The organism is Kineococcus xinjiangensis (assembly GCF_002934625.1).
Classification (GTDB): domain Bacteria; phylum Actinomycetota; class Actinomycetes; order Actinomycetales; family Kineococcaceae; genus Kineococcus_A; species Kineococcus_A xinjiangensis.
Genome location: NZ_PTJD01000016.1, coordinates 1 through 57099, shown reverse-complemented (window position 1 = coordinate 57099; position 57099 = coordinate 1). Strand labels below are relative to the sequence as shown.

Sequence of the window (57099 nt, the reverse complement as noted above, 5' to 3'; positions counted from 1 at the left end):
ACGAGGGTTCCGCCGCCCGGGGCGGGGATCAGGCGCAGGCTCCCCCCGAGGGCACGGGCGCGCTCGCGCATGGAACTCAGGCCGACACCCGCGCGGAAGTCCGCGGGCGCCCCGCACCCGTCGTCGCGGACCTCCAGGTGCAGCTCCTCGTCGGCCCGCAGGACGAGGGTGCAGCGGGAGGCGCCGGCGTGGCGCACCGCGTTGGTCAGCGCCTCCAGCGCGATGCCGTAGGCGGCGTCCTCCACGGCCGCCGGCAACCGGGGCAGGTCCCCGTCCACCACGACCCGCAGGTCCGGTGTCGAATCCGGCAGCCGGCAGGCTGCGACGTGCTGGCGCAGCGCCTCCACGAGGCCGAGGTCGTCGACGGGGCCGGGCCGCAGCCCGTCGAGGATGCGGCGCACCTCCGCCCCGGCCACGCGCACCTGCGCCCCCACCCGTGCCAGCGCCGCCGCCGCGGGGTCGCCCGCCGGCCGTGCCAGGCGCATCCCCTCCAGCGCCAGGGTGGCCCCGGCCAGCAGCGGGCCCAGGCCGTCGTGCAGGTCGCGACGCAGGGTGCGGCGCTCCTCGGCGCCGACGCGCAGGGAGCGCTCCTGCGCCCTGGCGAGTTCGCGCGCCAGGCGGGCGGCGTGCGCGGCCGCGGCGGCCACTCGGGCCAGTTCCTCCAGCAGGATCCGGTCCCTGCGGCCGTAGGCGTCCACCGGTCCCCGGGTTCCGACGCGCAGGGTCCCGACCTCCTCGCCGCGATGGATGAGCGGCACCTCGAGGAACCCGCCCCCCGGTTCCCCCACGCCCACCGCCGCGCCTCCCGGCAGGGTCAGCGCGACGTGCGGGGCCCGCAGGGCCGCGGCGATGGCAGCGGCCACCGAGTGCAGGCCGTCGTCGTCGCCAGGCAGCGCGTCCAGGTCGCGACGCAGCCGGGACAGGGCCGCCAGGGGATCGTCGCGGTCACCGAACAGCCACCTGCTCACCGCCCGCTGGACCCAGCGCCGGGCCGGTTCCACGACCGCCACCACCACGACGGAGGCCAGCAGGGCGGCCTCCAGCGAGCGGGCGCCGAGCACCCCCACGAACAGGGTGACGACCGTGGCGTAGACGGCGAAGACGATGCCCGTCACCAGCGCGAACACGGTCGTGCGCCGGACCCCCAGGCGCAGGTCGTAGGCCCCGTGGCGGCGCACCGCCACCCAGATCGCGGCGACCGGCAGCACCGGGCTGAGCGCGAACAGCAGCTGGTCCGCGCCGGCGGGCAGCCGGGGAGCGACCTGGTCGATGAGGACCACGCCCGCGTAGGCGGCCATCAGGCAGAGCAGTTGCGAGCGCACGGGCCCGCGGGCGGACCACCACCGCACCGGCAGCGACAGCACGCAGAGGACGACGGCGAGCAGGACGGCGGCGGAGACGGCGTCCGACAGGAGCGGGAGCCACGCGGCGTCGACGCCCACGGGGTTCACGACCGCGTCGGCCGTGTCGTCCCCGACGTGGCGCCGCAGCGCCGGGGAGAGGTCGAGCGGTCCCGGTTGGAGCGCCGCGACGGCGGCGAAGAGGAGGACGGCCGCGACGGTCAGCCCGAGGACGGGCCGCCACCGCCGCGACGGCGGGCGGCCGTCGGGGAACAGGAGGGGGAGGAGGGTCACGTTCGGAAGCACGGAGAGGACCCACAACCACTGGCCCGGCCAGACCGCCCACGCCGCCCCGTCCCAGCCGCGGAGCAGGGCGAACTCCCCGAAGGCGCCGACCAGCAGCGACAGCGCCATCGCCGAGCCCGACACGAGGAGCAGCACCGCGAGGACGCGCGCCCGCCGGTCACGGGCCAGCAGGGCGCCGGCCACGCAGGGCACGACGGCGGCGACGACGTTCGCCAGCAGCGAGGTGTCCTCCGCGGTCCGCGGTACGTCGGACGCCAGGGTGAGGCCCGCACCCGTCAGGGCGCAGACCACCGAGACCGCGGCCGCCAGCACCGCCAGCACCGCCAGGGCCGCCGGACCGCCGACGTGGCGACCGCGGAGGCGCACCCGCGGCCGCCCCCTCGGGTCGTCGTGCCGCGTCGGGACCTCGACCGGTGCGGTGGCCATCGTCCCAGCGTGCTCGGCCCGGGGCGGGAGCACCAGGGGCCCGGTTCCCGGTTTCCGCGCCCGCGGTTCCCGGTCACGCGTGGGGCCGCACTCCCGTGCCCGGTGGGAAGGGCCCGGTGGAACGTCGGAGGACGCGGCCGGTGGAGGCCGGCCCCCGCACCCGAGGAGTCCAGATGTCCAGCACGGCTCGACAGGTCCCCGCGTCCGGACCGCACGCCACGCGAACCGCACCCGCCGGAGCGGCGGCAGCGCTGCTGCGCGCGGCCCGCAGACTCCCCGCCCCGGCCGTCGGGATCGCACTGGCGCTCGGCGCCGTGCTGGCCGACGCGCACGCCGTCCTCGTGCAGCACCTGCACGCCACGGGTTCCGCGGAGCCGGCGCAGTGGCTGGGACGGTTGACGCTGCAGCAGTACTGGATCCTCATCCCCGTCGGCGCCCTCGCCCTGCTGGCGCGGGTGGGGGCGGGCCGGTGGCGCGCCGGACGGGTCGCCGCGCTGCTGCTGGCCGTGGGCCCCGTCGTGCACGTGGCGCTGACGTGCGCGGCGCTGGTGTGGGGCGCGCTGCTGGGCCGCGGTGACCTGCCGGCGCAGGTGATGGTGGTGGAGGCGCTGTCCCTCCTGACCTACCCGGGGCTGCTGCTGTGCGGTGCGCTGCTGCTGCGCGCCGGCGGACCGGCCGTGGCGTGGGGCGCGCTGCTCCTCGCGGGTTTCCTCGCCGACCTGTTCCTGCTGCACGTCATGGCGGTGGCGTACGTGCTGCTGAGTGCGGTCGTCGTCGCCACGGCCTCGCGGGTCCGGGCCGGCTGAGGGCGGCGCGGGTCCCGGAGCCCCGGGACCGCCGCCTCAGGCGGCCGGGACGGGCGGCGGCGGACGCTGTGCCGACCGGGCGCCGCCGGCGCCCTCCAGGGAGGTGTCGCATGAACATCCGCATCCCGCGCGCAGGTTCGCCGGTGGAGCCCTCGACAGCCCGACCCCAGGGGCCGGTCGCCACCGAGCCCGCCGTCGCCGTCCGTCCCCCGGTCGCCGCCGAGTGGTCCCGCGGCGCACGGACCGCAGCGGCGGGGGTCCTCGTGGCCGCGCCGCTGCTCGAGCTGGTCTCCGGCCTGCTGGTGTCGCGGTCCGGTGACCGGGCTGCTTGGCTCGTCGCCGTCGCGGCCGACCCCGGCCGGCCGCACCTGGCCGCCGCGCTGGCCCTCGTGGCGTTGCCGCTGGCGCTGGGCGCGGTCCTCGTGAAGGTGCTGCTGGCGCTGCGGGGCAGCCCGCGGTGGGCGTGGACCGGGGCGGTGCTGGCCGCGATCGGGCTGATCGGTCACGCGGTGGTGGTGGGCATGGAGATGGTGGAGAAGGCCATGGTGATCGGGGGCCTGGATCCGGCCGCGGTGGTCGTCGCCGGCGAGCAGCTCAGCCCCCCGGTCCTCGTCGCCGCCGTGATGTTCATCCCCTGCTCGGTGCTGGGGATCGTGGCGCTCGTGGTGGCGCTGTGGCGCTCCCGCAGCGTGCCGCGCGGTGCGCTGCTGCTGATCCTCGCGATGCTCGTGCTCGACCTCGGGCTCGGATGGGCCGCGGCGGGCTCCGCCCTCCTGGTCGTCGCCAACGCCTGGATCGCGGTCACCGTGCTGCGCGGGGGCGGCGCACGCCCCGCCCGGGCCGGGGCGCGCACCGGTGGGTCGGCCGGCTGAGCGGTCGCGGGCTGAGCGGTCGCGAGCCGAGCGGTCGAAGGCTGGTGGAGCCGCGCACCCGGCGAGCAGACTGGACGGGCCACGGGGAGGTGGGGCGGTGACCGTCGACGCCGGCGACCACGACGCGCTGCGCTCCGCGCGCCCGTCCACTCCCGCCCGGGCGGCGGGCGCGGCGCTGGCCGTCCTGGCGGTCGCACAGGTCCTGCTGGCACAGGTGCTCGACGCCCGCGGCAGCGGGACCACGTCCTGGGCGGCCAACGAGCTGAACTCGTCGCTGGTGGCGGTCGGTTTCGCCGCCGCGGGGTCCCTCGTCACCTGGCACGGCCCGCGCAACGTCCTCGGGTGGCTCCTGCTCGCGGTCGCGAACCTGCAGAGCGTCACCGTCCTCGGCGAGCAGTGGCTCTCGCAGGAACTGGCCCAGGGCCCACCCGGCCCGCTCGTGCTGATCGCCGTGTGGATCACCGCGAACGCCTGGTGGCTGGGGTTCCTGCTGCTCGTCGGCCCCGTGCCGCTGCTGTTCCCCACCGGGCGGCTGCCCTCCCCACGGTGGCGACCCGTCGCGGCGCTGGCCGCGGTGGCCGGCGGGGTCGCCGTGCTGCTGGGCGTCGGCTCGGGCGCGCTGGTCGTCGACTCCTTCCCGCAGGTTCCGCACTCCGCGCCGCTGGGCGGGCTGCCGGAGGCCATCCTGACGGGGGTCGTCGTCACGGGTCTGCTCACGGTCGTGGCGTGCGGAACGGCCGCCCTCGTGGCCCGGCTGATCGGGCTGCGTACCTGCGGGGGAGCGCAGCGCAGGCGGATGGCGTGGCCGCTGCTGGCGTACCTCGGGCTCGTGCTCCTCCCACTGGTGCTGCCGTTCTGGTGGGTCGCACCCGTCGTCTACCTCGCGTTCCCCCTGGCGCTGGGCGTGGCCGTCGTGCGCTACGGGCTCTTCGACGGTGACCGGCTCGTCAGCCGGGCGCTGGTGCACGCCGTGCTCAGCGCGGCCGTGCTCACCGCCCTGGGGCTGGGCGCGGCCGCGATCGGCGGCGGCCTCGCGGGAGCCCCGGTGCAGACGGCGCTCGCCGCGGTGGTCATCGCGCTCGGCATCGCGCCCCTGCACCGGTTGACCCAGCGCGTCGTGGACCGGCTCGTGTACGGCGACGGCAGCGACCGCCAGCAGGTGCTGCGCTCCCTCGGTGCCCACCTCACCCGCCTCCCCGACGACGAGGAGCCGCTGGGCTCGATGGCGCAGCTCCTGGCCCGGTCCCTGCGGGTTCCGCGGGTGGAGGTCGACCTCGACGGGAGCGGCGCGGGCGAACCGGGCAGCGCCAGCCCGGGTGCCTCGCCGCGGGTCCTGTCGGTGCCGCTGCAATGGGGAGGTGAGCACCTGGGCCACCTGCGGATCCACCTGCCCCCCCGCCGACGCCGCCTCGACCCGGTCGACGAGCACCTCCTGGCGGACCTGCTGCCCCTCATCACCGTCGCCGTCCGCACCAGCGGCCTGCTGGGGCAGGCGCAGCGGGCGCGCCAGGACCTCGTGCGGGCCGTGGAGGAGGAGCGCCGCCGACTGCACCGCGACCTGCACGACGGCATCGGTCCCTCCCTGGCCGGCATCAGCCTCGGCCTCTCCGCCGCGGCAGGTGGCGCCCGGCGCGGCCGTGCCCCGGATCCCGTTGCGCTGGAACGCCTCGACGCGCAGGTGCTCACCTGTCTCGGCGACGTGAAGAACCTCGTCTCCGGACTGCGCCCGGCGGTCCTCGACGGCCTCGGGCTCCCCGGGGCCCTGCGCGAGCACGCCGAGACCCTCACCGCCAGCAGCGGAACCCGCTTCGTCGTGCACGCCGAACTGCCCACGTCGGGCAGGGAGGTCCCGGCGGCCGTGGAGCTGGCCGCCTACCGGGCGGCCATGGAGGCGATGACGAACGTCGCGACCCACGCCGCCGCCACCACGTGCGACGTCGAGGTCCGGGTGCGCGCGGGCGCGATGGAGCTGACCGTCTGCGACGACGGCGTCGGCCTCCACGGTTCGTGTCCCGAACCGGTGGCCGCCGGTGCCGCCGGGACCGGAACCGGGCTGGCGTCCATCGCCGAGCGGGCGCGCGAGCTCGGGGGCACCAGCACCGTCGCGTCGGACCACGCCGGCACCCGGGTCCACCTGCGGCTGCCCCTGGCGGAGCCGGACCCGGCCGGGGTGCCGGGATGATCCGCGTCGTGGTCGCCGACGACCACCCCGTCTACCTCGACGGCATCAGCGCCGCCCTCTGCGAGGACGGGGAGATCAGCGTGGTCGGCCGGGGCAGGGACGGCGAGGAGGCCGTCGACCTGAGCGTCCGCACCGTCCCGGACGTCGTGCTGCTGGACCTGCGGATGCCCGGCACGGATGGCGTCGAGGCCCTGCGCAGGATCCGCAGCGCCGTTCCCCAGGTGGCGGTCCTCGTGCTGACGATGCTCGAGGACGACCAGTCGGTGCGCGCGGCCCTGCGTGCCGGTGCCCGCGGCTACCTCGTGAAGGGCGCCAGCCGCGAGCGCATCGTGCGGGCCGTCCGGGCGGTCGCCGACGGGGAACTCGTCTTCGCGGGCCCCGCAGCCGCGGAGGTGCAGCGGACCCTCACCACCGGTCGCGCCGACGGGTCCGCCCGGGCCCTGCCCCAGCTCAGCGACCGCGAGGTCGAGGTGCTGGACCTCGCCGCCCGCGGCCTGGGCAACCGGGTCATCGCCCAGCAGCTCTTCCTCAGCGAGAAGACCGTCCGGAACCACGTGTGGAGCATCCTCAGCAAGCTCGGCGTCGGCGACCGGGCCGCCGCGGTCGCCCGGGCCAGGGACGCCGGCCTCGGAACCACCAGCGCCCCCGGGACGCGCTCCTGACCCCGGGGGCCCGCCGCGCCCGTCCCGGGAGCCGTCCTCGGCCGCGTGTCCCGGCGGACCTCGGGACTCCGGACCCGGGCGCCTGGGACGTCCCGCCCACCACACTCGACGTCGGCGGCAGGCGGCGCGCCCGGCGCAGCTTCCCGGCCGGACGGGGCCGTGCCCCCGTGCGGACCGGGAAACCGGGCGAGGAGCCTCCTCGCACCGGACACCACACCGGACACCACGCCGGACACCACGCCGGACGCCACGCCGGACGCCACGCCGGACGCCACGCCGGACGCCACGCACGGCACCACGCACGACATCCGCCCGTCGCGGGCCGCGGAAGCGCCCGTGACGGCGCACCGACGAGGAGGATCGATGAGGAATGGCGGTTTGCCGCAGCCAGGTGCTGCCGGGGAGAACGCGGCCACGACGACAGACCTGAAGCGCCGCAACGGAGCAGAGCGCGAGAACTGGTGGGACCTGCGCATCGGTTCCCAACCGGACGGGCCGCCCGCGACCCCGCACGCCGGGACCGCGCAGCCGGCGGCGAGCCCCGACGCGGGGGGCAACCCCTCCCGGGCGATCCGCGTCGGGCCCGATCCACTCTGCTCCCACATCTGGCAGGCCCAGGCGCTCGCCCGCGCGCACCAGCTCCGCGCGGACTGGGCCGCCTACGTCGTCGGCGCCCCCGCGGGCGTCGGCGAGGAGTTCGCCCGGTTGCTCGCCACCGTCGAACTCCTCTGCAGCCGCAGGCCCGGCCCGCGCAGGGCGTTCTCCGGCGCAGCGGTCGAGCAGACCTGGTCGGCCCTGCATGCCGCGGAGCTCATCCTGGTGGCCCGGCTCCCGGAGCGTGCCGTCGCCGGCATGCTCCCGTGGGTGGCGGACCAACTCCGCCGGCACGTTCCGCGCCGGGGCGTCCAGCGCTCGTCGATCCGGGCGCTGCTCCGGGCCCCGACCTCCGCGCGGACCGGCGGGGAAACCGGTGCGGGAACCCCGCCGCAGGCCCCGTCGAGGCCCTCCGTGTCGCCGGAGCGGCAGCAGGTCCTCCTGGCACTGCGCAGCGCCCACAGCGCCTCCGACGCAGCCCACGTGAGGGTTCGCAGCTTCAGCCGCCTCGTCGTGGTCGCCGGCGTCGCCGGGTTCCTCGCGGTCCTCTTCCTCTGCGCCTTCGCCGCCTGGCAGCCGGCGGCGCTGCCGCTGTGCACCGTGGAGCCGTTCGTCTGCCCGACCGCTGGACCCGACCGCCGGTTCGACGTCACCGTGGCGGCGCTGCTCGGCGCCGCCGGGGCGGTGCTCAGCGCCGCCGCCGCCCTGCGGCACATCGACGGCACCTCCACGCCCTACGCGGTCCCGGCCGCGCTCGCCGCCCTGAAGATCCCGCTCGGCGCCCTCACCGCGGTGCTCGGCCTGCTGGTGCTGCGCTCCGAGCCCGGCGGGATCGACCTGGGCCTGAGCAGCCCGGGAGCTCTGCTCGCCTGGGCGGTGGCGCTGGGCGTCTCGCAGGAGCTGTTCACCCACCTCGTCGACCTGCGGGGCCGAGCCCTGCTCGACGCCGTGGCCCCGAAGGCCGCCAGCACGCCCCCGGCGACCGCGCCCGCCTAGCCGTCGCTGCGCTGCCGAACCGCGCCGCTCACCGCCGCCCCCCGGACTGCCGGGCGGGTGGCGCGACGGCCAGCGCCAGGTCCACGGCCTCGGGCAGCGAGCCCACCACGGCCGCGGTCGCCTCCACCTCCTCCGGGCGGGTCAGCGGCGTCGGCACCAGCACCGCGCGGGCACCGGCGGCCAACGCGGCCTCCACGTCGGCGCCGATGTCACCGATGAGCAGGCACTCCGCCGGTGTCACCCCGAGGCGACGGGCCGCCTCCAGCACCATGCCCGGCTCGGGCTTGCGGTACGGGGACGGCGCGTCGGGGCCGTCGGGGCAGTACACGACGGCGTCGAACGGGCCGAGCAGCTCCTCGACGCGGGCGTTCACCGCGTCGACCTGCGCGGTCGTCAGCAGCCCCCGGCCGACGCCCGGCTGGTTGCTGACGATCGCCGTGGCCAGCCCCGCGGCGCGGACCCGCGCCAGCGCCTCCGCCGCTCCGTCCACCGGCCGGACCAGGTCCGGGTCGCCGTTGCAGGGGACGTCGTGCACGAGGGTGCCGTCGCGGTCGAAGAGCACCGCCCGCACCGGCGGCGGCCAGGACGCGGGGCGCCCCGGCCCCCGCCACGCCAGCTCCCCGCGCAGGCGGTGCCAGACCGCCAGCGGCGGGATGAGCGCGCTCGTGAGCAGCATCCGGCGCACCTCGTCGCCGCTGCGGGGACCCGGCGCGATGCGCCGCCACGCGAAATCGGCCGTCAGCCCCAGCCACCCCGCCGCGGCCACCGCCGCGACCCGACGCCGCCCGGTCGCCGCGGCGGCCAGCGTCCCGGCCCCTGCGGCGACGGTCACCGCGTGCCAGGGCAGTCGGCCCACCGCCGCCTCGGCGCGCTGCCGCCAGCGCGGGCCGTGCAGGGCGCCCATCAGGACGTCGTCGGCGTTGCCGCGCTGCTGGCGGGCGCTGGCGAGGTCGTCGGCGGGCCGGACCGGGCGCACGGAGGTGTGCTCGCCGCGCACCAGCCGCCACCCGGCGTCCTGCACGCGCAGCGCCAGGTCGGAGTCCTCCCGGAAGGCGCGGGGGAAGCGCTCGTCGAAGCCGCCGACGTCGACGAGGGCCTCGCGCCGGTACGCCATGTCCGCGGTGATCCACGCCGCTGTCTCCAGGCCGGCGGTGCCGCGCTCCCAGTCCGTCGGCCGCCGCCCCTGCGGCAGCGGCACCACCAGCCGGCCCTGCACGCCGCCCACGTCGGCGGGGCAGTCGGCCAGGTCGGCCGCGAGGGCCCGCGCCCAGCCGGCGGGCAGCTCCACGTCGTCGTCGACGAACACGATCCACTCGGTGCGCGCCCGCCGCCACCCCGCGTTGCGCGCCGCCGCGGCACCGCGCCCGCCGGAGCGGACGAGCAGCACGTCGAGCCCCGCCTCGCGCGCCTGCGCACAGGCCCGCTCGCACGGGTCCTGCGCGGGGTCCGCGCGCCGTCCGCTGAGGGAGGCTCCGTCGCGGGTCCCCGGGTCGGTGGGGCGGTCGTCGACCACGACGACCTGCACGGGGGCGGGGCCCTCCTGCCCCACCAGCGTCGTCAGCAGGCGCGCCAGGCCGGGCCGGCCCACCGTGGGCACGACCACGCAGTAGCGCGCCGACGCCGCGGCGACGTGTCGTCCCCGCCGTCCCTGCCGCCCGGCGGGGACGGGCGGGGTGGCGCCGGCCGGGCCCGCGCTCACGCGCTCGCCCGGTCGGCGAACGTGGACCGGCGCACCGGCTGCGGTCCCGGGGCGAGGGCGTCCACGGGGGCGGCGCCGAACAGCTCCAGGGCGTCGCGGGGGTGGCCGACCACCGGGCGCTCGCCGTGCTCGCGCCGGCTGGAGCACTCCTCCGCTGCCGTCACGACCTCGCCGTCGACGACCAGGGCCGCCGAGGGGTCGTGGACGACCGCGTTCACACCGAGGACGCGCATGGCTGCCTTCCGTCGAGCGGCACCGCCCGGCGGTGCGCGGGCGGTCCGGCGCCGGCGGCAGGAAGGGGGCTGCCGAGCCCCCTCCCGCCGGCTCCGACGTAGGCTGCCAGAGAGATCCGGGGGCCGCCCGGCCAGGCCGTCAGGCGTGTTCCGGGCCGGCCCGGCGGTGCCGATCGTGCTGGGGCGGAGCGGTCCGCCGGAGGAGGAGGGGAGATGGGAACCGACGCGGCCGACGGCTCCGCGCTCGCGGGCAGGTCCGTGCCCGGCTCCCCGGCCGGCTCCTCGGAGGTCAGCGACAGGGTCCTCACCCTGCCCAACGTGCTCAGCTTCCTGCGGCTGCTCCTGGTGCCCGTCTTCGCGGTCCTGGTGCTGGTCGAGGAGGACGCCTGGGCGCTGGTGCTGCTGGCCGTCAGCGGCGCCAGCGACTTCCTCGACGGCCACCTGGCACGGAAGTGGGGGCAGGTCACCCGGCTGGGGCAGCTGCTCGACCCCTTCGCCGACCGCCTCTACATCCTCGCCGCGCTGCTCGGCCTCGCCTACCGCGGGCTGGTGCCGTGGGAGCTGGTCGCCGTCCTCGTCGCCCGCGACGTGCTGCTCGCCGCCACCGTGCCCTTCCTCGCCAGCGTCGGCCACGGCCCGCCGCCGGTGCACTTCCTCGGCAAGCTCGGCACGTTCTGCCTGCTCTACGCCTTTCCGCTGCTGCTGCTGGGGGAGGTGGTCCCCGCGCTGTCCACGGTGGCCGGGTCGCTGGGCTGGGCGTTCGCGCTGTGGGGCACGGGGCTCTACTGGTGGGCGGGGTTCCTCTACGTGCGTCAGGTGCGGGCGCTGGTGGTGGCGGAGAGGTCCCACGGCGCGTGAGCGGGCTGCCCGGACGGGGAGCGGGGTCGCCGCCGCGCGACGCCAGCATGCGGTTGCTGACCGACGTGATGGACCACCCGCTGGACCCCGGCTACGAGGCGGCGGCGCGGCGGCGGGCGGCGGGCGGGGCCACCGGTGGGGCGCGGCGGTCCTCGGCCCTGGCGGCGGGCGTGCTGGCGGCGCTGCTGGGGGCGCTGCTGGTCACGGCGGCGCAGGTGGCGGCGGCGGGGCGGCCCGACGCCGACCGCGGGCGGCAGGAGCTGCTGCAACGGGTGGAGGAGCGCACCGCGGCCGCCGACGCGCTGGCGGGGGCCACCGCGCGGCTGCGCGCGGAGAACGAGCGGCTGCAGTCGAGGGTGGCGGGCGCGGGCGCGGCCGCTGACGCGGAGCGCGCCGACGCCCTCGCGCCGGCCGTCGGGGCGCTGCCCGTCACGGGCCCGGGCCTGGAGGTCGTCCTGGCCGACGCTGCAGCCGACGCCGCCGGGGAGGCCACGGAGGGCCGGGTGGTGGACCGGGACCTGCAGCTCCTCGTCAACGGCCTGTGGGCGGCGGGCGCGGAGGCGGTGGCGGTGGACGGGCAGCGGCTCACGGCCCTGTCGGCGATCCGCTCCGCCGGTGCGGCCGTCCTGGTCAACTACCGGCCGCTGGTCCCGCCGTACGAGGTGGAGGCGGTGGGTGACCCCGCCGCCCTGCAGACGGGTCTGGCGGCGTCGCCGGCCGGCAGCTACCTGCGGGCGCTGGAGGACAACTACGGCATCGGCGTGAGCATCACCCGCCGCGACGAGCTGCTGCTGCCGGCGGCGGACACGGTGGGCCTGCGGCTGGCGCAGCCGCCCGGCGCCCCGCCCGCTGCGGGCGCGCTACCGTCGCCCCCGGTCGACGCCTCGGGGGAGGGACGCTCGTGATCGCGGCACTGGGCCTGCTCGTCGGCATCGTGGCGGGGGTGCTGCTGCGCCCGGAGGTGCCGCTGGCGCTGCAGCCGTACCTGCCGATCGCGGTGGTCGCCGCGCTGGACGCGGTCTTCGGCGGCCTGCGCGCCGTCCTCGACGGCATCTTCGACGACCGGGTGTTCGTGACGTCGTTCGCGAGCAACGCCGTGGTGGCGGGCCTCATCGTCTACCTCGGCGACCAGCTCGGCGTGGGGGCGCAGCTGTCCACGGGCGTGGTCGTCGTCCTCGGGGTGCGGATCTTCTCCAACGCCGCCTCGATCCGCCGCCACCTCCTCTCGGCATGAGCCCCGGCACGGGCGAGCCCACCGGCGCAGCCGGTCCCGGCGACCTTGGCCCCGGCGATCCCGGGCCCGGCGGCTCGGCGGTCCCCGCGCCCGGCCCGCCGCGGCGCTCCGCCTGGGCGCGGCTGGCGCGCGCCGCCCGCCCCCGTGCGACGCGGGGGCAGGTGCTCGCGGGGGTGCTCAGCGCCCTGCTGGGCTTCGCCGTGGTGGCGCAGGTCCGGCAGACGCAGGCGCAGGGGCTGGAGGAGCTCAGCGAGAGCGAGCTGGTGCGCATCCTCTCCGACACCTCCGACCGCTCCGAGCGGCTGGAGGAGGAGGCGCGGCGGCTGGAGCGCACCCGCTCGGAGCTGACCGCCGGCGGCGACGGCGCGGAGGCCGCGGCCCGCGCGGCACGGCAGCGGCTGGTGACGTACTCGCTGCTGGCAGGGACGGTAGCCGCGCAGGGGCCGGGGATCGTGCTGCGGATCGAGGACGCCGCGGGGACCGTGCGCGCCGGCACCCTGCTGGACGCGGTGCAGGAGCTGCGCGACGCGGGCGCGGAGGCCCTGCAGCTGGGCCCGGTGCGGGTGGTGGCCTCCACGGCCCTCGCCGACGCGCCCGGTGGTGGCGTGCTGGTGGACGGGCAGCAGCTGCGCCCCCCGTACGAGCTGACGGCCGTGGGCGACCCCGACACCCTGGCGCCCGCGCTCGACATCCCCGGCGGCGTGCTGGAGGGGGTGCGCTCGCGGGGCGGGACAGCGACGGTGACCCCCTCCGAGCGGGTCGAGGTGACGGCCGTGCGACCGGCGCCCGACCTGCGGTGGGCCACCCCGGTGCCGCCGGCGCCCGGCCCCTGACCGGCCCCGGCCGGGCCGCGGCGCGGGCGGGCTGCGACCCGTCGGCGCAGGGCGGTACGGTTCCTCGGCACGTGCCGCCCGAACCACCCGCGAGTCCCCTGGGAGCCGCCATGTCGTCCGACGTGCCCGCCGAGCTGCGCTACACCAGCGAGCACGAGTGGGTGCGCGTCCAGGAGGACGGCACCCTCACCGTCGGCATCACCGACTACGCGCAGTCCGCGCTGGGCGACGTCGTCTACGTCTCCCTGCCCGCCGAGGGGGAGACCGTGGCCGCGGGCGCGGCGTGCGGCGAGGTCGAGTCGACCAAGAGCGTCAGCGAGATCACCGCCCCGGTCGCGGGCACCGTGCTCGCGCACAACCCGGGCCTGGAGACGCGCCCCGACCTCGTGAACGCGGACCCCTACGGCGAGGGGTGGATGTTCACACTGCGCCCGGACGACGCCTCCGCGGTCGAGGGCCTGCTGAGCGCGGAGGACTACACCGCCCACGCGGGCTGAGCCCGCCCGGCCGGGCGCCCGGGGACTGCTCCCCTCGGGGGTCCTGCCGATCCTCTGTGGAGCCGCGGCGAGCCCCGCGGCTAGTCTGGAACCGGTGATCGTCGAGTGCTGTCGCCGGGCGGCCGGGGGGCCGGTCACACCAGGGGTTCTGTTCCGAGAGGTGGTGCCATGTCGCCGTCAGGTGGCGGAGCGGTCGAGCCGGACGGCCCGGGCGCGCGGCCGCCGGCCGGAGCCGGTCACGGGGACGACCGCAGCGGGGTCGAGACGACGATGTCCTTCGCCGGGCTCGTCCCGCGCGAGGTCGTCGAGTCGGTCGACGGGGAGCTGTCCAGCGACGACCAGCTGGCCGTCGACGCGCTCCCGCCGGACTCCGCGCTGCTCGTCGTGCGCCGCGGCCCCAACGCCGGGGCCCGCTTCCTGCTCGACGCGCCGCGCACGTCGGCGGGCCGGCACCCGAGCAGCGACATCTTCCTCGACGACGTCACGGTCTCCCGTCGGCACGCCGAGTTCGTCCGTGACGAGGGGGGCGAGGGCGTGACCTTCCGGGTCGTCGACGTCGGCAGCCTCAACGGCACCTACGTCGACCGCGAGCGCATCGACGAGAAGGTGCTGCGCACGGGCGACGAGGTCCAGATCGGCAAGTTCCGCATGGTCTTCCACGCCGGCAGGCACGCAGGGCCCCCGCCCGCCGGCGGGTCGGGGCGGTGACGGCGGCGGCCGGCCGCCCGCAGGGGTCCCGGCCCGTCGCCGTCGCCGGGGCCGCCTCGCGGCCGACGATGACGATCGGCGAGGTGATGGCGCAGCTGTCGGGGGACTTCCCCGACGTGACGATCTCCAAGATCCGGTTCCTGGAGGAACAGGGCCTGGTCGAGCCGGAGCGCACCCCCGCCGGGTACCGGAAGTTCTCCGAGGCCGACGTCGAGCGGCTGCGCTACGTCCTCGGCGCCCAGCGCGACCACTACCTGCCGCTCAAGGTCATCAAGGAGCACCTGGAGGCTCTCGACCGCGGCTTCGAGCCGCCGGCGCTGCCGGGTGCGACTCCGGTCGTGCCGCGCCCGGGTGGTGGCGGTGCGGACGACGGCGTCGAGCGCTTCTCCTCGCGGGCTGCGCGGCTGCGCATCACCCGAGGCGAGCTGCTGCGCGACTCCGGCGCGGACGAGGAGCTGCTGCAGGCGCTGGAGACGTTCGGCATCGTCTCCGCGGAGCCGGGTGGGCCGTGGTTCGACGGCGAGGCGCTGGAGGTGGTGCGGGCGGCGGCCGGTCTGGCGGCGTTCGGCATCGAGGCGCGCCACCTGCGGACCTTCCGCACGGCGGCGGACCGGGAGCTGGCGCTGGTCGAGCAGGTCGTGGCCCCGCTGCAGCGGCAGCGGCAGGGTGAGGTGGCCGCCCGTGCGGGGGAGGCGGCCCGGGACATCGCCGCGCTGTGCGTGCGGCTGCACACGGCGCTCGTGGCCAGCGGAGTGCACCGCCTGACGGGCTGAGCGGCGCGCCCTCGGGCGCCGTCGCGGCGGATCGGGGGTAGCGTGAGGGCGTGCGCGAGCTCGACGTCATCGGGGTCCGGGTGGAGATGCCCTCGAACAACCCGATCGTGCTCCTGCGGGAGCGCAACGGAGACCGGTACCTGCCCATCTGGATCGGCGCCCCCGAGGCGAGCGCGATCGCGTTCGCCCAGCAAGGGGTGGTGCCACCCCGGCCACTGACGCACGATCTCCTCCGCGACGTGATCACCGCCCTGGGTCGCACGCTGGTCGAGGTCCGGATCGTGGCGATGCAGGACAACGTCTACTACGCCGAGCTGGTCTTCGACGGGGACCTGCGCGTGAGTTCGCGCTCCTCCGACGCGATCGCCCTGGCACTGCGGGTCGGCTGCCCCATCGTGGGCGCCGAGGAGGTCCTCGAGGCGGGCGGCGTCCCGGTTCCGGACGAGGACGAGGACGAGGTCGAGAAGTTCCGCGAGTTCCTCGACCACATCACGCCGGAGGACTTCGAGGCCGCGGGCCCGGAGGAGACCGGCGAGGAACCGCCCGCGCGGTGAGGCGTCTCTCCCGCCCGGAGCCGGAACGGTCGTGCGCACCGACTGGCCGCGACACGCGGCGTGTCGGATGCGGTTGTCGTTGACGACCCCTTGACTCACCCCTAACGTCTGTGCAGAGCGTCACCACCGTGCTCCCTCGGTTCATGGTCCGTCAGCGGGCCGCGGCCAGGGGGCGTGCGGCACCTGGCCGCGCGGGATTCCAGCCCGACCGGTGGCGACGATGACGAGGAGGCCGGCGTGACTGGTGGCGGCGACGTGACAGCAGGACCCCGGGTGTCGGGCGAGGACGGGGCCCCGCGCCCCGACGTGCTGCCCGCCGCCGAGCGGGCCGGGGCTCCCGAGGTGCCCCTGCACGCCCCCGTCGTAGGCCTCGACGCCGAGGTGGGCTACCGGGGCCCGACCGCGTGCCGGGTCGCGGGGATCACCTACCGCCAGCTGGACTACTGGGCCCGCACCGGCCTTGTCGAGCCCAGCGTCCGCTCGGCGGCCGGGTCCGGCTCCCAGCGCCTGTACAGCTTCCGCGACGTCCTCGTCCTCAAGGTCGTCAAGCGCCTGCTCGACACGGGGGTGTCCCTGCAGCAGATCCGCACCGCGGTGATGCACCTGCGGGAGCGCGGTGTGGAGGACCTCGCCCGCATCACGCTCATGAGCGACGGCGCCAGCGTCTACGAGTGCACGTCCCCCGACGAGGTGATCGACCTCGTGCAGGGCGGGCAGGGCGTGTTCGGCATCGCGGTGGGCCGGGTGTGGCGTGAGCTGGAGGGCACGCTGGCCTCGTTCCCGAGCGAGCGCCCCGCGGACCACCGGGCGCCCGAGGTGCCGCTGGAGACCGTGGACGAGCTGAGCAACCGCCGCCGCGCCCGCGAGGCCGGCTGACCGTCGCGCTGCCGCGGCCGGTGCGTCAGGACCGGGCCGCGTCGCTGCCGCGGGAGGCCGGGGAGACGTCTGCCGCGCTCACCCTGCCGCCGCTGACCTCGACGACCCAGTCGGTGGTGTCCGTGCAGGCCCTGCGCGCCGCGTCGTTGTGGCGCTCCAGGTCCTCCTCGGCCAGGCCGCTGCCACCGCTCCACGCCCTGCCCGGCTGCAGGCCCGTGTAGCGGATCCCCAGCCAGAACGCGGGCTCCTGCACCTCCAGGCCGTCCTCGTCACGCTCGACGAGCACGTGGGTGACGTACGGGCGGCCGTGGCCGTCGACGCCGTCGAGGACCACGAGGCGGGAACCGGCCTGGGACGGCGTGGCGGGCACGCCGACGGTGCAGAGCACCTGCGGAGCGCGGTCCGGGCCGGGCGCGAGGTCGGGGGAGTGGTGCGCGCCGCCGGACATGCCGATGCAGTCGTCGTTGCGCTCGCAGAGCGCGACCATCGCCTCGGGGGTGCGCTGCGCGGCCAGGTCGACGACGTGGGCGACGCGCTCGCGGGCCTCCTCCTCGCCGACGGCCGCCGCGGGGCCGGTGGGCGCTGCGGTGCAGCCGGTCAGCAGCACGGCGCCCAGCAGCGTGGAGCCCAGCAGGGCGGGGGACGGGCGGAGCACGGTGCGACTGTAGTGGTGCCGCAGCCCGCGTCGGGCCGGCCCTAGTCCAGCAGGTGCCCGTGGCGCAGGGCGCGCGCGGAGAACGGGTCGACGACCCAGTCGTGGGTGTCCGGCAGCCACACGACACTGGCGATGAGGGCGTTGGCCCAGGCCTCCAGCAGCGTGGGCAGGTGCACGGCCCAGCCGAGAGCGAACTCCTCGCCGGGGTCGTCGAGCATGAGCTGGTCGACGATGCTCTCGGCGCGGTCGAGCCGCACCGCGAGGAACTGCTCGTCGCGGGCGAACAGGGGCAGCCGCCCGCCGAAGTCCCGCGGGCTGCGCTCCTGCACCCGGCGCACCGCCGCTGCCAACGACAGCGGCACCCAGCGGCCGGGGCCGACGGTGGGGGAGGAGGAGCGGAAGCGGCTGCGGACGGGCTCGACGCCGTCGACGGCACAGAACCACGCGCGCGCTCCGGGTGGCAGTTCGGCACCGAGGGCCCGTTCGGCGGCGGCGAGGTCGCAGTCGTCGGCGCCGGAGCGCAGCCGGGTGGCGATGTCGGCGCCGACCCGGGACCACTGGGCGTAGAGGTCGGCGACGCGGTGCAGCACCTCGGCTGCCTCGTCGTGCGTCTCGCTCTCCTGCACGCTCAGCCCGTCCGGCACGGAGGACACGCTCACGCCGTCCGGCACGGAGGAGGGGTCACCGACCGCCATGGAACCCCCTTGATCCGCCTCGTCACCACCGGTCCGTATCGTCACGCTCCGTGAGCACCCCCAGCTCGCCACCGTAGGTGAGCCGGGGCCCGCACCGCCAGCCCGCGATCACCTCCCGAAGCCGTCACCGCCCGGCCGGTGAGACGGCGAGCACGCGCCCCAGCAGGTCGTCGAACGTCGCGCACAGCTCGCGCGCGGCCGCGCCGCGCAGCGCGTGCAGCGGAACGCCCGCCCCCTGCGCCTGCTGGATCGCCGCCCGCTCCGGAACGGGGGGCAGCAGCAGCTCGCCGACGAGCTCGCGCAGCTCGTCGTGGCGGAAGCGCTGCTCCGGGGAGCGGGGCAGGTAGCGGTTGACCACGACGCCCAGGGGGCGCGCCGCACCGTCCTGGGCGGCGAGCTCGCGCAGGGTGCGGTCCACCGCGGCGACGGAGAAGCGGCCGGCGTCGGAGACCACCAGGGCGGCGTCGCTGCACGCCCACGCGGAGCGGGTGAGCGCGCCCAGCGACGGCGGGCAGTCCAGCAGCACCAGGTCGTGCTCGGGTGCCTTGCGCAGGGCGGTGGAGAGCACCTGCAGCGCGCGGCCGGTGACCTCCGGGTCGTCGCGCAGCGCGGAGGAGCCGGAGCCGACGAGGACGTCGAGCTGCCCCGGGTGGTCCCCGGCCCAGCCGCTGGGGGCCACAGCGCCGTCGACGACCTTGCGCTTGGGGGTGGCGAGCACCGCGGCGAGGTCGTGGGGGCGCCGTGCGGTGACGTCGAGACCGCTGGTGGCGTCCGCCTGCGGGTCCAGGTCCACCACGAGTGTCGCAATCCCGCGACGCAGCGCTGCCGCAGCCAGACCCAGGGTGACGCTCGTCTTGCCGACGCCGCCCTTGAGGCTGCAGACGCTGAGGACGATCATCACGCACAGGGTACTGCCCTGCGGGACAGGGGAAGCCCGCCTTCCTCGGTTACCCTTGCCTCGGCCGTCAACCCCGCGCGGGAGAGCCCCCGCCGACGCCCACCAGCCGCCCCCGGTGGCTGGGTCGAGCGGGGCGCCGAAGGGGCAACCCTCCCCGGAACCTCTCAGGCGCCCGGACCGCGCGGATCAGGCCGCTCTGAAGTGCCGCGACACCGCGGCGCGACAGACGGGGAGGTCCGCCCGGCGCTGCCCGCGCCGGCTGCCGCCCGAGCGACGGAGACCTCATGACGACGACCGCCGACCGTCCCGCCACCCCCAGCGACGAGGCGCCGGGTCGTCCCGCCGCGGCTCCCGCCGCCGTGGAGCGCTTCGCCGACCGCCACCTGGGCCCGCGCCTCGCCGAGCGCGAGCGCATGCTGGCCGTCGTGGGCGCGGCCTCCCTCGCCGAGCTCGTCGAGCGGGCCGTGCCCGCCGGCATCCGCGACGACGTGCGCGGCGCCCCGGCACTGGAGCTGCCCGCGGCCGCCGGTGAGCACGTCGTGACCGCCGAGCTGCGGGCGCTGGCGGCGCGCAACACGGTGGTGCCCTCGATGATCGGCGCCGGGTACCACGGCACCCGCACCCCCGCGGTGATCCGGCGCAACGTGCTGGAGAGCCCTGCCTGGTACACCGCCTACACCCCGTACCAGCCGGAGATCTCCCAGGGTCGCCTGGAGGCGCTGCTCAACTTCCAGACGGCCGTGGCGGACCTGACGGGACTGGAGATCTCCGGGGCGTCGCTGCTGGACGAGGCGACCGCCGCGGCGGAGGCGATGACGCTGGCGCGCCGGGTGTCCAAGGCTCCCGAGGGCGCGGTGTTCGCGGTGGACTCCGACGTGCTGCCGCAGACGCTGGCGGTGCTGCGCACCCGGGCCGTGCCGCTGGGCATCGACCTGCTGCTCGTGGACGTCGACGCCGCCGACCCGCTCGCGGAGGTGGGCGAGCGCGGCGTGTTCGGGCTGCTGCTGCAGTACCCCGGCACGAGCGGGGCGGTGCGCGACCACGAGCCGCTGGTGCGGGCGGCGCACGAGCGCGGCGCCCTCGTCGCGGCGGCGGTGGACCTGCTCGCGATGACGCTGCTGCGCCCGCCGGGGGAGATCGGCGTGGACGTCGCGGTCGGCTCCAGCCAGCGCTTCGGGGTGCCCATGTACGCGGGTGGCCCGCACGCGGCGTTCATGGCCGTGCGCAAGGACCTCGCCCGTTCCCTGCCGGGGCGCCTGGTGGGCGTGTCCAAGGACGCCGACGGCGCCCCCGCCTACCGCCTGGCCCTGCAGACCCGGGAGCAGCACATCCGGCGGGAGCGGGCCACCAGCAACATCTGCACCGCGCAGGTGCTGCTGGCGGTGATGGCCGGGATGTACGCGGTGTGGCACGGCCCGGAGGGCCTGCGCGCCATCGCCTCCCGGGTGGCCTCGACCGCGGCCGGGATCGCGGCGGCCCTGCGCGCGGGTGGCGTGGAGGTCGTGCACGACGAGTTCTTCGACACGGTGCTGGCCCGGGTCCCCGGCCGAGCCGGCGAAGTGGTGGCGCGGGCGCTGGCGGCGGGGGTGAACCTGCGCCGGGTGGACGCCGACCACGTCGCCCTCAGCTGCGACGAGACCACCGAGGCGCGGCACGTGGCCGCGGCGCTGGCCGGTTTCGGGCTCGACGCCGACGCCTCCGAGGGCTCCGACGGCGCAGACGCCCTGCCCCCGGCGCTGCGTCGCACCTCCGGGTACCTGACCCACCCGGTGTTCTCCCGCTACCGCTCGGAGACGGCGATGCTGCGCTACCTGCGCCGCCTCTCCGACGCCGACTACGCCCTCGACCGCGGTGCGATCCCGCTGGGCTCCTGCACGATGAAGCTCAACGCCACCACCGAGCTGGAGCCGGTGTCGTGGCCGGAGTTCGCGGACCTGCACCCGTACGCCCCGGCCGAGCAGCTCGAGGGCACCCGGGCGCTGGTCGCCGACCTGGAGCGCTGGCTGGCCGAGGTCACCGGCTACGACGCGGTGTCGCTGCAGCCCAACGCCGGGTCGCAGGGGGAGTTCGCGGGGCTGCTGGCGATCCGCGCCTACCACCGCGCCAACGGCGACGAGCAGCGCACGGTCTGCCTCATCCCGTCCTCCGCGCACGGCACGAACGCCGCCAGCGCGGTGATGGCCGGCCTGCGCGTCGTCGTGGTGGCCTGCGACGACAACGGCAACGTCGACATGGACGACCTGCGCGCGAAGGTCGAGGCCCACCGCGACGTCCTCGCCGGCATCATGATCACCTACCCGTCGACGCACGGGGTGTTCGAGGAGTCGGTGGAGGAGCTCTGCGCCCTGGTGCACGACGCGGGCGGGCAGGTCTACGTCGACGGCGCGAACCTCAACGCCCTCGTCGGCATCGCCCGCCCGGGCCGCTTCGGGGCGGACGTGTCGCACCTCAACCTGCACAAGACGTTCTGCATCCCCCACGGCGGGGGCGGTCCCGGGGTGGGGCCGGTCGCGGTGCGGGAGCACCTGGCGCGCTTCCTGCCCGCCACCACCCTCGACGAGGAGACCGCCCGCGCGGGTGTCGGCCCGGTCTCGGCCGCGCCGCTGGGGTCCGCGGGCATCCTGCCGATCTCCTGGGCCTACATCCGGCTGATGGGCCCCGACGGGCTGCGGGAGGCCACCGAGCAGGCGATCCTGTCGGCCAACTACGTCGCCGCCCGCCTCCGCGACGCCTACCCGGTGCTCTACGCCGGCCCCGGCGGGTTCGTGGCGCACGAGTGCATCCTCGACCTGCGCCGGATCACGAAGGAGACCGGCGTCAGCGTCGACGACGTCGCCAAGCGGCTCATCGACCACGGCTTCCACGCCCCGACGATGTCGTTCCCGGTGGCGGGCACCCTCATGGTCGAGCCCACGGAGAGCGAGGACCTGGAGGAGCTGGACCGCTTCTGCGACGCCATGCTCGCGATCCGCGAGGAGGTCCGGGACGTCGAGCGGGGCCGCTGGGCCGTGGCGGACAGCCCGCTGCGCCACGCACCGCACACGGCCGCGTGCCTGACGGGGGAGTGGGAGCACCCGTACACCCGCGCCGAGGCCGTCTACCCGGCCGGGCTGGACCCGCGCCGGAAGTACTGGGTGCCGGTGCGCCGCATCGACGGCGCCGCGGGGGATCGGCAGCTCGTCTGCTCCTGCCCGCCGCTGGACGAGCTCGCGGAGGGCTGACTCGCGCAGGGCCGACTGGCGCAGGGCCGACTCGCGCAGGGCTGAGCCGCGACGCGACGGGGCGGGAACCGGAGACGGTTTCCGCCCCGTTGTGCAACCGAGAGTGATCGCACGTGCCTAGGATCACCGCAGGGCGTGCCGGTGGCGGGAGGTGGGCGGCGTGGGCGAGTGGTTCGAGTCGCTGCTGGACCAGTCGTGGTGGCTGTGGCTGGCCGCGGCGCTGGCGCTGGGCATCCTGGAGCTGTTCAGCCTCGACCTGGTCTTCCTGATGCTGGCCGGCGGGGCGCTGGGCGGCGCCGCGGCCGCGGGGCTGGGCCTCGGGGCGGTCGGCCAGGTCCTCGTGGCGCTGGCGTCGGCGCTGCTGCTCGCCGGGACGGTGCGCCCCGTGCTGCTGCGCCGCCTGCGCATGCCGGAGGTGGCCACCGGGGCCGCCGCGCTCGTGGGGCGCTCCGCCCGGGTCATCTCCGAGGTCACCGCCGGCGGGGGCCTCGTGAAGCTGGCGGGGGAGGCGTGGACCGCGCGGTCCGCGCCCGGAGCCGCCTTCGCCCCCGGCGAGGAGGTGGTGGTCACGGCCATCGACGGCGCCACCGCCGTCGTGGGCCCGGCCTCCGCCGCCCCGCCCGCGCCGGACGTCCGTCCGGCGCCCCCGAACATCCCGAGGAGGGAAGCTGATGGGTGATGTCATCGGCCCGGTCGTGCTCGTCCTGCTCGCCATCCTGGTCGTGGCCGCCATCGCCAAGACGATCCGCATCGTGCCGCAGGCCTCCGCGGTCATCGTGGAGCGGCTGGGGCGCTACTCGCGGACGCTGGACGCCGGCCTGAACATCCTGGTGCCGTTCATCGACAAGCCGCGCGCGGTGGTGGACCTGCGCGAGCAGGTGGTCTCCTTCCCGCCGCAGCCCGTCATCACCTCCGACAACCTCGTCGTGAGCATCGACACGGTCATCTACTACCAGCCGACCGACCCGAAGGCCGCGACGTACGAGATCGCCAACTACATCCAGGGCATCGAGCAGCTCACCGTCACCACGCTGCGCAACGTCATCGGCTCCCTCGACCTGGAGCAGACGCTCACCAGCCGCGACCAGATCAACGGGCAGCTGCGCGGGGTGCTCGACGAGGCCACGGGCCGCTGGGGCATCCGCGTCAACCGCGTGGAGCTGAAGGCCATCGACCCGCCGCACAGCGTGCAGGACTCGATGGAGAAGCAGATGCGCGCCGAGCGCGACCGGCGCGCCGCCATCCTCAACGCCGAGGGCCTGAAGCAGTCGCAGATCCTCACCGCGGAGGGCGAGAAGCAGTCGTCGATCCTGCGCGCGGAGGGGCAGGCGCAGGCGGCGATCCTGCGGGCGCAGGGTGAGGCGCGGGCCATCGGGCAGGTCTTCGACGCGATCCACCGCGGCGACCCGGACCCGAAGCTGCTGGCGTACCAGTACCTGCAGATGCTGCCGCAGATCGCCAAGGGCGACGCGAACAAGCTGTGGATCGTGCCGAGCGAGCTGAACGACGCGCTCAAGGGCTTCGGGTCGATGTTCAACGCGCACGGGGGCTCACAGGTGCAGGCGCCGGGGACCTCCGACCAGCGGCCGCAGCAGTCCCGCCGCCCGAGCGAGCAGCACCCGGCACCGGACTTCGAGGTGCCCACGCTGGAGGACCCCGTCGAGGCGCTGCGGCGGGCGCGGGCGGAGGCGGCGGGGGCGACCCGCGCCGCCGAGGGCGCCCAGCGCACCGCCAGCGGCGGCTGACCGCCCGCATCCTCGCCGAGGACCCCCTCCGCCGCAGCCCCTCCGGTGCGGACGGCGTCGGGGGTCCTCTGCGCGTCGGGGGTCCGCTGCGCGTGAGGGGTGCCGGCGCGGATGCGGGAGGGACCCTGACGGGCTGTCGCACCGGCACGGCAGGGTGGGCGCATGCGCAGCGCGTGGTGGGAGTTCGTGCTCAGTTCCGGCTTCGGCGCCCTCGGCGCGGTCGTGGCCGCCGTCATCGCCGCGCTCGTGGCCCGCTCGGCCGCCCGGCAGCGGCGGCGGGAGACCGACCGCGACGCCTGGTGGGCGCGCGTGACCTGGGTCGCCGAGCGCGCCGCCGCCGAGCCCCCGCAGCGCCTCGACCCCCTGGTCGCCGTGCACATGCTCGCCCGGCTCGCGGGCAGCCCGCTCGCGGAGGCGGAGGACTGGCGGCTGCTGGCCGCGCTCAACGAGGACGTCCTGCGCCGCGCCCGCAGCGCGCCGGTGGCCTCGGCCGCCCCGCGGCGCAGCGGTGGGGACCCCGACGAGCGCGCCGAGGAGCTGGCGAGGGCCTCGCGGGAACTGGCGGCGGAGCTGCAGCGGCGCCTCGACGCCGCCGCCGCGGGCCGCCCGCGCCGGCGCTGACCCGCCGCACCGATGGCTCGCGCCGGCCGCTCGCGCCGGCCGCCCCGGCAACGGACCAGCCTCACCCGTTCGGCCGCCCACCGGCGCGCGCCGCGACGCGGGCCGCGTCAGCCTGGGGTCCGGAAGGCACCGCCCGACGACTCCAGGAGGTCCCCGTGCGTCTCGGATCCGCCATCGTCCTCATCGCCCTCGGGGCGATCCTCACCTTCGCCGTGACGCTCGACGTCAGCGGCATCGACCTGTCCACGGTCGGCGTCATCCTCATGGTCGTCGGTGGCCTCGGCCTGCTGCTGGAGCTGGCCTTCTTCGCCCCGCGCCGGCGCCGGGTCAGCAGCAGCTACACCGAGCCCGTCGGCCACGGCATGCGGCGCACCACCGTCGACGAGGTCTGAGCCGCCCGGGGAGCCGCCGCCCTCAGGACAGCAGCGGCAGCAGGCCCGCGGCGAGCGCCCCGCCGGCGACGACGACGGCCGCGGCCAGCAACGTCACCCGCCACGTCAGCGCGCGCGCGACCATCGCCATGGACGGCAGGCTCAGCGCCGGCAGGGTGATGAGCAGGGCCCCGACGACCGCGCCCCCGGCGCCCGCCGCGGCCAGCCCCTGGGCCAGCGGGATCTCCCCGGCGGTGGGGATCACGAGCAGGGTGCCGAGCACCAGGGCTGCGAGGAGGGCCAGCGCCCCCCACGACTGCGCCGACTGCCCCAGCGGGAACAGCCAGCCGCTGAAGCAGCCCACGGCGAAGACGACGACGGCGTACTCGGGCACCACCACGGCGGAGGTGCGCAGCAGGCTGCGCGCGAAGCGCCCCGCCGCGCCGGCGGGGTCCTCGTCCCGGGCGTCGTCGCCTGCGCTCGGCACGGCCGCCACCACCGCGGCGGCCGACGCGGGGTCGAGGCGGGGGGTCGTCAGCCGCGCGACGAGGACGCTGCCGCCCACCACGACCAGCGCCCCCACCCCGGCGCGCACGGCCGCCCACTGCCAGGGGGCGACCAGCAGGAGGAACACGAGCACCGCGGGGTTGAGCAGGGGGTTGCCCAGCCAGTACGCCACCGCCCCGGCGGTGGGGACCCCGCTGCGCCTCAGGGCACCGGCGACGGGTGCCGTGCAGCAGGTGCACATCATCGACGGGGTGGACAGCAGGCCGCCGACGAGCGCGCTCCCGGCGTCGGAGCGGCGGGACAGCACGCCGAGCAGCCAGCGCCGGGGCACGAGCGTCTGCACCGCGGCGGCGATGACCAGCCCGGCGACCACGGCCTTCCAGACGGCGGCGGTGTAGCCGAGCAGGAACGCCCAGCCCGCCCGCAGGCTCGGGGCGGCGCCCGGCTCGACGCCCGCGGTGGCGAGCACGGAACTGCCCGCCCAGGTACCGCTCGCGCTCAGCTCGACCACGCGGCGGGAGTAGGGGTCCCACTTCGACCACAGCAGCAGCGCGGCGGCGAGGAGGAGGAAGACCAGGGCGCCCACCAGCGCGGGGCGCAGACCGGGAGGTGCTGCGCCCTCCGGGGCGGTGCCCCGTGGCGCGGCGCGCTCCGGTGCGGTGGCGCTCGTGCGGTGGTCCGTGCGGCGGCTCATGCAGGTGCTCCCCGGGAGGTCCGAGCCCGCCACCGTCCCCAGCGGGTGCCGGTCACGCTACCGTGGCCGCGCGCAGGCTCCGGGGCACCCGCCCTGGCCGCCCCCGCCGGGCCCGCGTCCGCGACCGCCCGGCGCGCCGGGCTGCGAGATCAGCCGCGCTGCGCCAGACTTGCGCGCAGCGACGGCGCCGGAGACGACGAGCGCCTTCCGCACCGCTGCAGGAGGTCCGCGATGGGCGTGCGCACCTGGATCGAGGGCTGGCCGGTGTACCGGCAGCTCACGGGTTCCGATCCGCTCGGGCGCGGTGCCGCCGCGCAGTCCGGCCGCTCCAAGGCCCTGGACGCGCGCACCGTGACGGCCGACCGCGTCGCGCGCTCCGTCTGCCCCTACTGCGCCGTCGGCTGCGGGCAGCGCGTCTTCGTCAAGGACGAGCGGATCGTGCAGATCGAGGGCGACCCGGACAGCCCCATCTCGCGCGGCCGGCTGTGCCCCAAGGGCTCGGCCAGCAAGCAGCTCGTCACCGGGGACGAGCGCGCCACGAAGGTCCGCTACCGCCGCCCGTACGCGACGGAGTGGGAGGACCTCGACCTCGACACCGCGATGGACATGATCGTGGACCGGGTGCTGGACGCCCGGCGGCGGGGCTGGGAGGAGAAGGACTCCGAGGGGCGGTTCCTGCGCCGCACCCGGGGCGTCGCGAGCCTCGGCGGCGCGACCCTGGACAACGAGGAGAACTACCTCATCAAGAAGCTGTTCACCGCCATGGGCGCGATCCAGGTGGAGAACCAGGCCCGCATTTGACACTCCGCCACGGTTCCCGGTCTGGGAGCCTCGTTCGGTCGCGGTGGTGCGACGGGTGACCTGCAGGACCTGAGCAACGCGGACTGCATCGTCATCCAGGGCTCGAACATGGCCGAGTGCCATCCCGTCGGGTTCCAGTGGGTGATGGAGGCCAAGGCGCGCGGCGCCAAGGTCATCCACATCGACCCCCGCTTCACGCGCACCAGCGCGCTGGCGGACACGTACGTGCCGATCCGCTCCGGGTCCGACATCGTCCTGCTGGGCGCGGTCATCAACCGCGTCCTGAGCCAGGGCCGGGAGTTCGCCGAGTACGTCCGTGCGTACACCAACGCCTCGTGGATCGTGTCGGAGGACTACGCCGACACGGAGGACCTGGACGGGCTGTTCTCCGGCTTCGACTCCGAGACCCGCACCTACGACACGACGTCCTGGCAGTACGAGGGCCACGAGGGCGGCGGCGACGAGGAGGAGGAGACCGACCGCACCCGCGAGAGCGAGGAGGGCCAGCAGCTCGGCTCCGCCGGCGCCGCGCTGGAGCACCACGAGGTGCGCCGCGACGAGACGCTGGAGCACCCGCGCTGCGTGTGGCAGATCCTCAAGCGCCACTTCGCCCGCTACACGCCCGAGATGGTGCAGGAGATGTGCGGCATCCCGCGCGACCTCTTCGAGGAGGTCGCGGAGGCGTGGATCTCCAACTCCGGCCGCGAGCGCACCACCGCCCTCGTCTACAGCGTCGGCTGGACGCAGCGCGGCACGGGCGTGCAGTACATCCGCACGGGCGCCATCCTGCAGCTCCTGCTCGGCAACATGGGCCGCCCCGGCGGCGGCATCATGGCGCTGCGCGGGCACGCCAGCATCCAGGGCTCGACGGACATCCCGACCCTGTACAACCTGCTGCCCGGCTACCTGCCGATGCCGCACGCCCACAAGCACCCGGACCTCGCCACCTACATCGACACGATCAAGGGCGAGGGGCAGAAGGGCTTCTGGGGCAACGCCGACGCCTACGCGGTCAGTCTGCTCAAGGCGTACTACGGGGACGCGGCGACGGCGGAGAACGACTACTGCTTCGACCATCTGCCGCGGATCGACGGCGACCACGGCACGTACGCCCAGGTCATGGACATGATCGAGGGCGGGAAGATCTTCGGGTACTTCCTGCTCGGGCAGAACCCCGCGGTGGGTTCGGCGAACGGGCGCGCCCAGCGGATCGGCCTCGCCAACCTGGACTGGCTCGTCGTGCGCGACCTCATGATGATCGAGAGCGCCACGTTCTGGAAGGACGCCCCCGAGGTCGAGACGGGCGAGATCGTGCCCGAGGAGTGCCGCACCGAGGTGTTCTTCCTGCCCGCCGCCTCCCACACGGAGAAGGAGGGCACCTTCACCCAGACGCAGCGGCTGCTGCAGTGGCGGGAGAAGGCTGTCGACCCCCGCGACGACTGCCGCTCCGAGCTGTGGTTCTTCTACCACCTGGGCCGGCGGATGCGGGAGCGGCTGGCGGGTTCCGACGACCCCCGCGACCGCGCCCTGCTCGACCTGACGTGGGACTACCCGGTGCACGGGCCGACGCAGGAGCCCGACGCCGAGACCGTCCTGAAGGAGATCAACGGCTACGACCTCACCAGCGGCGAGCTGCTGCCCGGGTTCACGGGCATGCGCGCCGACGGCACCACCTCGGGCGGCTGCTGGATCTACGCCGGCGTGTTCGCCGACGGGGTGAACCAGGCCGCGCGGCGCAAGCCCGGCCGGGAGCAGGGCCTGCACGCGCCGGAGTGGGGCTGGGCCTGGCCGATGAACCGCCGCATCCTCTACAACCGCGCCTCCGCCGACCCCGAGGGCAAGCCCTGGAGCGAGCGCAAGGCGCTGGTGTGGTGGGACGAGGAGCAGGGCCGCTGGGTGGGTGACGACGTGCCCGACTTCCAGGTCACCAAGCCCCCGTCGTACCGCCCCGAACCGGGCTCCAGCGGCGCCGACGCCCTCGCCGGCGACGACCCGTTCATCATGCAGGCCGACGGCAAGGCCTGGCTGTTCGCGCCCAAGGGCGTCCTCGACGGCCCGCTGCCCGCGCACTACGAGCCGGGGGAGTCGCCGTTCCGCAACTCCCTCTACGGCCAGCAGCAGAACCCCGCGCGGCAGATGTACACCCACCACCTCAACGAGATGCACCCGAGCCCGCCGGAGCCGGGCAGCGAGGTGTTCCCGTACGTGTGGACCACGTCGCGGCTCACCGAGCACCACACGGCCGGGGCGATGAGCCGGTACCTTCCCTACCTGGCGGAGCTGCAGCCGGCGCTGTTCATGGAGGTCTCGCCGGAACTGGCGGCCGAGCGCGGGTTGCGGCACATGGAGTGGGCGCACGTCATCACCGCCCGCGCCGTCGTCGAGGCGAGGGTGATGGTCACCGACCGGCTCGCGCCGCTGCGCATCCAGGACCGGGTGGTGCACCAGATCTGGCTGCCGTTCCACTGGGGCCCGGGGGGTCTGACCAGCGGCGACGTCGTCAACGACCTGCCGCACCTGACCCTGGACCCGAACGTGCACATCCAGGAGTTCAAGGCGGGCACCTGCGACCTGCGGCCCGGCCGCCGGCCCCGGGGGCGGGACATGCTGGCGCTGGTGGACGAGTACCGGCGCAAGGGGCACGTCTCGATGGCGACGGGCACGGTGGCCGTCACCGACGAGTACCTGCACCCGGCCGGGAAGGACCGCGAAGAGCAGGCCCAGGGGGGCCGCACCGGCATCGGCACCGGGGCCGCGCCGGAGGACGTGGACGAGTTCACGTCGGTGGAGCACCACTGGGAGCGCGGGACCGCGCAGGACCAGAAGACGCCGGTCGGCGGGGACGAGGGGGAGCGCTAGATGGTCTCGGCGAACAGTCTCTACGGCCCCGTGGATCCCGCTGTCGACGCGGGCTACGACGCCCCGCCGTCGCGGAAGGGCTTCTTCACCGACACGTCGGTGTGCATCGGGTGCAAGGCGTGCGAGGTGGCCTGCAAGGAGTGGAACCTGGTGCCGGAGGACGGCATCGACCTGCTCGGCACCTCCTACGACAACACCGGCGGCCTGGGGGCGGACTCCTGGCGCGCGGTGCACTTCGTGGAGCAGTCCCGCCCGATCGGGAACAAGGGGGCGCCGTTCGCGGAGCTCCCGACCGGCCCGAGCGGCACCGGCTACGCCGCGGCGGTGGCGGCAGCGGGGATCGACGCGCTGGAGGAGGCGTCGCGGCTGGGCACCGGGGTTCCCGGGGGCCAACCGGTGGCGGAGGCCGCCGCGGGTGGCGGCTGCGGGTGCTCCGGCGGTGGGGGCGGCTGCGGCTCGAAGAGCTCCGCCGCCGCGAGCGCCGCGGCCGGGGCCGGGGCGGGGACGAAGCTGCTCGGGATGCCGGGCATGCACGCGCCCGGTGCGCTGCCGGACCGCGAGGGCCGCTCCGACGTGCGCTGGCTGATGGCGTCCAACGTCTGCAAGCACTGCACGCACGCCGCCTGCCTCGACGTCTGCCCCACGGGCTCGCTCTTCCGCACCGAGTTCGGCACGGTCGTCGTGCAGGAGGACATCTGCAACGGCTGCGGCTACTGCGTCTCCGCCTGCCCCTACGGCGTCATCGACCGCCGGGAGAGCGACGGGCGGGCGTGGAAGTGCACCCTCTGCTACGACCGGCTCAAGGCCGACGAGACGCCCGCCTGCGCGAAGGCCTGCCCGACGGAGTCCATCCAGTTCGGTGACCTCGACGAGCTGCGCGAGCGCGCGGAGCGCCGCCGGCAGCAGTTGCACGACGTCGGCGTGACCGAGGCACGGCTGTACGGGCACGACCCGCACGACGGCGTCGGCGGCGACGGGGCGTTCTTCCTGCTCCTCGACGAGCCGGAGGTCTACGGCCTGCCGCCGGACCCGGTCGTCACCACCCGCGACCTGCCGGACATGTACCGCACGATGGCCGTGGCGGCCGGTGCGATGGTCCTCGGCGTCCTGGCCTCGGCGGTGGGGCGGCGATGAGCGGGGCGAACGGCACCCGGCCCGAGGGCTCCGCGGGTCCCGCGACGCAGCCGAGCCCGACGCGGGAACCCGGGGGCGAGCCCGCCGGGCACACCCCCACCCGCACCGATCCCGTGGGCGGTCAGGCGGCGCGGATGTGGGAGGCCGGCATGGGCCGCCGCGAGAAGGGCCGCGCCGGCCGCCGCAAGCGCCGCGGCGACGTGCACGCGGTGGTTCCGGAGGCGGAGTTCCGCTCCTACTACGGGCAGCCCATCCTCAAGCCGCCGATCTGGACGCACGACATCGCCTACTACCTCTTCACGGGCGGGCTGGCCGCGGGCTCCTCGATGCTGGCCGTCGTCGCCGACGCCCGCGGGGAGGTCTCCGTCCGCCGCGGCCTGCGCCTGACGTCCCTGGGCGCGCTGGGCGCCAGCGCGTACTTCCTCATCATCGACCTCGGCCGTCCTGAGCGGTTCTACAACATGCTGCGGGTGGCGAAGCCGACGTCGCCGATGTCCGTGGGCACCTGGATCCTCACCGCCTACGGGCCGCTGGCGGGTGCCGCGGCCGTCCTGGAGGCGGCGCCGCTGCTGCCCGACCGTGGCGTCCTCGGCCTCCTCCGCCGCTGCGCCCCGCCCGCGGCGTCGGCGGCCGGTGCGGGCGCGGCCGTGGTGGCGCCCCTGCTGGCCACCTACACCGCTGTGCTGTTCGCGGACACCGCCGTGCCCTCGTGGCACGAGGTGCACCGGGAGCTGCCGTTCGTCTTCGCCGGCAGCGCGCTCGCGGCGAGCGCCGGGGCGGCCCTCGTCCTCGGCCGCACCGGCGAGGTCGGTCCCGCGCGGCGGGCGGCCCTGCTCGGGGCGTGCCTGGAGCTGACGGCGGCCCACCGCGTCGAGCACGGGCACGGCCTGCTCAGCGAGCCCTACGTGCAGGGGCGCCCGGGCCGGTACCTGCGGGCCGCGCGGGCGCTCACGGTCGCGGGCGTCGCGGGGGCCTGGCTCGGACGGCGCTCCCGCCTCGCCTGCGCCGCCTCCGGAGCGGCGCTGATGGCCGGCTCCCTGCTGACCCGCATGGCCGTGTTCGAGGCCGGCGTGCACTCCACGAAGGACCCGAAGTACGTCGTCGTGCCGCAGCGGGAGCGCCTGGCCCAGGGCCGGCCGGCGCGCAGCGACACCCCGCAGGACATCCCCGTGGTCTGACCCAGGAGGCGTCGTGTCCTACAAGACCCCCGACCAGATCGCCGTCGCGGCCTCCGCCGCCGGGTTGAAGAAGGCCAGCACTCCGCTTCCCAACATGCTCGTCGGGGGTTTCCTGGCCGGCGCCTACATCGCCTTCGGTGGCCTGGTGGCCATCGAGGTCACCGCCGGGATGGACCGGGAGCAGTGGGGCGGTCTCGTCACCCTCGCCAGCGGGTCGGTCTTCAGTCTCGGCCTCATCCTCGTGATCATCGCGGGGGCGGACCTGCTCACGGGCAACATGGGCCTCGTCCCGCTGGCCGTGCTGCACCGCCGGGTCGGGATCAGCCGGATGCTGCTGAACTTCGCGGTGGTCCTGGTCGGGAACCTGCTCGGCGCCCTCTTCGTCGCCTACTTCCTGGCGGTGCAGACCGGGGTCATCGGCTCCGCCGGCGCGGAGGACGGCACGGCGGCCGCCGCCACCTACGCGCGGCTGGAGGGCATCGCCACGGGCAAGGCGCTGGACGAGACCCACGGCCAGGTGTTCCTGCGCGCGATCGGGTGCAACTGGCTGGTGTGCCTGGCGGTGTGGAGCGCCATCGCGGCGGACGACATCGCCGGGAAGATCCTCGCGATCTTCTTCCCCATCATGGCCTTCGTCGCCCTGGGCTTCGACCACGTCGTGGCGAACATGTTCTTCCTGCCCGCGGCGTACTTCGCGGGGGTTCCCGACCTCACGTGGGGTGCCATCCTCACCAACTGGCTCTTCGCGGGGCTGGGCAACTTCGTCGGCGGAGCGGTGTTCGTCGGCGGCGCCTACTGGTTCCTCTACCTGCGCGGTGCCCCGAGCGGCCACGAGGCCGGTGCGACCTCCGACGCCAGCGGCACCTCGGGCGCGCCCCGCACCCGCTGACGCCCGCCCGCTGATCCCTTGCGCGACCCGCCCCGCCGGGAACCGGTGCTCCACGGCAGGGCGGGCGGCGCGGTCAGACCTCCAGGTCGTCCCCGCCGAAGTCGCCGCCGAGGTCCTCGCTGAAGGCACCGCCGCCGCCGAAGCCGTCCCCGTAGTCCCCGTGGTCGCCGTAACCGGCATCCCCGTAACCGGCATCCCCGTAACCGGCATCCCCGTAACCGGCATCCCCGTAACCGGTGTCCCCGTAACCGGTGTCCCCGTAACCGGTGTCCCCGTAACCGGTGTCCCCGTAGCCGGCGTCTGCGGGGGCGTCGGCGTCCTGAAAGCCCTCCTGGTGACCCTCCCGGTAGGCGTCCTGCCCGAAGGCGGCGTCGTCGCCCCAGTGGTCGTTGCCGAAGTGGTCGGGGATGAGGGCGTCGGCGACGGCCGTGCCGATGAACGCCCCTGCCACGGTGCTCAGCAGGCCGCCGGCCATCAGACCGCCCATGCCGGGCCCGGGGCCGTAGGCGTAGCCCGGCCCGTACCCGCCCCCGTACCCGCCCCCGTGCGCGCCCGGCCCGTACCCGCCCGGTCCGTAGCCGTGCGCGGCGTAGCCGTGCCCCGGCCCGTAGCCCGGTCCGTGCACACCCGGCCCGAGGAGCCGCTCCAGCGTGCCCGGTCGGCGCACCTCCGCCCGCGTCGCCGTGCGCGCCAGCGAGTGCGGGTCGTCCCCGCGCAGCTCCGACCGCGGCACCTCGGCGGCCAGCTGCTGCAGCACCTGCCGTCGCTGCTCGGGCGTCAGGGCGGCGAAGGCCTCCTCGTGGGCGCGTTCGAGCGCCTCCGGCGGCGCGGTGCGCAGCAGGTAGCGGTAGCGGGCCAGCGCGGCCTCGTCGGCGCTGCGCGGCCGCTGCGAGGCCCACTCCGGCGGCGGTGGTGGTGGCGGCGCGGTGTGCGCCTGCGAGGCACGGCCGAACAGCCGGTCCAGCAGGCCCATGACGGTTCCTCCCTCGTGCTCGTGGTCGGGTCCAGCCTGCGGCACCGGCGCCGCGGGCGCGCGCTGGTGGGCGTTCCGATCGCGAGCGCGGGGCGGCGCCGACATGCTGGCCCGGCCCGGCGGCGCACACGGCGCGGCGGGCGGACGGGAGAGGAGCAGCGCGGGTGCGTGCCGTGATCGTGGAGCAGGGCTGGAGCCGGGGGGCGCTGGCCGCGGTGCGGGCGCTGGCCGCAGCGGGCTGGACCGTGGGCGTCGCCTCCCCCGAGGGGCAGGGGCTCGCGTCCGCCTCGCGCGCGTGCGCCGCCCGCCACCGCGTCGCCTCCCTGCAGCGGTCCCCGGAGGCGTTCCTGGACTCCGTGGCCCGCGTCGTCCGCGACGGCGGGTACGACGTCGCCTTCGGTGCGGGCGAGGCCGAGGTGCTGGCGCTGTCCGCCGCCCGGGACGCCGTCGGCTGCGTCGTGCCGCACGGCCCCCACGAGCAGCTCGTGCGGGCGCTGGACAAGGGCGAGCTCGCGCGGGCGGCGGGCGCCGTGGGCATCGCCGTGCCCGACGTGCTGGACCCCGCCGACGTCCCCGACGAGACCACGGCCTGCATCGTGAAGGCCCACCGCCACGCCCGCCCGGACGTCGCGGGGTCGCCACCGCGCATCGACACCCTCGTCATCACCGGCCGCAGCGCCGTCGCCCACCGCGTCGCGGAGATCCGCGCGCTCGGCGGGGAGGCGGAGGTGCAGGTGCTGCACCCCGGCACCCTCGTGGCGTACTCCGCGGTGCGCGGCCCGCGCGGCGTGGTGGCCGACTCGATGCAGCGGGCCCAGGGAATCTGGCCGCCGGGGGCGGGGGCCAGCTCCCGGGCGGTGACGGTCGAGGTTGACGAGGTCCTGGCCGCCCGCGTCGCGGCGCTGCTGGAGTCGCTGGACTTCCTCGGCCTGGCGGAGCTGCAGTTCATCGAGGGCCCGGACGGCACCCGCCGCCTCATCGACCTCAACGCCCGCTTCTACGGCTCGCTGTCGCTGGCCGTGGCGGCCGGGGCGAACCTGCCCGCCGTGTGGGCGGCGATCGCCCTGGGCCGCGACGTGCCGCGGGTGCGGGCGCGGGCGGGGGTGCGCTACCAGTGGGGGACGGCGGACGTGCGCCGGGCGCTGGCGGAGCGGAGCGGCGGGGTGCTGCCGGACCTGGCGCGCACGCTCGCGGCGGCGCCGGGCGCACGGCACAGCGTGTGGTCCGCCGCCGACCCGGGCCCGGCGCTGGCGCGGCTGCGCTCGGCGGTGCCGGTGCGGCGGGCCGCGCGGGACGCCTCCCCGCAGGCGGCGCTGCAGGGCTGAACCCGGGGCCGGAGCCCCACGCGGACCCGGGCCGGAGCGGCGGCGGGCGGTCGCCCTCAGCGCCCGGCGAGCCCCCGCAGGTGGGCGGCGTCGTTGTGCCGCAGCACCAGCCACGGCCCGCGCGGGTCCTCCTCGGGCAGGGCCCGCACCTCGCTGAGACCCGTGGGGTCGACGTGCATGCGGTGCATCACGAGGCGCGGCACCGCGAGCGCGTCGACCACCGTGAGCTTCACCGGGTACATGTGGCTGACCAGCAGGATCGTCGCGCCCGGGTGCTCCGCGGCCAGGCGCGCCCGCACCGCGGCGACCCGCTCGCCGACCTGCTCCACGGACTCCCCGCCCGGCGCGGGCTCCGTGACCTGCCGCCGCCAGGCCGGCTGCCGTCCCGGCCAGCCCTCGTCGACCTCCGCCGGGGTCAGGCCCTCCCAGTCGCCGAAGTCGATCTCGCGCAGGTCGTCCTCGACCCGCAGCGGCAACCCCAGCGCCGCGGCGGCCGCCTGGGCGGTCTCGTGGGCGCGGCGCACGGGGCTGCACGCCAGCACGTCGACGCCGCCCACGGCGCCCAGCACGGCCGCGAGCCGTTGCGCCTGCTGCCGCCCGAGCTCGGACAGGGGCGGGTTCGCGCCGGTGCAGCCGCTGAGGCGGCCCTCCGCGGTGTGCGCCGTGGCGCCGTGGCGGGCCAGCAGGAACGTCGTGCCCGGCGCGGCGCTCACGCGGCACCCCCGTCGCCGGGGCCCGTGACCTGGAACCAGACCACCTTGCCCTCCGGTTCGTCGCGCACGCCCCAGGACGAGGCCAGGATGTCGAGGATGTCCAGGCCGCGGCCGTCGAGGGCGGCGTCGTTGCGCTCCGCGCGCACGGGGCGGCGGGCGTTGTCGTCGCCCACCTCCACGTGCACGCACGCCGCGGTGGCCAGCACCCGCAGGCGCGCCTCGCTGCGGCCGTGGATGAAGGCGTTGGTGACGGTCTCGCTGGCCAGCAGCACGGCCGTGTCGCAGGTGTCCTCGTCCACGCCCGCGGCCCGGCAGCACGCGCGGACGTGGTCGCGGGCGGCCCGCACCGACGTCGGGGCCGGCTCGAGGACGACCAGGGCCCCGCCGCGGTCCTCCTCGGGCGCGGCGCTGCGCGGCGGCGCGGGCCGCGGCACAGCGACCGGCGCCGGCGCCTCGGCCGCCGTCCCGGCCGACGTGGCCTGCCGCGTCCGCAGTGCCAGCACCGCCACGTCGTCCTCCACCGCCCCGGGCAGCTCCCCGAGGATCGCGTCGCAGAAGCGCGGCAGCGGCAGGTGGGCGAAGCGGGCGGCGGTCTCGCGCAGCCACTCCACCCCCTGGTTGAGGTCCGCGGAGCGCCGCTCCACCAGGCCGTCGGTGTAGAGGAGCACCGTCGTGCCCGGGGCCAGCGCCCGCTCGGCGTCGCTGCGCGGGGCGTCCGGGTCCAGGCCGAGGAGGAGGTCGCCGCGGCCCTGCAGGACCTCCACCTGACCGGACGGCAGCACGAGCAGGGGCGGCGGGTGCCCCGCGGCCGACCAGCGCAGGGTGCGGGTACCCGTGCGGGTCTCCGCCGCGCTCTGCTCGACCTGCGCCAGCACCGCCGTGGCCAGCGCGTCGACGCCGAGGTCGGCCATCGCGCGGTCCAGCGCGGAGAGGACGACGGCGGGCGAGCCCGGCGCGGTGTGGGCGACCCCGCGCAGGACGTTGCGGACCTGCGCCATCGCCGCGGCCGCGTCGCGGTCGTGGCCGGCGACGTCGCCGATCACCAGGACCGTGCTGCCGCCGCCCGTGCTGTCGCCGCCCGTGCCGTCGCGGCCGGGGACGACGAACGCGTCGTACCAGTCGCCGCCGACCTGCGCCTCCTGCGCGGCGGGCTGGTAGCGGACCTCGATCTGCAGGTCCTCCAGCCGCGGGGGCTCCGTGAGGAGGCTGCGCTGCAGGGTCTCCGACAGCCGTTGCGAGGCCGCCGTCGCCGCCCGCTCCGCCTGCCGGACCTGGAGGCGGTCCAGGCCCTGCGCGCACTGCGCGGCGAACGCCTCGAGGATCTCCAGGTCCTCCGGCGGGAACCGCCGGGGCGCGCGCCAGTGCAGCACCAGCGCCCCGAGGCGGCGCTCCCCGACGGTCAGCGGCAGCACCGCCCACGCCTGCGCGCCGGTCACCGCGGCCACCAGCTCCATCTCCGCGGCCCACGCACGGGCCTCGTCGGGGTCGCACAGCAGCACCCGCCGCCCCGTCGCCGCCGCCACCGACAGCGGCAGCGGCCCGTTCAGCGGCAGGTCGCCGAACAGCGGCTGGGTGCGCGGGCCGAGGTCGCCGGCCACGGTGGCGGCCAGCCGGCCCCGCTGCTCGTCGAGCACGGCCACCGCCCCGCCGAAGCAGCCGAGCGCCGCGGTGGCGCGGGCCACGAGCGCCTCGGCGAGGTCGCGCACCGTCTCCGCGTCGCTGAGCTGCAGGGCGAGCTCGGCCAGCCCCTGCAGCCTGCGGGCGGTGGCCGCCTCCGCTGCCAGGGCGGTGCGCAGCTCCTCCCCGCGGGCGTAGAGGTCCGCCTCGACCTCCTCGATGCGCCGCCACGCCGCGTCGTGCGCGCGCTCCTGCCGCGCCCCCTCGCGCTCGTGGATGTAGTCGGTGACGTCCTGCGCGCGCTGCACGACGTAGGCGGTCCGCCCGTCCTCGTCCGGGACGGGCACGCTGATGAGGCTCCAGTACCGCTCGGTGTAGTCGCCGGAGCCGTCGGTGATGTCGTACTTCTGCACCGGCATGGTGTCCATGACGCCGGTGTCGCGAGCCCGCTCGAAGGAGGCGCGCACCTTCGCGACGCCGCCGTCGGGCTCGTCCTCGCTGGGGTTGCCGGGGAACGCCTCGAACACGGGCCGGCCGACGATCTCCGCGAGCGTCCGCCCGGTGGTCGCCAGGTAGGCGGGGTTCGCGTCGACGATGACGAGGTCGCGGTCCATCACGAGGTACGGCGTCGGGATCGCGGCGAAGACCGCGGAGTGGTCCACGGGTGAGGTGTCTCGTGCCACGGTGCTCCTCCGCGCTCTCGGATGCGGCGCAGTCTCCCACGCGCCACCCGGGCCGCCCCCGCGGCTGGTGCGGGTCAGCGCACGAGGACGGTGACGCCCTCCCGGGCCGGGAGGAGCTCCCCGACGACGGGGAAGCCGGGCAGCTCGCCGGCCACCAGCAGGCCGCCCGAGGTCTGCGCGTCCGCCAGCAGCAGCGCCTCCTCCTCGCCCACTCCGAGGTCGGCGTGGGGGCGCACCCAGTCGAGGTTGCGCCGGCTGCCGCCGGGGACGAAGCCGTCGCGCAGCGCCTCCCGGGCACCGTCGAGGTAGGGCACCGCGGCGGCGTCGAGGACGGCGGTGACACCGCTGGCCCGCGCCAGCTTGTGCAGGTGACCGAGCAGGCCGAAGCCGGTGACGTCGGTGGCGCACACCGCGCCGGCGGCGAGCGCGGCCGCGGAGGCCTCCGCGTTGAGGGTCGTCATGGACTCCACCGCCTGGTGGAACACCTCCCCGGTCGCCTTGTGCCGGCTGCCCAGCACGCCCGTGCCCAGCGGCTTCGTCAGCGTCAGCGGCATCCCGGCGGCGCCGGCGTCGTTGCGCAGCAACCGGTTCGGGTCGGCGATCCCCGTGACCGCCATGCCGTACTTCGGTTCCTGGTCGTCGATGCTGTGGCCGCCGCCGACGTGGCAGCCGGCCACCCGGGCCACGTCCAGGCCGCCGCGCAGCACCTCCCGGGCCAGCTCGAACGGCAGCACCCCGCGCGGCCACGCCAGCAGGTTGACGCCGACGAGGGGCCGGCCGCCCATGGCGTAGACGTCGGACAGCGCGTTGGCCACGGCGATGCGGCCCCAGTCGTAGGGGTCGTCGACGACGGGGGTGAAGAAGTCGGCGGTGGCGACGACCGCGGTGCGCCCGTCGGGGGCGAGCACCACCGCAGCGTCGTCGCCGGAGTCGAGGCCGACGAGCAGGCGCCCGATCGTGGAGCCGCCGCTGCGGCCGACCAGGCCGGCGACGACGTCCTCCAGTTCCCCGGGCGGGATCTTGCAGGCGCAGCCTCCGCCGCGGGCGTACTGCGTCAGCCGCACGGGGGCCGGGTGCGGCGCCGCCTGCGGTGTCGGGGAGTCCGCCTGTCCGGGGGTGCTGGTCGTCACCGCCCCAGGCAAACACCTCCACCGGTCGGGGGCATCTCCAGCGGGACGGCGGCGCGGCCCGGCTCGGCCTCCCGGGGCGGTGCGGGGTGCGGCAGCGTAGGGTTCCGGCTGCGCGGTCCGGGGGAGGCGTGAGGGTGCCTGGTGGCCCCCGCGGTCTTCAACACCGACGTGACCGAGCACCTCGGTCAGGCGGGTTCGATTCCCGTCCGCCTCCGCCGCGCGCGCCCCGGCGCCCCGCCGGCGCTCCCCGTGCCGTCCCAGGGCCGCGGGCCGGGGCCCGGGTGCCGGGGCCCGGGTCCGCTCCTACAGTGCGGCCGTGGCCGACACCTCCGCTCCGGGCCGGATCCGCGACGCCGTGGCGGGTGCGGCCCCGGCCGTCCCGCCGGACCCGCGCCGCGCCGTGCCCCGCACCGACGCCCTCCTCGCCGACCCGCGGCTGCAGCAGGCGCTGGCCCTGCTGGGGCGGGCCGCGGTGAAGGCGGCGGTGCAGCGGGCGCAGGCGCAGGTGCGCGCCGGGCGGCTGGCGGCGACGGAGCTGATGGAGGCGGTCCTGCGCGACCTGCCTGCCGGGCAGCGGGAGGTGCTCAACGCCACGGGCGTCGTGCTGCACACCAACCTGGGCCGCGCCGCCCTCTCGGAGGCTGCGGTGCGGGCCGTGACGACCGCGGCGGGCGCCACGGACGTGGAGCTGGACCTGGTCACCGGCCGCCGGGCGCGGCGCGGGCGCGGGGCGATGGAGGCGTTGGCGGCCGCGGTGCCGGACGCGGCCGGGGTGCACGTGGTCAACAACGGTGCGGCGGCGCTGGTCCTGGCGGCGACCGCCTGCGCGGCGGGGCGGGAGGTCGTGGTCAGCCGCGGGGAGATGGTGGAGATCGGCGACGGGTTCCGCCTGCCCGACCTGCTCGTCTCCACCGGCGCGCGCCTGCGCGAGGTCGGCACCACGAACCGCACCTCGCTGCGCGACTACGCCGAGGCGCTGGGGCCGCAGACGGGCATGGTGCTGAAGGTGCACCCGTCGAACTTCGTCGTCTCGGGGTTCACCTCCGCGGTGGGGGTGGCGGAGCTGGCGGGTGCCTGCGCCGAGCGCGGTGTGCCGCTGGTCGCGGACATCGGCTCGGGGCTGCTGGCCCCCGACCCGCTGCTGCCGGAGGAGCCGGACGCGGCCACGACCCTGCGCGCCGGGGCGTCGCTGGTCACGGCGAGCGGGGACAAGCTGCTGGGCGGGCCGCAGGCGGGTCTGCTGCTGGGGGACGCGGAGCTGGTGGAGCGGCTGCGCCGGCATCCGCTGGCGCGCGCGCTGCGGGTGGACAAGCTGACCCTGGCGGCGCTGGAGGCCACCCTGCGCGGGCCCGCGACGCCGACGTGGCAGGCCCTGCACGCGGATGCCGAGGAGCTGCGCCGGCGCAGCGGGGCCCTGGCCGCGGAGCTGACCGCGTCGGGGGTGGCGGCGCAGGTGGTGGCGTGCGCGGCCGTCGTCGGCGGCGGCGGGGCGCCCGGGGTGGAGCTGCCGTCGCAGGCGGTGGCGCTGCCGGCGGAGCTGGCGCAGCCGCTGCGGCTGGGCACCCCGCCGGTGGTGGGCCGGGTGGAGCGCGGTGCGCTGCTGCTGGACCTGCGCTGCGTGCCGCCGGGCCGCGACGGCGACGTGGCCGCGGCCGTGCTGGCCGCCGCCGCGACGACCTCCACCGCGGCGACCGCCCCCGGCGCTGCCGCCGCGGCCGGGGCCTGACGTGCACGTCGTCGCCACCGCCGGGCACGTCGACCACGGCAAGTCCACCCTGGTGCGGGCGCTGACGGGGATGGAGCCGGACCGGCTCGCGGAGGAGCAGCGTCGCGGCCTGACCATCGACCTCGGCTACGCCTGGACGACGCTGGAGGTGGGCGGGACCGCGGAGCAGGTGGCGTTCGTCGACGTGCCGGGCCACGAGCGGTTCGTGCCGACGATGCTGGCCGGGGTGGGGCCGGTGCCGGTGGCGGTGCTGGTGGTGGCGGCCGACTCGGGCTGGATGCCGCAGTCGGCGGAGCACCTGCAGGCACTGGACGCCCTCGGGGTGCGCCACGGGCTGCTCGTCATCACCCGCAGCGACCTCGCCGACCCGGAACCGGCGCGGGAGGAGGCGCTGGCGGAGCTGGCCGGCAGCGCGCTCGCCGGGTGCGCGGCGGTCGCGGTCAGCGCCGTCACCGGGGAGGGCCTGCCGCGGCTGCGGGCGGAGCTGGCCGCGCTGCTGGCCCGGGTGCCCGTCCCCGACCCCGCGGCGCCGGTGCGGCTGTGGGTGGACCGCAGCTTCACCGTGCGCGGCAGCGGCACCGTCGTGACCGGCACCCTCCCGGCGGGCAGCGTGCGCCCCGGCGACGAGCTGGAGGTCGGCGCGGGCGGGCGACGGGTGCGGGTGCGCAGCCTGCAGTGCCTGGGGGAGCGGGCGGAGCAGGCGCGCGGGGTGGCCCGGGTCGCGCTGAACCTGCGGGGCGTGGAGCGGGCGGAGCTCGCCCGCGGCGACGCCCTCCTCACCCCCGGAACGCACCTGCCCGCGGACTGCCTGGACGTGCGGGTGGTGCCGGTGCTGGGCGCGGAGGTGGATCCGCGGGCGCTGCCGCAGCGGGCGGTGCTGCACGTGGGGTCCGCGGCGGTGGGGGTGCGGCTGCGGGTGCTGGGGCAGGACGCGGCGGGGGTGACGGCCCGGCTGAGCGCGGACGCGGCGCTGCCCCTGCGGGTCGGCGACCGGGCGCTGCTGCGCGACCCGGGGGCGCAGCGGGTCTGCGGCGGGGTGGTGGTGCTGGACGTGCGGCCCCCGGCCCTGGCGCGGCGGGGGGCCGGCCGGGCCCGGGCGCAGGTCCTCGCCGAGCTGGACGGCACGCCCGACGAGGCCTCGGAGGTGGCGCGGCGCCGGCTGGTGCGGCGGGCGGAGCTGACGGCGATGGGCGTGCCGGCCGCGGGGGCGCCGGTGGCGGGGGACTGGCTCGCCGATCCGGCGCACTGGTCGGCGCTGCGGGTGCGCCTGGCCGAGGAGGTGCGCGCGTTCACGAGGGAGAACCCGCTGGAGGCGGGCGCCCCCCTGGAGGCGCTGCGGCGGCGCCTCGGCCTGCCCGACAGGGCGCTGGTGGAGGCCCTGGTCGCGGCGTCGCGGGGCGCGCTGGGGGTGCGTGCCGGCCGGGTCGTCGCCGGGGCGGGGCAGGAGCTGCCCCCAGCGGTGGCCGCGGCGGTGTCGGCGCTGCGGGAGGAGCTGGCCGCCGCGCCGTTCGCGGCGCCCACGGCGGAGCGGCTGGCCGAGCTGCGCCTGGGGACCCGGGAGGTCGCGGCGGCGGCCCGGGCGGGGCGGCTGCTCCGACTGGGGGAATCGGTGGTGCTGGCCCCGGGTGCCGACACCGCGGCGGCGCGGGCGCTGGCACGGCTGCCGCAGCCGTTCACGCTGTCCGAGGCGCGGCGCCACCTGAGCACGAGCAGGCGGGTGGCGGTGCCGCTGCTGGAGCTGCTGGACCGCCGCGGCCTGACCCGCCGCCTGGACGACGACCGTCGCACGGTGGCGGCGGAACGGCTGGAGCAGGAGACCGCCGGGGGCGTGTCCCGCCTGGACAGCCCATGACCCAGAAGTCACCATGGCCCTACTGAACGTAGCAACCGTCCGGATGTCGGACTTCTACCGCCCGCGGCAGGCGCCGCCGGTCCGAGGAGGCGCTGGAGCTGGTGGCTGAGGACGACGGGACCCGGAGCGCGAGGCCGGCGTCGGAGCGGCGCTGGCCCTGGACCCAGCGGGGGGCCGCGGGTGACGACGTCCGGACCATGATCATCCCGTGGGCGATGGTGTCCCCGTTCGTCGTGGTCGGGGTCGTCGCCCTGGCCAGGCTGCTGCCGACCCCTGTGGGCCGCTTCAGCGAGATCCTCGCCGCCCTCGCTGGCGGCGTCGTCAGCGCCCTGCTCCTCGTGCTCATCGCCCGGCAGACCGCCCAGCGCGTCGACCAGCAGGGCTACGCCCGCCAGGTCAGCCTCGACGCCGCCCGCCGCCAGGCCCTGCACGACCCGCTCACCGACCTCGGCAACCGGCAGCTCTTCACCGACCGCCTCGAGCACGCCCTGGCCCGCCGCGCCGAGCGCGGCACCGCCGTCCTCTACATGGACCTCGACGGCTTCAAGGCCGTCAACGACGTGTACGGACACCTCGTCGGCGACGCGATGCTCGTCGAGGTCGGCAGGCGCGTCTCCGCCGCCGTGCGCCCCGAGGACACCGTCGCCCGCTTCGGCGGCGACGAGTTCGCCGTGCTCTGCGAGGACGTCGGCGACGAGGTCGTCGCCGCCCGCATCGCCGAGCGCATCATCTCCTCCATCGCGGAGAAGCCGTTCGAGCTGGCCGGGCGCAGCCTGCGCATGACCCCCAGCGTGGGCGTCGCGCTCGCCACCGAGGACGCCGACACCCCCAACCTCATCCGCCGCGCCGACGCCGCCCTGTACCGCGCCAAGGAGCGCGGCAAGGCCCGCTTCGAGCTGTTCGACGAGGGCATGCACGCGCAGGCCCTCGCCAAGCGCCAGATCGAGGACGACCTCGCCGGGGCGGTCGAACGGGGCGAGATGCGACTGCACTACCAGCCCATCCTCGACCTGCACGCCAACCGCGTCACCGGCCTCGAGGCGCTGCTGCGCTGGGAGCACCCCACCCGCGGCCTGCTCGAACCCGCCGACTTCGTGCCCGTCGCGGAGCGCACCGGCCTGATCGTCGAGATCGGCAACTGGGCGCTGCGGGAGGCGTGCCGCCAGATCGGGGAGTGGTACGAGACCGGCGGCGACTCCTTCGACCTCAGCGTCTCCGTCAACGTCTCCCGCCGCCAGCTCGTGCAGCAGAACCTCCTCGACGTCGTCGAGGAAGCCCTGCCGAAGGGGCGTGCCGCGGAGGCCCTCTGCCTGGAGGTCACGGAGGACGTCCTGGCGCAGGACGCGACGGCGAGCATCTCCACGCTGCACGCGCTGCGCACGATGGGTGTGCGGATCGGCGTCGACGACTTCGGCAGCGGCCGCTCCTCGCCCGCGCACCTGCAGATGCTGCCCATCGACCACATCAAGGTCGACCGGCAGTTCACCCGCCACCTCGGTCAGCGGCAGCAGGCGGAGCGGCTGTTCTCCAGCATCATCGGGATGGCCCGCACGCTGGGCATCGGAGTCATCGCCGAGGGCGTGGAGTCCCCGGCCCAGCTGCTCGCGCTGCGCCGGCTCGACTGCGACGGGGCCCAGGGCTACCTCCTCGGCTACCCGGAGCGCCCGCCGGCCGTGGTGGACCTGCGGGTGCCGGAGGCCGCGGTGGTCCTGCCCGACGTCGAGGACGCCCCGCCGGCGCGGGTCTGACCGCCGCTCGCGCCCGAGGGCGGAGCAGCGATCGGGTGTAGCGTCTGGCCCGCGCCCAGCGAGGGGATCCGTGGTCCGGAGCCTCCTCGGGGACGGAAACCGCGCTCGCGACGACGGGAAGGCCAACCGTGACCGCTCACCCCGCAGCTCCTCCGAACCTCACGCCCAGCGGGCGCGCCGGGGGACCGGGCCTGCCGCAGGAGCGGCGCCTGGTCACGGCGATCCCCGGCCCGCGCTCGCAGGAGCTGCACGCCCGCCGGCTGGCCGCGGTGGCGGCGGGCTGCTCCAGCGCCCTGCCGGTCTACGTGGCCGCCGCCGGGGGCGGGGTGGTCGTCGACGTCGACGGCAACTCCCTGATCGACCTCGGGGCGGGCATCGCCGTCGTCAACGTCGGCAACTCCGCGCCGGGCGTCGTCGAGGCGGTCCGCGAGCAGGTCGCCGAGTTCACCCACACCTGTTTCACCGTCAGCCCCTACGAGCAGTACGTCGCGGTGTGCGAGGCGCTGAACCGGCTGACGCCCGGCGACCACGAGAAGCGCTCGGTGCTCTTCAACTCCGGCGCGGAGGCCGTGGAGAACGCCGTGAAGATCGCCCGCGCCGCGACGGGGCGGCAGGCGGTCGTGGTGTTCGAGCACGCCTACCACGGGCGCACGAACCTGACGATGGCGCTGACGGCGAAGTCCATGCCCTACAAGCACTCCTTCGGCCCGTTCGCCCCCGAGGTGTACCGGATGCCGATGTCCTACCCGTTCCGCGACGGCGGCCGCAGCGGGGAGGCCGTCGCTGCCGAGGCCATCACCCGGATCGAGAAGGAGATCGGCGCGGGCGGCGTCGCCGCGATCGTCGTCGAACCCGTCCAGGGCGAGGGCGGCTTCGTCGTCCCCGCGCCCGGGTTCCTGCCCGCCCTCGCGGAGTTCGCCCGCGCCCGCGGCATCGTCTTCGTCGCCGACGAGATCCAGACGGGTTTCGCCCGCACCGGCGACGTCTTCGCCTGCGAGCACGAGGGCGTCGTGCCGGACCTCATCACCACCGCGAAGGGCATCGCCGGGGGCATGCCGCTCTCCGCCGTCACCGGCCGCGCCGAGATCATGGACTCCGTGCACGCCGGCGGCCTCGGCGGCACCTACGCGGGCAACCCCGTGGCGTGCGCGGCGGCGCTGGCCGCGATCCGCGCGGTGGAGGAGGGCGACCTCAGTGCCCGCGCCCGCGCGCTCGGCGACGTGATGCTGCCGCGGCTGCGCCGGCTCGCCGAGCAGCACCCCGTCATCGGCGACGTCCGCGGCCGCGGTGCCATGGTGGCCGTCGAGCTGGTGCGGCCGGGCACCCTGGAGCCGGACCCGGCCGCCACCGCCGCCGTCAACGCCGCCTGCCACGCGGCGGGGGTGCTCACCCTCACCGCGGGCACCTACGGCAACGTGCTGCGCTTCCTGCCGCCGCTGGTGATGGGGGAGGACCTGCTCGCCGAGGCGATGGACGTCCTCGCCGACGCCTTCGCCTCCCTCGGCTGAGCCCTGGGCGCGTCCCCTGGAGGGGCGTGTTCTGACGCTCGCCCGCCCGCGGCGGGGACGTCCGGCCAGTGCTGGGGCGGGGACGTCCGGCCGCGACCCACCCGCGCGTCGCCTGCCGAACGTCCCCGCGTCGGCTCGGCCCGCCCCGGCGTCGCGGTCAGCCCCAGGCGCCCGTGGCGGCCGCCTCCCGCACGTAGTCGGCGAACCGGCGCGCCGGGCGGCCGAGCACCCGCTCCACGTCGGGGGTCGTCGAGGCGTTGCGCCCGTCGAGCACCTGGGTGAACAGGTGGTCCAGCAGGGCCGCCATCCCCGGGTCGACGCCCGCCGCCGCGAGCCCGTCGCGGTGCTCGGCGGGCGTGAGCCCCACGAAGCGCACGTCGCGCCCGGTCGCCGCCGCGACCAGACCGACCGCCTCCCGCAGGGTCAGCAGCTCCGGGCCGGTCACCTCGTGCACCCGGCCCTCGTGCCCGGGCGCGGTGAGGGCGGCGACCGCCACGTCGGCGATGTCGCGGACGTCCACGAACGGCTCGGGGACGTCTCCGCTCGGGGTGGCGACGGTCCCCTCGCGGATCGCGTCGGCGAAGAAGCTCTCCGAGAAGTTCTGGCTGAACCAGGCGGCGCGCACGACGGTCGCCGCGGGGAACTCCGCCCGCACCGCGGCCTCCGCGCGCTGCGCCTCCGCCTCCCCGCGCCCCGACAGCAGCACGAGCCGGCTCAGGCCCGCCTCGGTGGCGTGGCGCGCGAACCCGGCGACGACCTCGGGCGCCCCCGGCACGGCGAGGTCGGGGGAGTAGCAGACGTAGGCGGCGCCGGCCCCGTCGAGCGCGGCGTTCCAGCTGTCGGGGACGTTCCAGTCGAAGGACGGGGCGCCGGCGCGCGAGGCCGCGCGGACTGCCACGCCGAGAGCGCGCAGGCCCTCGGCGACGCGACGGCCGGTCTTGCCGGTGGCGCCGGTCACGAGGACGGTGCCCGCGGGCGGCGGGGTGGTGGTGGACTCGTCGGTGACGTGGAGAGTGGTCATGCCCCGATGCAACCGCGCCGGACCTGGACGCTCCATCGTCGAACAGCTCGTTTCCATACGCGTGCGTCTACGCTGCCCTCGTGGACGCCCTGGCCGCACTCCTGGAGGGCCCGCGGGCGCGCGGCGCGTTCGTGCTGCGCTCGCGGCTGGATCCGCCGTGGGCGCTGCGTGTGGAGGACGGCGCACCGCTGACCGTCGTGGCGGTGGTGCGCGGCGCCGCGTGCGTCGTGACCGGCGACGGTGCGGTGGAACGGCTCGCCGCGGGCGACGTCTGCGTCCTGCGCGGGCCGGAGCCCTACCTCGTCGCCGACGATCCCCGCACCGCCCCGCAGGTCGTCATCGGCCCCGACCAGGCGTGCCGGGCGGCCGGCGGGGCGAGCGTCCACCCGATGACCGCGTGGGGACCCCGGACCTGGGGCAACAGCGGCGAGGGCAGCACCGTCCTGCTCACCGGTACCTACCCCGACGCGGGCGAGGTCAGCGGCCGGCTGCTGCGGGCGCTGCCGCCCCTGCTCACCGTGCCCGGCTGCGACGTCGGCGCCCCGCTGCTGAGCTACCTCGCCGCCGAGGTGGACACGGACGAGCCCGGCCAGGGCGCCGTCCTCGACCGGCTCCTCGACCTGCTGCTCGTCGCGGTGCTCCGGTGCTGGTTCGCCCGCGCGGAGGCGGGCGCCCCGGGGTGGTACCGCGCGCACTCCGACCCCGTCGCAGGGCCGGCGCTGCGGCTGCTGCAGGAGTTCCCGGAGCGGCCGTGGACGGTGGCGTCGCTGGCGGCGGAGGTGGGGGCCTCCCGGGCGGCGCTCGCGCGGCGGTTCAGCGACGTGGTGGGGGAGCCGCCGATGGCGTTCCTCACCGACTGGCGGCTGGCCCTGGCGGCGGACCTGCTGCTGGAGCCGGGCAGCACGCTGGACGCGGTCGCGCGGCGCGTCGGCTACGGCAGCGGCTTCGCGCTGTCGAGCGCGTTCCTGCGGGTGCGCGGGGTGCGGCCCGCCGAGCACCGGGCGCTGCGGGGCTGACGCCACCCGGCGGGTGCTGGCGCGGGGACGGTGCGGCCGACGCGGCCCAGCTTGTGCCGGCGCGGGGACGTTCGGCCGCGACACGCCCGCGCGCCGCCTGTGGAACGTCCCCGCGACGGCCACGGGTTCAGCGCGGCGCCGCCCGCAGCACCACGGGCAGCAGCAGCACCAGCGCCACCAGCTGCACCACCAGCACGGCCACCACGAGCGCGGGCAGCGACACCCCGTACAGCCAGCCCGCGCCCGCCCCACCGGCCAGCGCCCCCGCGCCCTGCACCCCGGCGAACCAGCCGAACGCGGTGGCCCGGCGCTCGCGCGGCACGACGTCGGCGACGAGCGCCTTCACGGTCGAGTCCTGCACCCCGCCCGCCGCGCCCCACACCAGCACCCCCGCCACGACCGCCGGCAGCGAGGTGGCGAACACCAGCCCGGGCACCGCTGCCACCAGCACGGGCAGCACGAGCAGCACCCGGGGCCCGATCCGGTCGTAGAGGACGCCGGTGCCCAGGGCGGCGAGCGCGGCGGCGCCCATCGCCGCGGCGTACAGCAGCGGCACGACCGGCGTGGCGACGAGTTCGGCCTCGACGAGGTGGAACCCGACGAGGCCGAACGTCACCAGCCCCGCCGTGCAGAGGCCGCTGCCGACGGCAGTGCGCCAGAACAACCTCGGCAGCGGACCCGCCGCCGTGCCCGAGCTGGTGCGCCGCCCAGGTTCCCGTGCCGCGCCGGAGCGTGCCCGGAGCAGCAGCAGGAGCACCATCGCCGCGGCACCCGGCACCGCGAGCGCGGCCAGCCCCGGCTCCAGGGCCCCGGCGGCGGCCGCGGCGATCCCCGCCACCAGCAGCGGCCCGGCGAAGGCACCCACCTGGTCCAGCGCCTTGTGCACACCCATCCCGCGGCCCATGCCGACGTGCGCGGCGGCGTCCGCCAGCAGTGCCGACTTCGCGGGGCTGCGCACGGCCTTGCCGAGGCGCTCGGCGAGGATCAGACCGGCCGCCACCGCCAGCCCCGCGCCCCCGAGCAGGGGAGTGACGGCCAGCAGGGGCACGCACACCGCGGTCAGCGCGTACCCGCTGATCGTCAGCGCCCAGTAGCGGCCGCTGCGGTCGGCCAGCGGCCCGGACACCAGCCGCACCAGCAGCGCGACGGCCTCTCCGGCGCCGGTGACGAGGCCGACGACGAGCGCGGACGCGCCGAGCCCGGCCAGCAGCGGCCCGTACACCGACCGGGCGCCCTCGTAGACCATGTCCGCGGCGAGGCTGACGGTCCCGAACCCGACGACGGTGCGCCACGCGGAGGTGCGGGCGGGAGGTGCGGTGCCGGTCACCACGGCATCCTCCCGGCCGGCGCGGGGAGCTTGCGCGGCCGCCCCCATGGCGGGGCGACGCCCGGCGCGGGGACGTTGCGCGGGGACTCGCCGGTGTGCCGCCTGCCGAGCGTCCCCGCCTCGCGGCCGGCACTGGCGGCGCGGGGACGTTGCGCGGGGACTCGCCGGTGTGTCGCCTGCCGAACGTCCCCGTCCCGCAGCCCCGAGCGGCCGCACCCGCGCCGGGCGTCGCCCCGCCCCGCGCTACCGTCCCGGCGTGCTGCTGCGTCCCCTGCCCGAGCTCGCCGCCCTCGACCCCGCGGACCGGCAGCTCACCGCCCTGCCGGCGGAGCTGCGGCCGTGGCTGCGCGACTACCTCAGCCTCAAGGACGTGCAGCTGCGCGCCGCGCGGGAGCCCGCGGAGGGCCTGTTCCTCGCCGAGGGGGTGGAGGTGATCCGCCGGGCCCTGGCCGCGGGGCACCGGCCGCGCTCGTTCCTGCTGTCGCAGCCGCGCGCCGACGAGCTGGCCGACGTGCTGCCGGGCGACGTGCCGGTGTTCGTGGCGCCACCGGGGGCGTTCGAGCGGCTGACGGGCGTGGACCTGCACCGGGGCGCGCTGGCGTCGATGCACCGCCCCGCCGAGCGCGGCACCGCGGACCTGCTGCCGGGGGCGCGGCGGCTGGTGGTGCTGGAGGACGTCGTCGACCACACCAACGTCGGTGCGGTGTTCCGCTCGGCGGCGGCGCTGGGGGCGGACGGGGTGCTGGTCAGCCCGCGCTGCGCGGACCCGCTCTACCGGCGCAGCGTGCGCGTGAGCATGGGGACGTCCCTGCACCTGCCGTGGGCGCGGGCGGGGCGCTGGCCGCAGGACCTGGACCTGCTGCGGGAGGCGGGCTTCACGGTGGTGGCGCTGGCGCTGACGGACGACGCGGTGCCGCTGGAGGACTTCCGCCCACCCGAGCGGGTGGCGCTGCTGCTGGGCACGGAGGGCGACGGGCTGAGCCGGCGCGCGGTGGCGGCGGCGGACGTGGTGGTGCGCATCCCGATGGCCGCGGGCGTGGACAGCCTCAACGTGGCGGCGGCGAGCGCGGTGGCGATGTGGGCGCTGCGGAGGTGAATGGGGTCAGGCCCGAAGCGACGCCATCGACACGGCCAGGCGCTGCAGGGTCTCGGCGCCGCTGACGCGCTCGGGCACCCGGTACTCCCCGCCGTGGAGCTCATGGACGGTGAGGGTGTCCTCGGCGGGATCCGCGATCCAGTACTCACTGATGCCCAGCTCCGCGTACAGACCGTGCTTGGTGTGACGGTCGTGGGTGCGGGAGCTGCGGGAGACCACCTCGACGGCGAGCACCACGTCTCTGGCGTCGAGCTGCCCCGACGTGGCGCCCCGTCGGACGACCAGCACGTCGGGGATCAGGTAGTGCTCAGCGCGGCCCAGGTCGGCGGGCACTCGTACACCGGCGCCGTGGACCTCGCGGACGCCCGGGTCGAGGTGCAGCGCCAGGGCGAGCATGAGGTTGGTGGCGATGATCTGGTGCTCGACCGTGGGAGCCGGGGTGGCGACCAGGACGCCGTCGACGATCTCGTAGCGCCGTCCGTCGTCCGGGAGGCGCTCCAGGTCGTCGAAGGTCCACGACTCGTGGGCCGGCTTCACGGACACGCTCAAGACCTAGGCCGCCACCCCGACACGGGCGCCGGTGTCACACACCCAGCCCCTCCACGACCTCCGCGCCCGGCAGGCTCGCGAGGTCCGCGCCCCGGACCACCAGCTTGGAGCGGCGCACCCCGCTGCCGATGACGACGTACGGGGTCGCCGCCACCGCCGCGTCGACCAGGACCCGCCATCCGTCCGGCAGCCCGACGGGGGTGATGCCGCCGTACTCCATGCCGGTGTCGGTGACGGCCCGCTCCATCGCCAGGAAGGACGCCTTGCGCACGTCGAGGAGCCGCTTGACGGCGCCGTTGACGTCGGCGCGGGTGGTGGCGAGCACCACGCAGGCGGCGATGCGCTCCTCCCCGGCGCGTTTGCCGGAGACGACGACGCAGTTCGCCGACGCCTCCCGCGACACCCCGTGGGCCTCGACGAGCGCGGCGGTGTCCGCGACGTCGGGGTCGATCTCCGTGACGGCCGCGGCGGCGGCACCGGCCCAGCCGGGCAGGGCCGCCGCCACGGGTGAGGCCACGGCGTCGAGCCGCTCCAGCGCCGGGTGGAGGACGAGGTCGCCGGCGACGGCGCGGGCCTCGGCCTCGACGGGCGTGCTCACCGCTGGAACGTCGACCGCAGCACCGCGCGGGCGAGGGTGTGCGTCAGCATCGTGAACGCCGCGGCGGTGGGCGTGGCCGAGGCGTCCAGGCCCAGGGAGTCCACGTCGAGGGCGTGCACGGCGAAGACGTAGCGGTGCGCCCGGTCGCCCTCCGGCGGGGCGGCGCCGGTGAAGTCGGCGGTCCCCATGTCGTTGCGCAGCTGGATCGCACCCGGCGGCAGGGCGGTGGAGTCGGCGCTGCCGGCGCCGCGCTCCAGGCTGGTCACCGAGGCGGGGATGCCGAGGACGGTCCAGTGCCAGAAGCCGGCCGGGGTGGGGGCGTCGGGGTCGAAGCAGTTCACGACGAACGACTTCGTGCCCTCGGGGAAGCCGGACCATGACAGCTGCGGGGAGGTGCTGCCGCCCTCGGCGGAGTGCTCCGGCGCCATCGGCTCGCCGTCGACGACGTCGGTGCTGGTCAGCTCGAAGCCGCCGACGCGGGGAAGCAGCTCGTAGGGGTCGGGTGCGACGGGGCGTTCCAGGGACATCGGTGGACGACCTCCAGGTCGGTGCGGGTTGTCGTGCGCTGCCGTCGTGCAGGCGGCGCACCCCGCACGGTAGATCGCGCGCCCTCGCCTCGCACGGCCGGCCCGCGATCTCGTCCGTGGCGCAACGCCCGACGAGCCGGCCCCCCTCACGGGGGCCGGCTCGTCGGGTGCCGCGGGCTGCTCAGTCGTGCATGAGCGGCGCGCGCAGCGGGAAGTCGCTGCCCGTCAGGACGGCCTGCGCCGCGCGGTGGGACTTGTGGTTCAGCACCACGGGCGCCATCAGGTTGATGGTGGCCTCCTCGAGCTTCTGCCCCGGGTTGACCACGGCGAGGACAGCAGCGTCCTCCTCCGTGTCCAGTCCGAGGGAGTCGGCCATCTCGCGGTCGATGACCGGCTCGTAGTCCGGGTAGAACGACATCGGGTCCGCCAGGATGAGCCTCAGGTCCGGGTCTTCCTCGCACCGCAGGGAGAACAAGATCCCGTTGTCGTCCAGCGGCTGGAGGTCGTACTTCGTGTGGTCCGGGAGGCCCATCATGGGTGCGACGAACTCGATCTTCGGCATGGCATCAGTCTCGGTCGTAGTAGCCACCTTGTGAAATCCCCTCATCGTAGGAAGTCCAGGAGAGTCGGCTGGATGACCTTGGCAGTAGCGGCCAGAGCGGCCTGGTAGGCCGTGTTCTGCAGGTTGAACTCCACCATCGCCTTCGCGATGTCGACGCCCTCCACCTCTTCGAGCGCGTTGCTGAGGTAGTCGCCCCTCGCCTCCGTCGTGTCCTGCAGTGCTGCGAGCTGGTTGCCCCGTGCACCGATGGAGGCCAGTGCGCCGGTGATGCGATCCAGCCCCAGCTCGACATTACCCAGGGAAGCCGTAATCGTCGCGCCGGTGCCGGAGCGCAGTGCTGCGGACAGGTCCTCGAGCGCCTTGAAGGTGTTGTCGGCTGCCGTCGGCGGGGCGGCGGTGGTACCGGTGCCGAAGGCGGAGGCACCGGGGATGTTGATGTCCACGTCGACGCCGGGGGCCGCGCTGCGCTTGATGCTGGCGCTGTTGCCGTTGTAGGTGCCGTCGGCCTCGTAGGCGGCCGTGATGTCCGCGTTGCCGCCGAAGACGGCGCGGCCGAGGTGCTTGGTGTTCGCGGCGCCCAGCAGCTCCTCGCGGATCGCGTCGACCTGCTTGGCGATGGCCTCGCGGGCGGCGGCGTCGTTGTTGCCGGTGCTGGCGCCCTGGACCGCGAGGGCCTTGACCTTCTGCAGCCCCTTGAGCGCCGAGTCGAGCACACCCTCCTGGACGTCCAGCAGCATCCGGCCGTCGGTGATGTTGCGGGCGTACTGCTCGTTCGCCGCGATGTCGGAGCGGTGCCGCAGCGCCTCGGCCGCGGCGGCGGGGTTGTCCGACGCCTTGCTGATCGACTTCCCGCTGGTGAGCTGCTCCTGCAGCTTCGACTGGCGCAGCTGGTTGGCCTGCAGGTTCGCCAGGGACGTCGCGGCGGTGGTGCGGTGGGTGATGCGGCCGAGCATTCTGTTGCCTCCTGGGGCGGATGTTCAGACGGTGCCTGCGTCAGCGCCCGACGAGGCCGGTGCGGTTGATGAGGGTGTCGAGGGCCTGGTCGATCGTCGTCAGCACGCGCGCGGCGGCGTTGTAGGCGTGCTGGTACGCCACGAGGTTCGTCATCTCCTCGTCGATGCTCACCCCGGAGACGGAGTCGCGGGCGGCGGCGGACTTCATCGCGGTCTGGCCGGCGACCTCCGCGCGGACCTCGGCGCTCTGGACCTTCGAGGCGACGTTCGTCACGTGCGCGCGCCAGGTGGCGGTGGGGCCGCCCTCGGCGCTGACGAGGTTGCCGATCCTGCGGGCGATGTCCCGGTCGACAGTGGTCGCGTCGGAGCGGTCGGTGAAGTTCGTCGTGGTGACGTCCGGGCGCACGACCATCCCGCGGGCGTAGTCCCGGCCGCTGATGGGCATCGCGAAGAAGTCCAGGGCCGCGGTGCCCCCGGGGTTGTAGACCGCGTTGACGCTCGCGCCGATCCTCCGGGCCGTCGCGTCCAGATCCAGGGCGGCCCGGGGGATGGTGGTGTTCACGGCGTCGACGGTGGCGCGGAGGCTGCCGGAGACGGGCAGGACGCCGGTCTGGCCGATCCTCAGCGACGTCACGGCGCCGTCGTGCTTGATGTCGGCGAGGGCGGCGCGGGAGACGGAGAGCTTCTCGGCGCTGATGCCGGTGACGATGGCGGCGTTGCCGACGTGGACGTCGACCATGCCGTTCTCGCGGGTGGTGACGCGTGCGCCGGTGAGCTCGGCGAGGCGGCTGAGGGCCTGCTCGCGGTGGTCGATGAGCTCGTTGGGCGAGGTGCCGGTGGCGTTGGCCTTGAGGATGGCCTCGTTGAGGCCTGCGACCTGGGCGGCGGTGGAGTTGGCCTGCTCGACGAGGACGTCGAGCTGGCGGTCCGCGGCGGACCACTGGGACGCGAGGTGGGCGTCGAGGGTGGCGAGGGTGTCCACGACGGCCTTGCTGCGGGCGAGGACGTCGGCGCGCGCCGTGGCGGCGGCCTCGGTGCCCTCGGTGCGGCCCAGGTTCGCCCAGGAGCTGTGCATGGCGGCGAGCTGGGTGCTCAGGCCGGTGGCGCTGGGCTCCCCGAGGGACGCCTCGATCTGGTTCCAGATCCTCGCGGTGGCCTGCTGCTCGGCGGAGGCGGCGGTGTCGGCGCGCATCGTGGCGTCCAGCAGGGCGTCGGCGATGCGGGTGATGCCGGTGACCTCGACGCCGGTGCCGGCGACGTCCTTGCGGGCCCAGGTGCCCTGCGCCGCGACGGTGGACACCTGCTCGACCCGCTGACGGGTGTAGCCCTGGGTGTTGGCGTTGGCGATGTTCTGGCCGGTCACGTCCATGTTGCGCTGCGCGGCGGCCAGCGCCCTGGAGCTGAGGTTGATGCCGGAGAAGGTGCTCATGTCCTCGGGTCCTGTCTCAGAAGGCTTCGTCGACGAAGTGGGCGCGCGACCCGCCGGTGGCGGCGACTCGGTTCCTGCCGTGGGCGGTGTAGGTGTCCAGGGTCTGGTCGAGGCCCAGGAGGGTCTCGCGGACCGCGCGGGCGCCGGAGTTCAGCAGGTCGCGGTTGGCCTCCGCGAGGTTCTGGATCTCGGTCGTGAGGGCGAGGAAGGCGTCGCGGTGCCCGCGCATCAGCTCCCCCCACGGCTCGGGGGCGGCGTCGATGAGCGCCTTGAGGCTGGGGGAGGGGGACAGGCCCAGCTCGGCGGCCACCCCGTCCACCTCCATGGCGCGCAGGAGCTCCGTGGAGCGGATCTGCTCCAGCACGAACTCGACCTCGCGGGTGGCGTGCGCCAGCCAGCGGGTGCGGCCGCTCGCCAGCACCAGCTGCTCCTCCTCCAGCTTGAACAGGAGCAGCTCCATCAGCTCCCGCTCCTTCCAGAGGATCCCGGAGACCTCGGCGAGTCCCATGCGCGTCCTTCCGTCTCCCTGACGTGACCTGACCTGACGTGGCCCGACCGTTCGCGGCGCAGGTAGCGCCGTCCTGCTGCACCCATCGGCAGGGCGCCCCTCCAGTTGAGCCGGGCGGCGGCGCGTCCCCCTGCTGGTCCTGCGGCAGGTGCCGCGGGCGCCGGCGGGTGCGCCTGCGGCCGACCCGGACGGGCGTCCACCGCACGGACGCTCAAGGTGACCGGGGTCGTGTGCCGACACAGGGTGCGTGACCGTCCTCGCCGCTTCCGCCGCCGCCGCTCTCACCGACGCTGAGCGTGCGGCTCTCGTCGAGCAGCACCTGCCGATCGTCGGCTACATCACCAGCGAGTTCATCGGCAGGCTCCCCTCCCACGTGAGCCGCGACGACCTCAGCTCCGCCGGCCTCCTGGCGCTGGTGCAGGCCTCGCGCGGCTACGACCCGGAGACGGGCGTGCCCTTCGCCCGCTACGCCAACACCCGCATCCGCGGGGCGCTGCTGGACGAGCTGCGGGGCCAGGACTGGGCCTCCCGCGGCGCCCGCAGCCGCTCCCGCAAGCTCAACGACGTCGAGGACCAGCTCACCACGCAGCTCGGCCGGCGGCCCACCGCCCCGGAGACGGCGACCGCCCTCGGTGTGACGGTCGCGGAGATCCACGAGGTCCGCGACGAGGCGCAGCGCTCGGTGGTGCTGAGCATGCAGGGCTTCACCGCCGACGGCGCGTCCATCGACGACCACCTGCCCACCCACGCTCCCGGCCCCGAGCAGGAGCTGCTGCACCGCGAGCGCCTCGGCTACCTGCGCTCCGCGGTCGCGGCGCTGCCGGAGCGGCTGCGCCTGGTCGTGGAGGGCTACTTCCTCCAGGAGCGCCCCATGGCGGAGCTGGCGGAGGAGCTCGAGGTCACGGAGTCGCGCATCTCCCAGATGCGCGGTGAGGCCCTGGCCCTGCTGCGCGATGGCATGAACACCCACCTGGCGCCGGAGATGGTGGCGCCGGTCACCGGCTCGGCGGCCAGCGTGAAGCGCAAGGAGGCGTACTACGCCGCAGTGGGTGTGCAGTCGGACTTCCGCGCGCGCCTGACGATGTCGGCCATGGGCGTCGTGACGCCGGGCGAGAAGTTCTCCCAGACGGCCTGATCACCGTCCATCGACGCACCGCGAAGGGCCCCGTCCGCGAGCCGGACGGGGCCATTCGCATGGCCGAAGCGCTTGGCGGAAGTCGCTCTCTGTGGTTGAATGATTACGCTAGGGCGGTGGCGCCATGGGTGCTGCCGTGGGCCGTGGAGCAGTTCCGGCGCCGGGAGTCGGCCGGGGCTGCTGTGCCGGGAGAGACGGAAGAGTCACCCGTTCGCTCATGGGGCGGGTGCTCAGATCCGAGTCCCAGCGGTCGATAGAAGCACCAGCCCCTCCAAGGATGGAGCGGTGGTTGGACCCCACGTCATGGAGGATTGGTTCTCATGGGTCTTCGGATCAACAACAACATCGCTGCGGTGAACAGCTACCGCAACCTGCAGGCTTCGGAC

At 76.1% G+C, this 57099-nt stretch carries 50 protein-coding genes, 1 tRNA gene, 1 pseudogene and 1 riboswitch (1 of these 53 only partly in view); of the genes and pseudogenes, 32 read left to right on the top strand and 20 right to left on the bottom strand.

The features are described from left to right. Nucleotides 1-2072, bottom strand: the 5' portion of a protein-coding gene (locus CLV92_RS18150; protein WP_104435107.1) for a sensor histidine kinase. 61 nt of this gene lie to the left of the window's left edge; 2072 of the gene's 2133 nt are visible here — the first part of the coding sequence; its start codon is at nt 2070-2072; its stop codon lies beyond the left edge, outside the window. A gap of 173 nt (nt 2073-2245) precedes the next feature. Here CLV92_RS18150 and CLV92_RS18145 point away from each other — a divergent pair, with 173 nt between their 5' ends. The 5 genes from CLV92_RS18145 to CLV92_RS18125 all read left to right on the top strand — a co-directional run bounded on the left by CLV92_RS18145 (nt 2246) and on the right by CLV92_RS18125 (nt 8184). Beyond that, nucleotides 2246-2878, top strand: coding sequence for a hypothetical protein (locus CLV92_RS18145; protein ID WP_104435105.1), 633 nt, complete (start codon nt 2246-2248; stop codon nt 2876-2878). A 110-nt stretch (nt 2879-2988) separates the two neighbouring features. Further along, nucleotides 2989-3750, top strand: a complete 762-nt coding sequence (locus CLV92_RS18140; RefSeq protein ID WP_104435104.1) for a hypothetical protein — start codon at nt 2989-2991, stop codon at nt 3748-3750. 97 nt (nt 3751-3847) lie between these two features. Beyond that, a complete protein-coding gene (locus tag CLV92_RS18135; RefSeq protein WP_104435102.1) occupies nt 3848-5932 on the top strand; it encodes a sensor histidine kinase in 2085 nt (694 codons plus the stop codon). Beyond that, nucleotides 5929-6594 (top strand): response regulator transcription factor, encoded by a 666-nt coding sequence (locus CLV92_RS18130; protein WP_211291256.1) that lies wholly within the window; start codon nt 5929-5931, stop codon nt 6592-6594. The genes CLV92_RS18135 and CLV92_RS18130 overlap by 4 nt, the downstream gene beginning before the upstream one ends. A gap of 363 nt (nt 6595-6957) precedes the next feature. Then, nucleotides 6958-8184 (top strand): hypothetical protein, encoded by a 1227-nt coding sequence (locus CLV92_RS18125; protein ID WP_158257326.1) that lies wholly within the window; start codon nt 6958-6960, stop codon nt 8182-8184. 28 nt (nt 8185-8212) lie between these two features. Here the strand turns inward: CLV92_RS18125 and CLV92_RS18120 are convergent, their stop codons facing one another. Both CLV92_RS18120 and CLV92_RS18115 read right to left on the bottom strand, forming a co-directional pair. Beyond that, a complete protein-coding gene (locus CLV92_RS18120) occupies nt 8213-9787 on the bottom strand; it encodes an HAD-IIIA family hydrolase (RefSeq protein WP_342762363.1) in 1575 nt (524 codons plus the stop codon). Between the two features lie 92 nt (nt 9788-9879). Continuing rightward, nucleotides 9880-10116, bottom strand: coding sequence for a hypothetical protein (locus CLV92_RS18115; RefSeq protein WP_104435098.1), 237 nt, complete (start codon nt 10114-10116; stop codon nt 9880-9882). A 213-nt stretch (nt 10117-10329) separates the two neighbouring features. On the opposite strand from CLV92_RS18115, the gene clsA reads away from it, so the two are divergent. The 9 genes from clsA to CLV92_RS18070 all read left to right on the top strand — a co-directional run bounded on the left by clsA (nt 10330) and on the right by CLV92_RS18070 (nt 16449). Continuing rightward, nucleotides 10330-10974 carry a cardiolipin synthase ClsA gene (gene clsA, locus CLV92_RS18110; protein ID WP_104435096.1) on the top strand — a complete coding sequence of 215 codons (645 nt, stop codon included), beginning with the start codon at nt 10330-10332 and terminating at the stop codon, nt 10972-10974. Continuing rightward, nucleotides 10971-11879 carry a DUF881 domain-containing protein gene (locus CLV92_RS18105; RefSeq protein WP_211291255.1) on the top strand — a complete coding sequence of 303 codons (909 nt, stop codon included), beginning with the start codon at nt 10971-10973 and terminating at the stop codon, nt 11877-11879. Before clsA ends, CLV92_RS18105 begins: the two co-directional genes overlap by 4 nt. Beyond that, complete coding sequence (locus CLV92_RS18100) at nt 11876-12208, top strand: small basic family protein (protein ID WP_104435093.1); 333 nt, start codon at nt 11876-11878, stop codon at nt 12206-12208. The genes CLV92_RS18105 and CLV92_RS18100 overlap by 4 nt, the downstream gene beginning before the upstream one ends. Beyond that, a complete protein-coding gene (locus CLV92_RS18095; RefSeq protein ID WP_104435091.1) occupies nt 12205-13041 on the top strand; it encodes a DUF881 domain-containing protein in 837 nt (278 codons plus the stop codon). The genes CLV92_RS18100 and CLV92_RS18095 overlap by 4 nt, the downstream gene beginning before the upstream one ends. Before the next feature lie 110 nt (nt 13042-13151). Then, nucleotides 13152-13538 (top strand): glycine cleavage system protein GcvH, encoded by a 387-nt coding sequence (gene gcvH / locus CLV92_RS18090; protein WP_104435190.1) that lies wholly within the window; start codon nt 13152-13154, stop codon nt 13536-13538. A gap of 168 nt (nt 13539-13706) precedes the next feature. Next, nucleotides 13707-14246 carry an FHA domain-containing protein gene (locus tag CLV92_RS18085; RefSeq protein ID WP_104435089.1) on the top strand — a complete coding sequence of 180 codons (540 nt, stop codon included), beginning with the start codon at nt 13707-13709 and terminating at the stop codon, nt 14244-14246. A gap of 68 nt (nt 14247-14314) precedes the next feature. Beyond that, nucleotides 14315-15019 (top strand): transcriptional regulator FtsR, encoded by a 705-nt coding sequence (gene ftsR, locus CLV92_RS18080; RefSeq protein ID WP_104435188.1) that lies wholly within the window; start codon nt 14315-14317, stop codon nt 15017-15019. A 50-nt stretch (nt 15020-15069) separates the two neighbouring features. Continuing rightward, a complete protein-coding gene (locus tag CLV92_RS18075; RefSeq protein WP_104435088.1) occupies nt 15070-15573 on the top strand; it encodes a bifunctional nuclease family protein in 504 nt (167 codons plus the stop codon). 309 nt (nt 15574-15882) lie between these two features. Next, the gene (locus CLV92_RS18070) at nt 15883-16449 is read left to right on the top strand and encodes a MerR family transcriptional regulator (protein WP_425433590.1); all 567 of its coding nucleotides are present in this window, start codon (nt 15883-15885) and stop codon (nt 16447-16449) included. 25 nt (nt 16450-16474) lie between these two features. Here CLV92_RS18070 and CLV92_RS18065 read toward each other — a convergent pair whose 3' ends face one another. The 3 genes from CLV92_RS18065 to CLV92_RS18055 all read right to left on the bottom strand — a co-directional run bounded on the left by CLV92_RS18065 (nt 16475) and on the right by CLV92_RS18055 (nt 18697). Continuing rightward, on the bottom strand, nt 16475-17104 hold the full coding sequence (locus tag CLV92_RS18065) for a hypothetical protein (RefSeq protein WP_104435086.1): 630 nt from the start codon (nt 17102-17104) through the stop codon (nt 16475-16477). A gap of 41 nt (nt 17105-17145) precedes the next feature. Then, entirely contained in the window at nt 17146-17799 is a 654-nt protein-coding gene (locus CLV92_RS18060; protein ID WP_104435085.1) for an SMI1/KNR4 family protein, read from the bottom strand. Between the two features lie 124 nt (nt 17800-17923). After that, the gene (locus CLV92_RS18055) at nt 17924-18697 is read right to left on the bottom strand and encodes a ParA family protein (protein ID WP_104435084.1); all 774 of its coding nucleotides are present in this window, start codon (nt 18695-18697) and stop codon (nt 17924-17926) included. Nucleotides 18698-18765: 68 nt separating this feature from the next. Beyond that, nucleotides 18766-18887, top strand: a riboswitch (glycine riboswitch). A 94-nt stretch (nt 18888-18981) separates the two neighbouring features. Between CLV92_RS18055 and gcvP the strand changes: the two genes are divergently transcribed. From gcvP to CLV92_RS18030, 5 genes are all read left to right on the top strand, one after another. Beyond that, complete coding sequence (gene gcvP, locus CLV92_RS18050; RefSeq protein WP_104435083.1) at nt 18982-21918, top strand: aminomethyl-transferring glycine dehydrogenase; 2937 nt, start codon at nt 18982-18984, stop codon at nt 21916-21918. Between the two features lie 160 nt (nt 21919-22078). Continuing rightward, a complete protein-coding gene (locus tag CLV92_RS18045; RefSeq protein ID WP_104435082.1) occupies nt 22079-22597 on the top strand; it encodes an NfeD family protein in 519 nt (172 codons plus the stop codon). Further along, nucleotides 22590-23663, top strand: coding sequence for an SPFH domain-containing protein (locus CLV92_RS18040; protein ID WP_104435081.1), 1074 nt, complete (start codon nt 22590-22592; stop codon nt 23661-23663). The genes CLV92_RS18045 and CLV92_RS18040 overlap by 8 nt, the downstream gene beginning before the upstream one ends. Nucleotides 23664-23825: 162 nt before the next feature. After that, entirely contained in the window at nt 23826-24284 is a 459-nt protein-coding gene (locus CLV92_RS18035) for a hypothetical protein (RefSeq protein WP_104435080.1), read from the top strand. 155 nt (nt 24285-24439) lie between these two features. Further along, nucleotides 24440-24676, top strand: a complete 237-nt coding sequence (locus tag CLV92_RS18030; RefSeq protein WP_104435079.1) for a DUF6458 family protein — start codon at nt 24440-24442, stop codon at nt 24674-24676. A 22-nt stretch (nt 24677-24698) separates the two neighbouring features. Here the strand turns inward: CLV92_RS18030 and CLV92_RS18025 are convergent, their stop codons facing one another. Next, nucleotides 24699-25856 (bottom strand): permease, encoded by a 1158-nt coding sequence (locus tag CLV92_RS18025; RefSeq protein ID WP_104435078.1) that lies wholly within the window; start codon nt 25854-25856, stop codon nt 24699-24701. Between the two features lie 231 nt (nt 25857-26087). On the opposite strand from CLV92_RS18025, the pseudogene fdh reads away from it, so the two are divergent. The 4 genes and pseudogenes from fdh to CLV92_RS18000 form a co-directional block, all read left to right on the top strand. Further along, nucleotides 26088-29336: pseudogene (gene fdh / locus CLV92_RS18015) on the top strand (formate dehydrogenase); the annotation flags it as partial. A gap of 180 nt (nt 29337-29516) precedes the next feature. After that, nucleotides 29517-30650: a 4Fe-4S dicluster domain-containing protein gene (locus CLV92_RS18010; protein ID WP_104435075.1), complete on the top strand. Its 1134-nt coding sequence runs from the start codon at nt 29517-29519 to the stop codon at nt 30648-30650. Next, entirely contained in the window at nt 30647-31828 is a 1182-nt protein-coding gene (gene nrfD, locus CLV92_RS18005) for an NrfD/PsrC family molybdoenzyme membrane anchor subunit (RefSeq protein WP_104435074.1), read from the top strand. Before CLV92_RS18010 ends, nrfD begins: the two co-directional genes overlap by 4 nt. Nucleotides 31829-31841: 13 nt before the next feature. Continuing rightward, the gene (locus CLV92_RS18000) at nt 31842-32717 is read left to right on the top strand and encodes a formate/nitrite transporter family protein (RefSeq protein WP_104435073.1); all 876 of its coding nucleotides are present in this window, start codon (nt 31842-31844) and stop codon (nt 32715-32717) included. Here CLV92_RS18000 and CLV92_RS17995 read toward each other — a convergent pair. After that, nucleotides 32633-33616 (bottom strand): pentapeptide repeat-containing protein, encoded by a 984-nt coding sequence (locus CLV92_RS17995; RefSeq protein WP_425433589.1) that lies wholly within the window; start codon nt 33614-33616, stop codon nt 32633-32635. The two genes, CLV92_RS18000 and CLV92_RS17995, sit on opposite strands and share 85 nt — an antisense overlap. A 238-nt stretch (nt 33617-33854) precedes the next feature. On the opposite strand from CLV92_RS17995, the gene CLV92_RS22970 reads away from it, so the two are divergent. Then, nucleotides 33855-35015, top strand: a complete 1161-nt coding sequence (locus CLV92_RS22970; RefSeq protein WP_158257325.1) for an ATP-grasp domain-containing protein — start codon at nt 33855-33857, stop codon at nt 35013-35015. Nucleotides 35016-35071: 56 nt separating this feature from the next. Here CLV92_RS22970 and CLV92_RS17990 read toward each other — a convergent pair whose 3' ends face one another. The 3 genes from CLV92_RS17990 to selD all read right to left on the bottom strand — a co-directional run bounded on the left by CLV92_RS17990 (nt 35072) and on the right by selD (nt 39092). Beyond that, a complete protein-coding gene (locus CLV92_RS17990; RefSeq protein ID WP_158257324.1) occupies nt 35072-35728 on the bottom strand; it encodes a histidine phosphatase family protein in 657 nt (218 codons plus the stop codon). Beyond that, nucleotides 35725-38028, bottom strand: a complete 2304-nt coding sequence (locus tag CLV92_RS17985; RefSeq protein ID WP_146099634.1) for an ATP-binding SpoIIE family protein phosphatase — start codon at nt 38026-38028, stop codon at nt 35725-35727. Before CLV92_RS17985 ends, CLV92_RS17990 begins: the two co-directional genes overlap by 4 nt. Before the next feature lie 74 nt (nt 38029-38102). After that, entirely contained in the window at nt 38103-39092 is a 990-nt protein-coding gene (gene selD, locus CLV92_RS17980; protein ID WP_104435184.1) for a selenide, water dikinase SelD, read from the bottom strand. A gap of 188 nt (nt 39093-39280) precedes the next feature. Between selD and CLV92_RS21645 the strand changes: the two genes are divergently transcribed. From CLV92_RS21645 to gabT, 5 genes are all read left to right on the top strand, one after another. After that, nucleotides 39281-39373: transfer RNA gene (locus CLV92_RS21645), tRNA-Sec, on the top strand. Nucleotides 39374-39513: 140 nt separating this feature from the next. After that, nucleotides 39514-40884, top strand: coding sequence for an L-seryl-tRNA(Sec) selenium transferase (gene selA / locus CLV92_RS17975; protein ID WP_104435181.1), 1371 nt, complete (start codon nt 39514-39516; stop codon nt 40882-40884). 1 nt (nt 40885) lies between these two features. After that, entirely contained in the window at nt 40886-42736 is a 1851-nt protein-coding gene (gene selB / locus CLV92_RS17970; protein ID WP_104435069.1) for a selenocysteine-specific translation elongation factor, read from the top strand. A 101-nt stretch (nt 42737-42837) separates the two neighbouring features. Beyond that, on the top strand, nt 42838-44484 hold the full coding sequence (locus CLV92_RS17965) for a putative bifunctional diguanylate cyclase/phosphodiesterase (protein WP_104435067.1): 1647 nt from the start codon (nt 42838-42840) through the stop codon (nt 44482-44484). Between the two features lie 128 nt (nt 44485-44612). Next, the gene (gene gabT, locus CLV92_RS17960) at nt 44613-45992 is read left to right on the top strand and encodes a 4-aminobutyrate--2-oxoglutarate transaminase (RefSeq protein WP_104435065.1); all 1380 of its coding nucleotides are present in this window, start codon (nt 44613-44615) and stop codon (nt 45990-45992) included. Between the two features lie 157 nt (nt 45993-46149). Here gabT and CLV92_RS17955 read toward each other — a convergent pair whose 3' ends face one another. After that, a complete protein-coding gene (locus CLV92_RS17955; protein ID WP_104435063.1) occupies nt 46150-47013 on the bottom strand; it encodes a Rossmann-fold NAD(P)-binding domain-containing protein in 864 nt (287 codons plus the stop codon). 80 nt (nt 47014-47093) lie between these two features. On the opposite strand from CLV92_RS17955, the gene CLV92_RS17950 reads away from it, so the two are divergent. Next, nucleotides 47094-48029 (top strand): AraC family transcriptional regulator, encoded by a 936-nt coding sequence (locus tag CLV92_RS17950; RefSeq protein ID WP_104435061.1) that lies wholly within the window; start codon nt 47094-47096, stop codon nt 48027-48029. Nucleotides 48030-48156: 127 nt separating this feature from the next. Here the strand turns inward: CLV92_RS17950 and CLV92_RS17945 are convergent, their stop codons facing one another. Continuing rightward, on the bottom strand, nt 48157-49404 hold the full coding sequence (locus tag CLV92_RS17945; protein WP_104435059.1) for an MFS transporter: 1248 nt from the start codon (nt 49402-49404) through the stop codon (nt 48157-48159). Nucleotides 49405-49675: 271 nt separating this feature from the next. Between CLV92_RS17945 and CLV92_RS17940 the strand changes: the two genes are divergently transcribed. Further along, the gene (locus CLV92_RS17940) at nt 49676-50452 is read left to right on the top strand and encodes a TrmH family RNA methyltransferase (RefSeq protein WP_342762362.1); all 777 of its coding nucleotides are present in this window, start codon (nt 49676-49678) and stop codon (nt 50450-50452) included. 6 nt (nt 50453-50458) lie between these two features. Here CLV92_RS17940 and CLV92_RS17935 read toward each other — a convergent pair whose 3' ends face one another. The 7 genes from CLV92_RS17935 to flgN all read right to left on the bottom strand — a co-directional run bounded on the left by CLV92_RS17935 (nt 50459) and on the right by flgN (nt 55578). Next, nucleotides 50459-50995, bottom strand: a complete 537-nt coding sequence (locus CLV92_RS17935; protein WP_158257323.1) for a Uma2 family endonuclease — start codon at nt 50993-50995, stop codon at nt 50459-50461. Nucleotides 50996-51035: 40 nt separating this feature from the next. After that, nucleotides 51036-51599, bottom strand: a complete 564-nt coding sequence (locus CLV92_RS17930; protein WP_104435053.1) for a YbaK/EbsC family protein — start codon at nt 51597-51599, stop codon at nt 51036-51038. Then, nucleotides 51596-52126: a YbhB/YbcL family Raf kinase inhibitor-like protein gene (locus tag CLV92_RS17925; protein WP_104435051.1), complete on the bottom strand. Its 531-nt coding sequence runs from the start codon at nt 52124-52126 to the stop codon at nt 51596-51598. The genes CLV92_RS17930 and CLV92_RS17925 overlap by 4 nt, the downstream gene beginning before the upstream one ends. Nucleotides 52127-52307: 181 nt before the next feature. After that, on the bottom strand, nt 52308-52688 hold the full coding sequence (locus CLV92_RS17920; RefSeq protein WP_158257322.1) for a flagellar assembly protein FliW: 381 nt from the start codon (nt 52686-52688) through the stop codon (nt 52308-52310). A gap of 41 nt (nt 52689-52729) precedes the next feature. Continuing rightward, the gene (gene flgL, locus CLV92_RS17915) at nt 52730-53641 is read right to left on the bottom strand and encodes a flagellar hook-associated protein FlgL (protein ID WP_104435047.1); all 912 of its coding nucleotides are present in this window, start codon (nt 53639-53641) and stop codon (nt 52730-52732) included. A 40-nt stretch (nt 53642-53681) separates the two neighbouring features. Then, nucleotides 53682-55070, bottom strand: coding sequence for a flagellar hook-associated protein FlgK (flgK, locus tag CLV92_RS17910; protein WP_104435045.1), 1389 nt, complete (start codon nt 55068-55070; stop codon nt 53682-53684). Between the two features lie 16 nt (nt 55071-55086). Then, the gene (gene flgN, locus CLV92_RS17905) at nt 55087-55578 is read right to left on the bottom strand and encodes a flagellar export chaperone FlgN (protein ID WP_104435043.1); all 492 of its coding nucleotides are present in this window, start codon (nt 55576-55578) and stop codon (nt 55087-55089) included. A 247-nt stretch (nt 55579-55825) separates the two neighbouring features. Between flgN and CLV92_RS17900 the strand changes: the two genes are divergently transcribed. Further along, nucleotides 55826-56713, top strand: coding sequence for a sigma-70 family RNA polymerase sigma factor (locus CLV92_RS17900; protein ID WP_104435041.1), 888 nt, complete (start codon nt 55826-55828; stop codon nt 56711-56713). The last annotated feature ends 386 nt before the right edge of the window (nt 56714-57099 follow it).

Bases quoted from the DNA above. Each gene is read 5' to 3' on its own strand.
- CLV92_RS17925 (WP_104435051.1), bottom strand. From the start codon at position 52,126: ATGTCCCTGGAACGCCCCGTCGCACCCGACCCCTACGAGCTGCTTCCC.
- CLV92_RS18060 (WP_104435085.1), bottom strand. From the start codon at position 17,799: ATGGCGGTCGGTGACCCCTCCTCCGTGCCGGACGGCGTGAGCGTGTCC.
- nrfD (WP_104435074.1), top strand. From the start codon at position 30,647: ATGAGCGGGGCGAACGGCACCCGGCCCGAGGGCTCCGCGGGTCCCGCG.
- CLV92_RS18035 (WP_104435080.1), top strand. From the start codon at position 23,826: ATGCGCAGCGCGTGGTGGGAGTTCGTGCTCAGTTCCGGCTTCGGCGCC.
- CLV92_RS18040 (WP_104435081.1), top strand. From the start codon at position 22,590: ATGGGTGATGTCATCGGCCCGGTCGTGCTCGTCCTGCTCGCCATCCTG.
- flgK (WP_104435045.1), bottom strand. From the start codon at position 55,070: ATGAGCACCTTCTCCGGCATCAACCTCAGCTCCAGGGCGCTGGCCGCC.
- ftsR (WP_104435188.1), top strand. From the start codon at position 14,315: ATGACGATCGGCGAGGTGATGGCGCAGCTGTCGGGGGACTTCCCCGAC.
- CLV92_RS18010 (WP_104435075.1), top strand. From the start codon at position 29,517: ATGGTCTCGGCGAACAGTCTCTACGGCCCCGTGGATCCCGCTGTCGAC.
- CLV92_RS18085 (WP_104435089.1), top strand. From the start codon at position 13,707: ATGTCGCCGTCAGGTGGCGGAGCGGTCGAGCCGGACGGCCCGGGCGCG.
- CLV92_RS18130 (WP_211291256.1), top strand. From the start codon at position 5,929: ATGATCCGCGTCGTGGTCGCCGACGACCACCCCGTCTACCTCGACGGC.
- clsA (WP_104435096.1), top strand. From the start codon at position 10,330: ATGGGAACCGACGCGGCCGACGGCTCCGCGCTCGCGGGCAGGTCCGTG.
- CLV92_RS18115 (WP_104435098.1), bottom strand. From the start codon at position 10,116: ATGCGCGTCCTCGGTGTGAACGCGGTCGTCCACGACCCCTCGGCGGCC.
- CLV92_RS18095 (WP_104435091.1), top strand. From the start codon at position 12,205: ATGAGCCCCGGCACGGGCGAGCCCACCGGCGCAGCCGGTCCCGGCGAC.
- CLV92_RS18145 (WP_104435105.1), top strand. From the start codon at position 2,246: ATGTCCAGCACGGCTCGACAGGTCCCCGCGTCCGGACCGCACGCCACG.
- gcvP (WP_104435083.1), top strand. From the start codon at position 18,982: ATGACGACGACCGCCGACCGTCCCGCCACCCCCAGCGACGAGGCGCCG.
- flgN (WP_104435043.1), bottom strand. From the start codon at position 55,578: ATGGGACTCGCCGAGGTCTCCGGGATCCTCTGGAAGGAGCGGGAGCTG.
- CLV92_RS17945 (WP_104435059.1), bottom strand. From the start codon at position 49,404: ATGGGGGCGGCCGCGCAAGCTCCCCGCGCCGGCCGGGAGGATGCCGTG.
- CLV92_RS17920 (WP_158257322.1), bottom strand. From the start codon at position 52,688: ATGCCGAAGATCGAGTTCGTCGCACCCATGATGGGCCTCCCGGACCAC.
- CLV92_RS17955 (WP_104435063.1), bottom strand. From the start codon at position 47,013: ATGACCACTCTCCACGTCACCGACGAGTCCACCACCACCCCGCCGCCC.
- CLV92_RS18125 (WP_158257326.1), top strand. From the start codon at position 6,958: ATGAGGAATGGCGGTTTGCCGCAGCCAGGTGCTGCCGGGGAGAACGCG.
- CLV92_RS18055 (WP_104435084.1), bottom strand. From the start codon at position 18,697: ATGATCGTCCTCAGCGTCTGCAGCCTCAAGGGCGGCGTCGGCAAGACG.
- flgL (WP_104435047.1), bottom strand. From the start codon at position 53,641: ATGCTCGGCCGCATCACCCACCGCACCACCGCCGCGACGTCCCTGGCG.
- CLV92_RS18025 (WP_104435078.1), bottom strand. From the start codon at position 25,856: ATGAGCCGCCGCACGGACCACCGCACGAGCGCCACCGCACCGGAGCGC.
- CLV92_RS18140 (WP_104435104.1), top strand. From the start codon at position 2,989: ATGAACATCCGCATCCCGCGCGCAGGTTCGCCGGTGGAGCCCTCGACA.
- gcvH (WP_104435190.1), top strand. From the start codon at position 13,152: ATGTCGTCCGACGTGCCCGCCGAGCTGCGCTACACCAGCGAGCACGAG.